Origin of the sequence: Aureimonas sp. AU20 (assembly GCF_001442755.1) — a bacterium.
GTDB lineage: Bacteria > Pseudomonadota > Alphaproteobacteria > Rhizobiales > Rhizobiaceae > Aureimonas.
Window position 1 is genome coordinate 3563957 of record NZ_CP006367.1, and the last position, 54649, is coordinate 3618605.

Annotated in this window: 56 protein-coding genes and 1 tRNA gene (2 of these 57 cut by a window edge); 23 read left to right on the top strand and 34 right to left on the bottom strand. The window is 68.5% G+C overall.

Going from position 1 to position 54649, the window contains the following annotated elements; translation table 11 throughout:
* Window positions 1–136, top strand: partial view of a hypothetical protein gene (locus M673_RS16265; protein WP_061977187.1) — the 3' portion only. Its footprint begins 380 nt before the window's first position; 136 of the gene's 516 nt are visible here — the last part of the coding sequence; its start codon lies off the left edge, out of view; the stop codon is at window positions 134–136.
* 416 nt (window positions 137–552) lie between these two features.
* Window positions 553–1431 carry an aromatic amino acid exporter YddG gene (yddG, locus tag M673_RS16270; protein ID WP_061977189.1) on the top strand — a complete coding sequence of 293 codons (879 nt, stop codon included), beginning with the start codon at window positions 553–555 and terminating at the stop codon, window positions 1429–1431.
* Between the two features lie 105 nt (window positions 1432–1536).
* Here the strand turns inward: yddG and M673_RS24305 are convergent, their stop codons facing one another.
* From M673_RS24305 to gloB, 3 genes are all read right to left on the bottom strand, one after another.
* Window positions 1537–2049 carry a hypothetical protein gene (locus tag M673_RS24305; protein ID WP_148640104.1) on the bottom strand — a complete coding sequence of 171 codons (513 nt, stop codon included), beginning with the start codon at window positions 2047–2049 and terminating at the stop codon, window positions 1537–1539.
* A 233-nt stretch (window positions 2050–2282) separates the two neighbouring features.
* Window positions 2283–2729: a cupin domain-containing protein gene (locus M673_RS16280; protein WP_061977193.1), complete on the bottom strand. Its 447-nt coding sequence runs from the start codon at window positions 2727–2729 to the stop codon at window positions 2283–2285.
* Window positions 2726–3493, bottom strand: coding sequence for a hydroxyacylglutathione hydrolase (gene gloB / locus M673_RS16285; RefSeq protein WP_061977195.1), 768 nt, complete (start codon window positions 3491–3493; stop codon window positions 2726–2728). The genes M673_RS16280 and gloB overlap by 4 nt, the downstream gene beginning before the upstream one ends.
* Before the next feature lie 140 nt (window positions 3494–3633).
* Between gloB and M673_RS16290 the strand changes: the two genes are divergently transcribed.
* Complete coding sequence (locus M673_RS16290) at window positions 3634–4425, top strand: class I SAM-dependent methyltransferase (RefSeq protein ID WP_061977196.1); 792 nt, start codon at window positions 3634–3636, stop codon at window positions 4423–4425.
* 34 nt (window positions 4426–4459) lie between these two features.
* The gene (locus tag M673_RS16295; RefSeq protein ID WP_061977198.1) at window positions 4460–5443 is read left to right on the top strand and encodes an aldo/keto reductase; all 984 of its coding nucleotides are present in this window, start codon (window positions 4460–4462) and stop codon (window positions 5441–5443) included.
* A 58-nt stretch (window positions 5444–5501) separates the two neighbouring features.
* Here M673_RS16295 and M673_RS16300 read toward each other — a convergent pair whose 3' ends face one another.
* The 3 genes from M673_RS16300 to metX form a co-directional block, all read right to left on the bottom strand.
* The gene (locus M673_RS16300; RefSeq protein WP_061977904.1) at window positions 5502–6257 is read right to left on the bottom strand and encodes an alpha/beta fold hydrolase; all 756 of its coding nucleotides are present in this window, start codon (window positions 6255–6257) and stop codon (window positions 5502–5504) included.
* A gap of 143 nt (window positions 6258–6400) precedes the next feature.
* Window positions 6401–7054, bottom strand: a complete 654-nt coding sequence (gene metW / locus M673_RS16305) for a methionine biosynthesis protein MetW (RefSeq protein ID WP_061977200.1) — start codon at window positions 7052–7054, stop codon at window positions 6401–6403.
* Window positions 7051–8235: a homoserine O-acetyltransferase MetX gene (metX, locus tag M673_RS16310; protein WP_061977202.1), complete on the bottom strand. Its 1185-nt coding sequence runs from the start codon at window positions 8233–8235 to the stop codon at window positions 7051–7053. Before metX ends, metW begins: the two co-directional genes overlap by 4 nt.
* A gap of 150 nt (window positions 8236–8385) precedes the next feature.
* On the opposite strand from metX, the gene hisC reads away from it, so the two are divergent.
* Together hisC and M673_RS16320 are read left to right on the top strand one after the other, a co-directional pair.
* Window positions 8386–9489: a histidinol-phosphate transaminase gene (gene hisC / locus M673_RS16315; protein WP_061977204.1), complete on the top strand. Its 1104-nt coding sequence runs from the start codon at window positions 8386–8388 to the stop codon at window positions 9487–9489.
* Entirely contained in the window at window positions 9486–10448 is a 963-nt protein-coding gene (locus tag M673_RS16320) for a prephenate/arogenate dehydrogenase family protein (RefSeq protein WP_061977206.1), read from the top strand. Before hisC ends, M673_RS16320 begins: the two co-directional genes overlap by 4 nt.
* A 44-nt stretch (window positions 10449–10492) precedes the next feature.
* Here M673_RS16320 and M673_RS16325 read toward each other — a convergent pair whose 3' ends face one another.
* Window positions 10493–11527: a DUF2125 domain-containing protein gene (locus tag M673_RS16325; RefSeq protein WP_061977208.1), complete on the bottom strand. Its 1035-nt coding sequence runs from the start codon at window positions 11525–11527 to the stop codon at window positions 10493–10495.
* 119 nt (window positions 11528–11646) lie between these two features.
* Between M673_RS16325 and M673_RS16330 the strand changes: the two genes are divergently transcribed.
* Window positions 11647–12159, top strand: a complete 513-nt coding sequence (locus M673_RS16330; protein WP_061977210.1) for a gamma-glutamylcyclotransferase — start codon at window positions 11647–11649, stop codon at window positions 12157–12159.
* Here M673_RS16330 and M673_RS16335 read toward each other — a convergent pair.
* The 4 genes from M673_RS16335 to ftsE form a co-directional block, all read right to left on the bottom strand.
* Complete coding sequence (locus M673_RS16335) at window positions 12156–12947, bottom strand: lysophospholipid acyltransferase family protein (RefSeq protein WP_061977212.1); 792 nt, start codon at window positions 12945–12947, stop codon at window positions 12156–12158. The two genes, M673_RS16330 and M673_RS16335, sit on opposite strands and share 4 nt — an antisense overlap.
* Window positions 12948–13031: 84 nt before the next feature.
* A complete protein-coding gene (locus M673_RS16340; RefSeq protein WP_244510303.1) occupies window positions 13032–13757 on the bottom strand; it encodes a YdcF family protein in 726 nt (241 codons plus the stop codon).
* A gap of 25 nt (window positions 13758–13782) precedes the next feature.
* A complete protein-coding gene (locus M673_RS16345; protein WP_061977214.1) occupies window positions 13783–14757 on the bottom strand; it encodes a cell division protein FtsX in 975 nt (324 codons plus the stop codon).
* On the bottom strand, window positions 14750–15409 hold the full coding sequence (gene ftsE, locus M673_RS16350; RefSeq protein WP_061977216.1) for a cell division ATP-binding protein FtsE: 660 nt from the start codon (window positions 15407–15409) through the stop codon (window positions 14750–14752). The genes M673_RS16345 and ftsE overlap by 8 nt, the downstream gene beginning before the upstream one ends.
* A gap of 206 nt (window positions 15410–15615) precedes the next feature.
* Between ftsE and M673_RS16355 the strand changes: the two genes are divergently transcribed.
* From M673_RS16355 to M673_RS16365, 3 genes are all read left to right on the top strand, one after another.
* A complete protein-coding gene (locus M673_RS16355; protein WP_061977218.1) occupies window positions 15616–15975 on the top strand; it encodes a hypothetical protein in 360 nt (119 codons plus the stop codon).
* Window positions 15972–16508, top strand: a complete 537-nt coding sequence (gene hpt, locus M673_RS16360) for a hypoxanthine phosphoribosyltransferase (RefSeq protein WP_061977220.1) — start codon at window positions 15972–15974, stop codon at window positions 16506–16508. Before M673_RS16355 ends, hpt begins: the two co-directional genes overlap by 4 nt.
* 129 nt (window positions 16509–16637) lie before the next feature.
* Window positions 16638–17045: a response regulator gene (locus M673_RS16365; RefSeq protein ID WP_061977222.1), complete on the top strand. Its 408-nt coding sequence runs from the start codon at window positions 16638–16640 to the stop codon at window positions 17043–17045.
* A 92-nt stretch (window positions 17046–17137) separates the two neighbouring features.
* Here the strand turns inward: M673_RS16365 and tam are convergent, their stop codons facing one another.
* The 5 genes from tam to argH form a co-directional block, all read right to left on the bottom strand.
* Entirely contained in the window at window positions 17138–17926 is a 789-nt protein-coding gene (gene tam, locus M673_RS16370) for a trans-aconitate 2-methyltransferase (protein WP_061977224.1), read from the bottom strand.
* Window positions 17927–18295: 369 nt separating this feature from the next.
* Window positions 18296–20974 (bottom strand): TIGR02302 family protein, encoded by a 2679-nt coding sequence (locus tag M673_RS16375; protein WP_061977226.1) that lies wholly within the window; start codon window positions 20972–20974, stop codon window positions 18296–18298.
* A gap of 324 nt (window positions 20975–21298) precedes the next feature.
* Window positions 21299–22567, bottom strand: coding sequence for a diaminopimelate decarboxylase (lysA, locus tag M673_RS16380; RefSeq protein ID WP_061977228.1), 1269 nt, complete (start codon window positions 22565–22567; stop codon window positions 21299–21301).
* Window positions 22568–22601: 34 nt separating this feature from the next.
* The gene (locus M673_RS16385) at window positions 22602–22859 is read right to left on the bottom strand and encodes a hypothetical protein (protein ID WP_061977230.1); all 258 of its coding nucleotides are present in this window, start codon (window positions 22857–22859) and stop codon (window positions 22602–22604) included.
* 68 nt (window positions 22860–22927) lie between these two features.
* The gene (gene argH, locus M673_RS16390) at window positions 22928–24304 is read right to left on the bottom strand and encodes an argininosuccinate lyase (protein ID WP_061977231.1); all 1377 of its coding nucleotides are present in this window, start codon (window positions 24302–24304) and stop codon (window positions 22928–22930) included.
* A 42-nt stretch (window positions 24305–24346) separates the two neighbouring features.
* Between argH and tlpA the strand changes: the two genes are divergently transcribed.
* Entirely contained in the window at window positions 24347–25048 is a 702-nt protein-coding gene (gene tlpA, locus M673_RS16395; protein ID WP_061977233.1) for a thiol:disulfide interchange protein TlpA, read from the top strand.
* Between the two features lie 84 nt (window positions 25049–25132).
* Here the strand turns inward: tlpA and M673_RS16400 are convergent, their stop codons facing one another.
* The 6 genes from M673_RS16400 to M673_RS16425 all read right to left on the bottom strand — a co-directional run bounded on the left by M673_RS16400 (window position 25133) and on the right by M673_RS16425 (window position 29824).
* Window positions 25133–26011, bottom strand: coding sequence for a 3-hydroxybutyryl-CoA dehydrogenase (locus tag M673_RS16400; protein ID WP_061977235.1), 879 nt, complete (start codon window positions 26009–26011; stop codon window positions 25133–25135).
* Between the two features lie 25 nt (window positions 26012–26036).
* On the bottom strand, window positions 26037–26966 hold the full coding sequence (locus M673_RS16405) for an electron transfer flavoprotein subunit alpha/FixB family protein (RefSeq protein WP_061977238.1): 930 nt from the start codon (window positions 26964–26966) through the stop codon (window positions 26037–26039).
* A 60-nt stretch (window positions 26967–27026) separates the two neighbouring features.
* Complete coding sequence (locus M673_RS16410; RefSeq protein ID WP_061977240.1) at window positions 27027–27773, bottom strand: electron transfer flavoprotein subunit beta/FixA family protein; 747 nt, start codon at window positions 27771–27773, stop codon at window positions 27027–27029.
* Between the two features lie 183 nt (window positions 27774–27956).
* On the bottom strand, window positions 27957–28529 hold the full coding sequence (locus tag M673_RS16415; protein WP_061977242.1) for a cob(I)yrinic acid a,c-diamide adenosyltransferase: 573 nt from the start codon (window positions 28527–28529) through the stop codon (window positions 27957–27959).
* Between the two features lie 67 nt (window positions 28530–28596).
* On the bottom strand, window positions 28597–28785 hold the full coding sequence (locus tag M673_RS16420) for a twin transmembrane helix small protein (protein WP_061977244.1): 189 nt from the start codon (window positions 28783–28785) through the stop codon (window positions 28597–28599).
* Between the two features lie 115 nt (window positions 28786–28900).
* Window positions 28901–29824 carry a DMT family transporter gene (locus M673_RS16425; protein ID WP_061977246.1) on the bottom strand — a complete coding sequence of 308 codons (924 nt, stop codon included), beginning with the start codon at window positions 29822–29824 and terminating at the stop codon, window positions 28901–28903.
* Window positions 29825–30377: 553 nt separating this feature from the next.
* Between M673_RS16425 and M673_RS16430 the strand changes: the two genes are divergently transcribed.
* A complete protein-coding gene (locus M673_RS16430; protein ID WP_061977248.1) occupies window positions 30378–31358 on the top strand; it encodes an AEC family transporter in 981 nt (326 codons plus the stop codon).
* A 161-nt stretch (window positions 31359–31519) separates the two neighbouring features.
* Here the strand turns inward: M673_RS16430 and gluQRS are convergent, their stop codons facing one another.
* Window positions 31520–32407: a tRNA glutamyl-Q(34) synthetase GluQRS gene (gene gluQRS / locus M673_RS16435; RefSeq protein WP_061977250.1), complete on the bottom strand. Its 888-nt coding sequence runs from the start codon at window positions 32405–32407 to the stop codon at window positions 31520–31522.
* A 68-nt stretch (window positions 32408–32475) separates the two neighbouring features.
* Between gluQRS and M673_RS16440 the strand changes: the two genes are divergently transcribed.
* Together M673_RS16440 and M673_RS16445 are read left to right on the top strand one after the other, a co-directional pair.
* Window positions 32476–33189, top strand: coding sequence for a DNA-3-methyladenine glycosylase family protein (locus M673_RS16440; protein WP_244493210.1), 714 nt, complete (start codon window positions 32476–32478; stop codon window positions 33187–33189).
* Between the two features lie 146 nt (window positions 33190–33335).
* The gene (locus tag M673_RS16445) at window positions 33336–33896 is read left to right on the top strand and encodes an HNH endonuclease (RefSeq protein ID WP_061977251.1); all 561 of its coding nucleotides are present in this window, start codon (window positions 33336–33338) and stop codon (window positions 33894–33896) included.
* 19 nt (window positions 33897–33915) lie between these two features.
* Here M673_RS16445 and M673_RS16450 read toward each other — a convergent pair whose 3' ends face one another.
* Entirely contained in the window at window positions 33916–34458 is a 543-nt protein-coding gene (locus M673_RS16450) for a disulfide bond formation protein B (protein WP_061977253.1), read from the bottom strand.
* A gap of 370 nt (window positions 34459–34828) precedes the next feature.
* Here M673_RS16450 and M673_RS16455 point away from each other — a divergent pair.
* Window positions 34829–34913 (top strand) — tRNA-Leu (locus tag M673_RS16455).
* 151 nt (window positions 34914–35064) lie between these two features.
* On the opposite strand, the gene M673_RS16460 is transcribed toward M673_RS16455, so the two are convergent.
* Window positions 35065–35295: a hypothetical protein gene (locus M673_RS16460; protein ID WP_061977255.1), complete on the bottom strand. Its 231-nt coding sequence runs from the start codon at window positions 35293–35295 to the stop codon at window positions 35065–35067.
* 212 nt (window positions 35296–35507) lie between these two features.
* Between M673_RS16460 and M673_RS16465 the strand changes: the two genes are divergently transcribed.
* Window positions 35508–35747 (top strand): hypothetical protein, encoded by a 240-nt coding sequence (locus M673_RS16465; RefSeq protein WP_148640105.1) that lies wholly within the window; start codon window positions 35508–35510, stop codon window positions 35745–35747.
* A gap of 30 nt (window positions 35748–35777) precedes the next feature.
* On the opposite strand, the gene M673_RS16470 is transcribed toward M673_RS16465, so the two are convergent.
* From M673_RS16470 to M673_RS16480, 3 genes are read right to left on the bottom strand one after another with little or no spacing between them, the layout of a single operon-like run.
* A complete protein-coding gene (locus M673_RS16470) occupies window positions 35778–39197 on the bottom strand; it encodes an SbcC/MukB-like Walker B domain-containing protein (protein WP_061977259.1) in 3420 nt (1139 codons plus the stop codon).
* Window positions 39190–39942 (bottom strand): DUF4194 domain-containing protein, encoded by a 753-nt coding sequence (locus M673_RS16475; RefSeq protein ID WP_061977261.1) that lies wholly within the window; start codon window positions 39940–39942, stop codon window positions 39190–39192. Before M673_RS16475 ends, M673_RS16470 begins: the two co-directional genes overlap by 8 nt.
* Window positions 39932–41404 (bottom strand): Wadjet anti-phage system protein JetA family protein, encoded by a 1473-nt coding sequence (locus M673_RS16480; RefSeq protein ID WP_148640106.1) that lies wholly within the window; start codon window positions 41402–41404, stop codon window positions 39932–39934. Before M673_RS16480 ends, M673_RS16475 begins: the two co-directional genes overlap by 11 nt.
* A 529-nt stretch (window positions 41405–41933) precedes the next feature.
* Between M673_RS16480 and M673_RS16485 the strand changes: the two genes are divergently transcribed.
* The gene (locus tag M673_RS16485) at window positions 41934–42383 is read left to right on the top strand and encodes a TadE/TadG family type IV pilus assembly protein (protein ID WP_082639742.1); all 450 of its coding nucleotides are present in this window, start codon (window positions 41934–41936) and stop codon (window positions 42381–42383) included.
* Window positions 42380–44005 (top strand): pilus assembly protein TadG-related protein, encoded by a 1626-nt coding sequence (locus M673_RS16490; RefSeq protein WP_061977267.1) that lies wholly within the window; start codon window positions 42380–42382, stop codon window positions 44003–44005. Before M673_RS16485 ends, M673_RS16490 begins: the two co-directional genes overlap by 4 nt.
* 87 nt (window positions 44006–44092) lie before the next feature.
* Here M673_RS16490 and M673_RS16495 read toward each other — a convergent pair whose 3' ends face one another.
* From M673_RS16495 to M673_RS16505, 3 genes are all read right to left on the bottom strand, one after another.
* A complete protein-coding gene (locus tag M673_RS16495; protein WP_187301279.1) occupies window positions 44093–44473 on the bottom strand; it encodes a helix-turn-helix domain-containing protein in 381 nt (126 codons plus the stop codon).
* Window positions 44474–44898: 425 nt separating this feature from the next.
* Window positions 44899–46386 (bottom strand): sensor histidine kinase, encoded by a 1488-nt coding sequence (locus tag M673_RS16500; RefSeq protein ID WP_061977269.1) that lies wholly within the window; start codon window positions 46384–46386, stop codon window positions 44899–44901.
* Window positions 46383–47057, bottom strand: coding sequence for a response regulator transcription factor (locus M673_RS16505; protein WP_061977275.1), 675 nt, complete (start codon window positions 47055–47057; stop codon window positions 46383–46385). The genes M673_RS16500 and M673_RS16505 overlap by 4 nt, the downstream gene beginning before the upstream one ends.
* Window positions 47058–47214: 157 nt before the next feature.
* Here M673_RS16505 and M673_RS16510 point away from each other — a divergent pair, with 157 nt between their 5' ends.
* From M673_RS16510 to M673_RS16520, 3 genes are all read left to right on the top strand, one after another.
* Entirely contained in the window at window positions 47215–48132 is a 918-nt protein-coding gene (locus M673_RS16510; RefSeq protein ID WP_061977277.1) for a hypothetical protein, read from the top strand.
* Between the two features lie 314 nt (window positions 48133–48446).
* Window positions 48447–48842, top strand: coding sequence for a diacylglycerol kinase (locus M673_RS16515; RefSeq protein ID WP_061977279.1), 396 nt, complete (start codon window positions 48447–48449; stop codon window positions 48840–48842).
* Window positions 48843–49011: 169 nt separating this feature from the next.
* Window positions 49012–49761, top strand: a complete 750-nt coding sequence (locus tag M673_RS16520; protein ID WP_061977281.1) for a hypothetical protein — start codon at window positions 49012–49014, stop codon at window positions 49759–49761.
* A 198-nt stretch (window positions 49762–49959) separates the two neighbouring features.
* Here M673_RS16520 and M673_RS16525 read toward each other — a convergent pair whose 3' ends face one another.
* Entirely contained in the window at window positions 49960–51210 is a 1251-nt protein-coding gene (locus M673_RS16525; RefSeq protein WP_061977283.1) for an ATP-binding protein, read from the bottom strand.
* A 4-nt stretch (window positions 51211–51214) separates the two neighbouring features.
* Entirely contained in the window at window positions 51215–51943 is a 729-nt protein-coding gene (locus tag M673_RS16530) for a response regulator (RefSeq protein ID WP_061977285.1), read from the bottom strand.
* Between the two features lie 363 nt (window positions 51944–52306).
* Between M673_RS16530 and M673_RS16535 the strand changes: the two genes are divergently transcribed.
* Both M673_RS16535 and M673_RS16540 read left to right on the top strand, forming a co-directional pair.
* Window positions 52307–52906: a Spy/CpxP family protein refolding chaperone gene (locus M673_RS16535; protein WP_082639559.1), complete on the top strand. Its 600-nt coding sequence runs from the start codon at window positions 52307–52309 to the stop codon at window positions 52904–52906.
* A gap of 169 nt (window positions 52907–53075) precedes the next feature.
* Entirely contained in the window at window positions 53076–54227 is a 1152-nt protein-coding gene (locus M673_RS16540; protein WP_061977289.1) for a glycosyltransferase, read from the top strand.
* Between the two features lie 45 nt (window positions 54228–54272).
* On the opposite strand, the gene M673_RS16545 is transcribed toward M673_RS16540, so the two are convergent.
* Window positions 54273–54649, bottom strand: the 3' portion of a protein-coding gene (locus M673_RS16545) for a glycosyltransferase family 2 protein (RefSeq protein ID WP_061977291.1). The gene runs 487 nt beyond the window's last position; 377 of the gene's 864 nt are visible here — the last part of the coding sequence; its start codon lies off the right edge, out of view — the gene reads right to left on this strand; its stop codon occupies window positions 54273–54275.

Sequence of the window (54649 nt, forward strand, 5' to 3'; positions counted from 1 at the left end):
GGCGCACCGCGACAAGGGCGGCAAGGCGGCGGGCGATCGCAGCAAGGCCGAGCTCTATGCTGAAGCCAAGAAGCGCGACATCCCCAACCGCTCCAAGATGAGCAAGGCCGAGCTGGAAAAGGCGCTCGCGCACTGAACTGCATGTGAAAGCCTGAGAGACTGTTTGATCACTCGGCGGCGGAGAGCCGCCGAGTGATTCCCGTCCGGAGACGAAGAGCAAAGCTCAAGTAATGCCGCCTGGCATGGGCAAGCATTCGCGACGGCGTCGGCCGCGAAAAGAACCGATTAGCCAGCCTGCACGAGACTTTTGTCGGGCGCTTTGAGTCCGCGCGTTCCCGCGCGCCGGCTACCAAACGGGCTCTGAGCAAGCTGGCGGTGGCCATCTCCGCCGACTGTAGCTCCTTTTTGCGCATTCTCCCGTTCCTGGATCGCTCCGCCTCAGCAGCGCGAAACGCGGCTCAAGCATGAGCAAATCGACCAGTGCCCGCCGAACCGTTTGACCCCGCCCCTTCCCTTCGCTACCCGCAGAGAGGGCTGCGAAGAGGGAGAGCGATGGCGACGGCACTGGGGTTTTCGGCCATTCTCATGTGGTCGCTTCTGGCGCTTCTGACGGCGCGGAGCGGGGCCGTGCCGCCTCTCCAGCTCAACGCCATGTGCTTCGCGCTGGGAACGCTGGTCGGGCTCGTCGCGCTGCGCGTCCGGCGCGTGCCGCTCGCCGTGTTTCGCCAGCCCCCAAGCGTGTGGCTCCTCGGCATTGCCGGCCTGTTCGGCTACCATGCGCTCTACTTCGCGGCGCTACGCAACGCGCCGGCCGCCGAGGCGAGCCTCATCGCGTATCTCTGGCCGCTCCTGATCGTGCTGGGTTCGGCCATGCTGCCGGGCGAGAAGCTGCGCTGGTTCCATCTGGTCGGCGCGCTCCTGGGTCTTGGCGGTGCGGGGCTCATCATCGCCGGTCGGGGCGGCGGCCTGTCCTTCGAGGGCAGCCATGGGTTCGGCTATGCGCTGGCCGGGCTCTGCGCCCTTACGTGGTCCAGCTATTCGCTGCTCTCGCGCCGCTTTCGCGACGTGCCGAGCGACGTGGTAACAGGCTTTTGCGCGGCGACGGCGCTTTTGTCCCTGCCTGCGCACTGGATGTTCGAGACGACGGTCTGGCCGGCCTCCCCCAGCGAATGGCTCGCCATTCTCCTGCTCGGCCTCCTGCCGGTCGGCGCGGCCTTCTATGTCTGGGACTACGGTGTCAAGCGCGGCGATATCCAGCTGCTCGGCGCGGCCAGCTACGCCGCGCCGCTTCTCTCGACGCTGGTGCTGATCCTCTTCGGCGAGGCCAAGCCCTCCCTCGCCCTGGCCCTCGCCGCCTGCCTCATCACGCTCGGCGCCGTCCTCGCCGCCCTACCTCTGTTCCGGCGCCTCATGGCCAAGCCTTCAGGATAGCGCGGACGGCGAACTTCGTCCGGCAAAGAGCTTCCTCCAAAAGCCGCCTTGGGTGGAAGAAACCGTCGTTTGAAAATATGAAGCACAATTTCCAGCGCAGTCTGTTTACTGCCCTAGTAGGTACTCCGCAAAGTCCTCACTGAAGTTCCATCGGGGCACATCGTTCCGCCTTACATCATAGATGGCGCCATAGTTTTCGAAGATCTGGAGTTTGGCAAGAAGCTCGTCATGGTCCTCGTAGTAATAGCAAAAGAACGGAATTAGGCCAGGGTTGTAGATCATATATTTGTAGAGGGCGATGATCTCTCTAGTCAGCGGCTCAGAATGAATGTCAGTCCGCCTCTCGCCGATGAGTTCCGGCATTTTCGCTTCCAAGCTCGCAAAGTCCCGGCCCTTTCGAACGACGTATCCTCGAAGTTCTACTGCTGCTGCTGCCTCAGCAAACGTCTTCCATTCGATCAGGTCGGCGACATCGAAGGCGGAGTCATCCGCGTCAACGAGTCGACTGCACTGCTGGCAAAGCCATATGCCGTTCTCACCCGCTCGCCGACCTTCGGTCGTCAAGTGTTCGTTGAAACGTGGACCGCCCTGCGAAGCGGCGGTGATGTGTGCAGCCACGCCAAGACTTATGGTGCCGCCGTCTGCTCCGGGACCACTCGTTGGCTTGCGGCAGCCTGGATTCGAACACCTGAACCCGACGCGCTTGGCCAAACGCTGAGCTGTTGCCTGCGTAAAATCATCCCTCATGAGACCTGTCTAACCAAAAAATCCTTCGGCGCCCAAGCGGCTCTACGAGGCTCCGCAACGATTAGTTCCCCACAGCCCTCCCGAGGCCGACTTAAAGGACCCATTCACCCGCCCCGCGCCGGGCGCGGGGTCGGGCGCCAGTCCTTGGGGGCCATTTCGAAGCTCTCGAAGCGGAAGCCGGGGGCGACGGTGCAGCCGACCAGCGTCCACTCGCCGAGGCTCGTCGCCGTCTGCCAACAATTGGCCGGAACGACGATCTGCGGCAGTTCTCCGATCAGGACGTTCGATCCCAGGCGATGCGACGAAGCGTCGTGGCCGTTGGGCGAGAGGGTCAGCGCCAGCGGACCGCCGGCGTGCCAGTGCCAAGTCTCGGCCGCGTCCGTCACCCGGTGCCATTCCGAGGTCTCGCCCGTATCGAGGAGGTAGAGGATCGCGGTGGAGCGCGACCGCCCCTCCCCGTCCACCGCCGCGTCGCGAAAGGTCTCGCGATACCAGCCGCCTTCGGGATGGGGTTCGAGCCGCAGTTTGGCGATGACGTCGCGCGCTTTCAATATCCGTTCCTCCTCTCGCGCAGGGCCGCGAAAACCGCGACGGGATCGGCGCCGGCCATGCCGAAGGCCGCCTGCAGCTCGGGATCGTCGGCACGCAGGAACGGATTGGTGCGCTTCTCGCGTCCGAGCTGGACGGGCAGGGTCGAGCGATGCTCGACGCGCAGGGCCTCCACCTCCTTCACCCGCTCCTGCAGGAGGAGATTGCCCGGATCGACATCCACGGCGAAGCGCGCGTTGGTGGCGGTGTATTCGTGGCCGCAATAGAGCATCGTGTCGTCCGGCAGGGCGCGCAGGCGTTGCAGGCTTTCCCACATCTCAGCGGCGTCCCCCTCGAACAAACGCCCGCAGCCGAGCGAGAATAAGGCATCGGCGGCAAACAGCGCCTTCTCGCCGGGCAGATAGTAGGAGATCTCGCCCGCCGTGTGGCCCGGCGTGTCGATCACCTCCACCTCGATCGCGCCCAGCGCGAAGCGCTCGCCGCCGCGCACCGGCCGGTCCAGCCCGGGAATGCGTGTCGCCTCATCGGCGGGGCCGATGATCTCGGCGCCGAAGCGGGCCTTCAGCGCCTCGTTGGCGCTGACATGGTCGTCGTGGTGATGCGTCGTCAGGATGTGGGTGAGCCGCCAGCCCTCGCGCTCCAGCGCCTCAAGGATCGGCGCCTCCTCCGGCGCGTCGATCGAAAGCGTCAGCCCGGCTTCGGGATCGTGGACGAGCACGCCGAAATTGTCCCGGCGGCAGGTGAATTGTCGGATCTCGGCTGTCATCGCGCGGCGTCCCCTCTGGCTTGTCGGATGAGACATAGAGCGCCGGGCGCCGGAGCCGAAGGGCCCCACGCAAAAGCCCGGTGCCAAGCGGCGCGGTGTGGGGTAGGGTCCGCCCGAACGAGGCAGCCGCGAGGTTGGGATTGAACGCCGACATCGTCGATATTCGGGACTTCTACGCGACACGGCTGGGCGAGGCCGCGGTGCGCTCCGTTTCTACCGCGCTGGAGCCGATCTGGAAGCCCATCTCGCAGGAGCGGCTCGTCGGGATCGGCTATGTCACGCCCTATCTCGACAAGCTGTCGCGCGACGCCGAGCGGGCGCTGGCCTTCATGCCGGCGGCGCAGGGGGCAACGAACTGGCCGCCGCAGGGCCGCTCGCTGACCGCCCTCGTCCACCCCGCCGAACTGCCGCTGGGCGACGCCTGCATCGACCGCATCCTGATGGTCCATGCGCTGGAGTTCGCCGAAAGCCCGACCGAGATGCTGAACGAAGCCTGGCGCGTGCTCGCCCCCGGCGGGCGTCTCGTCCTCGTCCTGCCGAGCCGGCGGGGCGTCTGGACGCGCTTCGAGCACACGCCCTTCGGCTCGGGCCGGCCCTGGTCGCGCGGTCAGGCGACGCGGCTCCTGCGCGAGACCATGTTCACGCCCTCGGGCTTCTCCGAAGCATTGCACTTCCCGCCCTTTCGCCGGGCGGGTCTTCTCAATCTCGTTGGCGTCTGGGATCGGATCGGGCGGCGCTGCTGGCCGCTTTTCTGCGGGGCGATCATCCTGGAGGCGACCAAGCTCGTCTATCGCGGCATTCCCGTCACCCATGGAGAGAAGCAGCGGCTGAAGCGCCTGCGCCCGGTTCTGGTGCCGCACGGCGCGCCGGCGCTGCATCGGGAAGCGGAAGCGGCGCGCCCGCCGCCCGGCCCCGGCGGCGAGCCGGCCTGACGCTCCTCCTACAACCCTTCCTCGGAAAGATCCCATGCAACAGCGCAAGCTCGGCCCCGATCTCAGCGTCTCCGCCCTCGGCCTCGGCTGCATGGGCATGTCGGAATATTATGGCGCGGGAAACGACGCCGAGTCGCTCTCCGTCATCCATCGCGCGCTCGATCTCGGCCTGACCTTTCTGGACACGGCCGACATGTACGGCGTCGGCCACAACGAAGAACTGCTGGGGCAGGCGCTGAAGGGCCGGCGCGACAGCGTCGTCCTCGCCACCAAGTTCGGCAATGTGCGCGGGCCGAAGGGCGAGCGGCTCGGCATCAACGGCCGGCCCGACTATCTCAGACGCGCCTGCGACGCCAGTTTGAAGCGTCTCGGCGTCGAGATGATCGACCTCTACTACCAGCACCGGGTGGACCCGAACGTGCCGATCGAAGACACGGTGGGCGAGATGAGCCGCTTGGTGGAGGAAGGCAAGGTGCGCTTTCTCGGCCTGTCGGAGGCCGGCGTGCCAACCATCCGCCGCGCCCATGCAACCCATCCCATCGCCGCCCTTCAAACCGAATACTCCCTTTGGAGCCGCGAGCCGGAGGAAGACATCCTGCCGACCCTGCGCGAGCTCGGCATCGGCTTCGTGCCCTATTCGCCGCTCGGGCGCGGCTTCCTGACCGGGCGCTTCACCTCGACCGAAACCATTCCCGAGGACGACTACCGCCGCACCTCGCCGCGCTTCGTGGGTGAGAATATGGAGAAGAACCGCCGGCTGCTGGTGACGGTGGAGGGTGTCGCGGCGCGCCACGAGGCGCGGCCTTCGCAGGTGGCGCTGGCCTGGGTTCTGGCGCAAGGCTCCGACATCGTGCCCATCCCCGGCACCAAGCGCATGAAGTACTTGGAAGAGAATGCCGACGCGGTGAATGTCACGCTGTCGCCGGACGATCTCGCCGAACTGGACGAGGCCTTCGCGCCGGGCAAGGTCAGCGGCGCGCGCTACGGCGAGGCCAGCATGAAGTCGGTGGGGCTGTAAGAGCCGACCGTTTCGAAGGAATGATCGGGGCGGCCGCCGACAGCCGCCCCAAGCGAACTTACTTCGCGGCCTTGGCGGCCTCCTCGATGACCTTGGCGACCGCCTCGGCCTTCGAGATGTAGAGCGCGTGGCTGCCCTCGACTTCCGTCACCTTGGCGCCGGCGCGCTTGTACATGGAGCGCTGCAGGTCGGGACTCAGGGTCATGTCCTTGGTCGCGACGATGCCGTAACTCGGGCGGTCGTGCCAGGCGGCAACGGGCACGGGAGCCTGGAAGGCGGCAAGCGCCACCGGCATCTGCGAATGGGCCATGAACTCGGCGAGGTCCTTCGGCAGATCGGCGCCGAAATCGGCCGGGAACTTGGCGGGGTCGAGGAACAGGAAGTTGTCCGGCGTCGGCTTGATGTCGTTGGACGGGCTCGGCATGGACTGCACGAGCTGGCCGGTGCTCTCGCCCATTTCCGGTTGCAGCGCGGCGACATAGACCAACGCCTTCACCTTCGGATCATCGCCGGCGGCGGTGATGATCGTGCCGCCATAGCTGTGACCGACGAGGACGACGTCGCCGTCCTGCTGGTCGAGCACGCGCTTGGTGGCGGCGACGTCCTGGTCGAGCCCGGTCAGCGGCTGCTGCACGATGCTGACCTTGTAGCCGTCCCGCTTCAGAATGTCGTAGACGCCGCGCCACCCCGCGCCATCCACCAGCGCGCCATGGACGAGCACGATGTTGCGCGCCTCGGCGAAGGCGGGAAGAGCGGCGGCGGAGGACAGGAGAACGGCGGCGAGGCCGAGAGCGGCCGTGCGGAGTGCGGTCATCAGGAAGAGCTCCATTTGATTATCGCCGCATTACATGCCGCGATAATCAAATGGGCGCAAGCGGATTCTTTGGCCACGCTTAAATATCGTGCGCGATCGTTCGAAGCCATGCGCGGTTCCAGCGACAAGGGCGTCTCGCGTGCCTATCGCTTGAGAACGAACACCGCCTGCTGGCCGAAAAGGTTCCAGAACCACCAGGGCATGCGCATGCCCATCCGCTCGCCGGCGGCGTTCAGCGCGATAGCGCTTTCCACTTCGGCGCCGACCTCACGCGTCAGCTCGACGAAGTCGCGGATCGTGCAGAAATGGATGTTGGGCGTGTCGTACCAGGCATAGGAGAGGTTGCGGGTCACCGGCATACGGCCCTTGAAGAAGAGCGAGAAGCGCACCGACCAGTGGCCGAAATTGGGGAAGGACACGACGACGCGCCGGCCGATGCGCAGGAGTTCGGCCAGCACCAGCTTGGGATTTTCCGTCGCCTGGATGGTCTGCGACAGAATGGCATAGTCGAAGGCGCCGTCGGGATAGTGGACGAGGTCGCGGTCAGCGTCGCCCTGGATTACCGACAGGCCCCGCCGCACGCATTCGTTGACGCCGGGCTGGGACAGCTCGATGCCGCGCGCGTCCACCCCCCGCCGGCTTTCCAGAAGCGACATGAGCGAGCCGTCGCCGCAGCCGATGTCGATGACGCGAGAGCCTTCCGCCACGAGATCGGCGATGAGGGCCAGATCGTCGCGCCGCTCGGGCGTCTGCGCCACCTCGGCGGTCGTGGGAACGGGTGCGGCCGTCGCGCTCATGGCTGGAGACCCCTGGCCTTGGCGGCCGACGAGACGAAGCCCTGCACCGCGCCGAAAAACTCCGGCTCCTCCAGGAGGAAGGCGTCGTGGCCGCGATCGGTCTCGATCTCGACGAAGGAGACCGAGGCCGCGTTGGCGTTCAAGGCGTGGACGATCGAGCGGCTTTCGCTGGTGGGAAACAGCCAGTCGGACGAGAAGGACACGAGGCAGAAGCGCGTTCGCGCGCCCCGGAAGGCCTCGGCCAGCCGGCCGCCATGCTCGGCCGCGATGTCGAAATAGTCCATCGCGCGGGTGAGATAGAGATAGGCGTTGGCGTCGAACCGATCGACGAAGGTCATGCCCTGGTGGCGGAGGTAGCTCTCGATCTGGAAATCGGCCTCGAAGCCGAAGCCGAGCTTCTCGCGGTCCTGCAGGTTGCGCCCGAACTTGCGATGAAGGGCGGCCTCCGAAAGATAGGTGACGTGGGCGGCCATGCGCGCCACCGCCAGCCCCTTGTGGGGGCGCGTGCCGTATTGGAGATAATGGCCACCGCGCCAGTCGGGATCGGCCATCACCGCCTGCCGGCCGACCTCGTGGAAGGCGATGTTCTGCGAGGAATGGCGCGCGCCGGTGGCGATCGGCAGCGCCGCGAAGACGCGGCCGGGATAGGCGACCGTCCATTGCAGGCACTGCATGCCGCCCATGGAGCCGCCGATCACGGCGAAGAGCTGGTCGATGCCGAGCCGGTCGATCAGCATGGCCTGCGCCCGCACCATGTCAGGAATGGTCAGGACCGGCAGGTCCAGCGCATAGGGCAGGCCGGTCGAGAGATCGATCGTCGCCGGCCCCGTCGAGCCCATGCAGGAGCCGATGACGTTGGAGCAGACGACGAAGAAGCGATTGGTATCGATCGGCTTGCCCGGCCCGATCAGGGTTGACCACCAGCCTTCCTTGCCGGTGACGGGGCTGCGGCTCGCCGCGTACTGATCCCCCGTCAGCGCGTGGCAGACATAGATCGCGTTGGATTTCGCCGCGTTCAGCTCGCCATAGGTCTCGTAGGCGATGTGAAAGGGCGAGAGCGTGCGGCCCGCGTCGAGGCGCAGCGGCTCGTCCTCGCCGAAATAGGCGACCTTGGACGAGGGCTGGCGGGCCTCGCGGATGCCGAGGTTTTCCCCGGTGACAGGATCGGCGATGATGGACATGCCTATCCTGCTATCGACTGGCGCGAGCGAGCGCAACATTCTTCGCCCAAAGCCCTGCCCCGCCGGCCCGCGTGCCGCTCGACAAGCCGGCGCGGCGGGTCTATTCGACCCCTCGAAACCTTCCCCGCAATCTTCGCAGGCTCGATCGTCATGTCCGAACAGCGCGCGCGTCCCGTTCCCAAGCCCGGCGTTCTCGACATCGAAGCCTATGTGCCGGGCAAAAGCCGCGCGCCGGACGGCGTCAAGCTGCACAAGCTCTCCTCCAACGAGACGCCCTTCGGCGCCTCGCCCAGCGTCCAGGCCGCCTTATCGGAGGTCGCGACGCATCTCGAACTCTATCCCGACGGGCAGGCCAATGCCCTACGCCAGGCGATCGCCGAGGTGCACGGGCTGAACCCCGCCAACATCCTGTGCGGCAACGGCTCGGACGAACTGCTCGGGCTTCTGGCGCAGGGCTTCCTGCAGGCCGGCGACGAGGCGGTCCACACCGAGCACGGCTTCCTCGTCTACGACATCTACATCCGCGCGGCGGGCGCGACGCCGGTCGTGGCCAAGGAGCGGGACGAGCGCGCCGAGGTGGACGCGATTCTTGCCGCCGTTACCCCGCGCACCAAGATCGTCTTCCTCGCCAACCCCAACAACCCGACCGGCACCTACCTGCCGGCCGACGAGGTGCGCCGCCTCCATGCCGGCCTGCCGTCGGATGTGCTTCTGGTGCTGGACGCGGCCTATGCCGAATATGTCCGGCGCAACGACTATGCGTCGGGCGTCGAGCTCGTTTCGGAGAACGAGAACGTCGTGATGACGCGCACCTTCTCCAAGATCCACGGACTGGCGAGCCTTCGCATCGGCTGGATGTACGCGCCGGAGGCCGTGGTGGACGCGCTGGATCGCATCCGCGGCCCCTTCAACCTCAACGCCATGGCGATCGCGGCCGGCGCGGCGGCGATTCGCGATCGTGCCCATGTCGACAAGACCGTGCGGCACAACGACGAATGGCTGGAGCGGCTGACGATCGAGCTGACGGCGCTCGGCCTTCGCGTCACGCCTTCGGTCGGCAATTTCGTGCTGGTGCATTTCCCCGAAGGCGCCGGGCGGACGGCGGCCGACGCCGACGCCTTCCTGACCGAGCGGGGCTTCATCCTGCGCCGCGTCACCGGCTACGGCTTTCCCAACGCGCTGCGCCTGACGATCGGCTCGAGCGAGGCCAATCACGGCGTGCTCGCCGCTCTCGCGGAGTTCATGGCCCGATGACCACGCCGCTCTTCGACAAGGTCGCGCTGATCGGCATCGGCCTGATCGGCTCCTCGATCGCCCTCAACATTCGCGAGCGGGGCCTCGCGCGCGAGACGGCCATTGCCACGCGCCGACCCGAGACGCTGGCGCGCGCCCGGGAACTCAGCCTTGGCACGAGCTACCATCTCGACCCGGCCGAGGCGGTGGACGGGGCCGATCTCGTGATCCTCTGCCTGCCCGTCGGCTCCTGCGGAGCGGCTGCCGCCGCAATGGCCCACAAGCTGAAGCCGGGCGCGATCGTCTCCGACGTCGGCTCGGTCAAGGCGGCCGTGGTCTCGGCCGTGCAGCCGCATCTGCCGGCCCATGTCCATTTCGTGCCGGGCCACCCGATCGCCGGCACCGAACAGTCCGGCCCCGATGCCGGCTTCAAGGAACTGTTCGAGAACCGCTGGACCATCCTTACGCCGCTGCCCGAGACGGACGAAGCGGCGACGGAGCGGCTCGCCCGCTTCTGGCGCGCCACCGGCGCCATGGTGGAGACCATGACGCCCGAGCACCACGACCTCGTGCTCGCCATCGTCAGCCATGTGCCCCATCTCATCGCCTACAACATCGTCGGCACCGCCGCCGATCTCGAGACCGTGACGCAGTCCGAGGTCATCAAGTTCTCGGCCTCGGGCTTTCGCGACTTCACGCGCATCGCCGCGTCCGACCCGACCATGTGGCGCGACATCTTCCTCAACAACCGCGAGGCGGTGCTGGAGATGCTGGCGCGATTCTCGGAGGATCTGGCCTCGCTGCAGCGGGCCATCCGCTGGGGCGACGGCGATTCGCTGTTCGACCTGTTCAGCCGCACGCGCACCATCCGCCGCTCCATCGTGGAAGCGGGGCAGGACACGGCGGACGCCAATTTCGGACGCCAGAAGCCCCGCAAGGATGCCTGGGACGAGACCGGCGAGACCGTTCCGGGCGAGTAGGCTCGCCCGGAATCGCTTTTACCGTTGGCCGGTCTTCGGCCAGCTTAGATACGCGGAATGCGGCCGAGCGGGATGAAGCCGAGCCGGGCTTCGCCCTCGCGCACCTGAACGTCGACCACGGTCTTGCCATCCTCCTGCCGCCCGGCAAAGCCGAGCGCGCCGGCGATCGTGGTGGCGAGCCCGCCGGTGCCCGGCACCAGAACGCCGATCAGCCCGGCGATCGACTGCGGGTCCTCCACCGCGAGGCGGAAATCGCCCGAGACTTCGCCGCTCTGCGACACGCGGAAGGGGCCGGACAATTGTGCCCCGCCGCCGCCCGGCAAGGAGAGGCTCAGGAGCCGGATGGTCCCCGCCTCGCCCCGCAGCGCCTGCGAGACGTTGGCGCCGGGAACGCCCGTGCGCAGCCAGCCCGCCGCGCCGTCCAGCGTCAGGTCGGCCGCGAGGTCGAAGGGCGGCAGTTCGGGCAGGCCCGGCAGCGTCGCCGTCACCGCCGCGTCCGTGAGGGCAAGGTCCAGCGCCGCGCCGTTCTGCCTCGCATGGGCCTCCAGTCGCTCGGAGCGGGCGAGCGGCGCGCCGGCCCCCTCGCCTTCGCGCACCGAGACGACGGGCGCCTCGACCACCAGCGAGAAGCGCTCCAGCCCTTGCGTCCAAAGCGAGGTCGAGCCCTGCATCAGGCGCCAGCTGAGATGAAGCGGCGGCAGGTTCGGCGCGGTGACGAGCGCGGGGCCGGCCAGTTCCGCCACGATATGGCTGGGGTCGTAGATCTGCGCGGCGGTGCGCAGCGAACCGGCCGAGGCGCTGACGCCGTTCTGCGGCGCCTCGACGCCGATCCGGTCGCAGGACAGGCCGAGCCGGAACGGAAATCCGAAGACCTGCCGGTTCTCGCACAGGACCGTCGCCCCGCCGCCGCCCGCCGCCTCCAGCGCCGAGGCGATGCGCCGGTCGAGCTCGCCGGCCAACCAGTACCAGCCGCCCGCGCCCAGCGCGACGAGGATCACCACCAGGATGATGAGTCCGCGCAGCGCCCGCGCGGCGCTGGAACGGCGCGGCGCGCCTGCCTGAGAGCTTGACCTTGCCATCGTCTCGTCCTTTCTGCGCCCGATCGGGCGTCGAGCCCGCGCCGCGTTCCGTCTCGGGCGGATCGGGGCGGGCGAACCGGCCCGCTTGTGGCGCGCCGGGGAAGGGAATGGCAAGCGGTATGGGCGATTTGTGGGTGTTCGGCTACGGCTCGCTGATGTGGCGGCCGGGCTTCGCGTTCGAGGAGCGGCAGAAGGCCCGGCTGGGGGGCTTCCATCGCTCGCTCTGCATCTATTCCCATGTCCATCGCGGCACGCCGGAGCGGCCGGGGCTGGTGTTCGGGCTCGATCGTGGCGGCTCCTGCGTCGGCATGGCCTTTCGCGTCGCCGAGGCCGGGCGCGAGGAGGTGATCGCCTATCTGCGCGAGCGCGAACTGCCGACCAATGTCTACAAGGAAACCACCCTGCCCATACGGCTGGAGGACGGGCGCCCGGTGCGGGCGCTCGGCTTCATCGTCGATCGCGGCCATTCCCAATATGCCGGGCGGCTCGATGTCGAGACGGCGGCGCGGCTGGTGGCCGGCGGGCACGGGCAGTCCGGCCCCAATGTCGACTATGTCCGCTCGGCCTTCGAGGAGATCGGCCGCCTCGGCCTCACCGACCGCTGGCTTGGCGAGGTTGTGGCGCGGCTTTAGGACGAAGCGGGCGTAGGCACCTGATCGAGATGGGCGGCCAGAAGCGGGCTGACTGGCAGCGCGGGATAATCGGACAGCGCCTCGCGCATCAGCGCGTCGGAGCGCGCCTCGATCCGCCCCCCCAGTTCGCCCAGCAGCGCCGCGCGCGTCAGGCCCGGGCCGATCGGGGGCAGGAACTCGGCGCGGATCGTGCCGGGCTGGCGGCGCACCGCCTTGCGCGGCCAGAACAGGCCGGAATTCAGCGCCACCGGCACGATGGTGAGCGACAGCGCGTCGTAGAGGAAATGGATGCCGGGCCGGTAGTTCGGTGTCGCGCCCGGCGCGGCGCGCGTGCCTTCGGGGAAGATGATGATCTGCCGCCCATCCGCGATCGCCTTGCGCGCCTCGGCGAGCAGGCTCGGCAGCACGGCGCCGCGCCGCTTGCGGTCCACGGGGATCATGCCCATCCGCTGCGCGTACCAGCCGAAGACGGGAATGCCCATCAGCTCCTTCTTGAGGATGAAGGTCGGCTTCTCCAGATGGGGCAGAAGCGCGATCACCTCCCAGAAGGACTGGTGCTTGGAGGCGACGAGGACGGGGCCGGCGGGAATGTTCTCCTGGCCCGTCAGCTCCGAGCGCGTGCCGGCGAGCCAGCGCAGGAGGAAGAGGCTGCTGCGCCCCCAGCTCTTGACGATCCACCAGCAGGCCCGCTCCGGCAGGAGAAAGAAGACGGGGAGATAAAGCAGCATCTGCCCCGCCAGATTGGCGTAGAACAGGATCTGGAAGACGACGGATCGAAACAGCGTCATGAACGGGATCGCAAAGCCAGGCGGAGCTTTGAGCCCGAAGCGTCCCCACGGGCTCTCGACCGGTCTCATACGAGGCTTTGCGGATTATTTGAAGGACGCTTGCACCCGATCGTGGCCGGCGATGCGATGTTCCCGGTCTTGCGCCATCACATTGTGCCAGGCGACGCGCGCCTTCACCGCCAGGACCTTGGCATATTCGGTCGCCAGCAGCCGCAGCCCGAGCCGCGTCGGCCAACCGTCGGGGCGCCAGAGCTTGTCGGGCGAGACGGGATAGGGAACGATTTCCGGCGCGTCCGGCACGTCGGCCATCTCCAGGAGCGAGCGCGGAATGTGATAGTCGCTGGTGACGAGAAGCAGGCGGCGGAACCCGTGCTCGCGTGCCCAGCGCGTCGCCATCTCGGCATTGCCGATCGTGTTCAGCGCCTCGTAGTCGAGATCCACGCAGCACTCGAACAGGCCGGCGTCCGTGCCGGTGGTGCGCGCCAGCGCCCGGGCGCTGGTGCCCCGGTTGACGCCGCTCACCAGAAGCCGCTGCCCCTCGCCGCTGCGAAGCAGGTCGATGCCCTGCTGCAGGCGCTGCTCGCCGCCCGTCAGCACCACGATCCCGTCCGCCCTCGCGGCGGTCGGCGGCGTGGTGAGCAGCGCGACATCGCGCGCGAAGCGCACGAAGCCGCCCGCGAGATAGGCGCCCGAGGCGAAGCCCACGAGCAGCAGGACGAGCGCGAGCCTTTGGCCCCGACGCCGTTTCCGACGCCGGGCCTCCGCTTCCGTCCGTTCGCGCTCCAGACCTCCCAAGCCCGTCATGCCCATTCAACGCTGGTTCTCGATCATTCGTTCACGCTTCCACCGGCGAGAGCATGTCGATGGCGGCCAATTGCCGGATGACGGTTATGCGAGACGTGACCGCCGTCAACACTCCGATCAGAACAATCAGCGCCAGCACGCCGCCATAGCCGGTCCAGCCGATGGCGAAGGAGCCGAACAGGGCGCTGATCTGGTCGGCCTCGGGCGTCGCCTGGTTGGCCGCGGTCCAGCGGCCGAAAAGATAGAAAACCAGCAGCGCCACGGCCCCGCCCGTCAGCGCGCCCATCAGCCCGAGCTTGAGGAAATGGCGCTGGAACTCGGCGGCGATGAAGGAGCCCCGCGCGCCGACGAAATGCAGCACCTCGATAATGTGCCGGTTGCCCGTCATGGCGCCGCGCGTGGCGAAGACGACGGTGAGAACCGTCGCCACCAAGACCAGCGCCAGGATGGCGATGCCGGTGAGCACGGTGGCATGGGCCATGGAAACGAGGCGCGAGACCCAGGCGCGGTGATCGTCGAGGCTCGCCTGGGGCACCGCGTCGCGGATCGCCTTCCCGAGTGCCGCGAAGTCGGGCGGCGAATCCTCGTCGATGGCGATCACCACGAGGCGCGGCACGGGCAGCTCGTCGAGATCGAGCCCTTCGCCGAGCCAAGGCTCCAGAAGCCGGCTGGTGGCTGCGTCGTCCATGACGTCGGCCGACAGGACGCCGCGCGTGCCGAGCGCGATCATCTGCACGTTGCGGAGAGCCCCCGCCATGTCGAGCCCCTCGTCGGGCCGGATCTGCACGGTGACCTCGCGCGCGATCTGCGACTGCCATTGCGCCGCCGTGTCGGACACGAGCGTCACCGCGCCGACCGTCAGGCTGGCGAGGAAGGTCATGATGGCGATGACGGTCAGCAGCGCCCGTCCGGCGACATTGCCGGGCGGCACGATCGGCGCCTCGCGGCTGGCGGCGGGCCGCAGCGCGAGGCGCGAAGGCAGGCGGGAAACGATCCGGTCAATCATAGATGTCGAGCCGCCCCTGCCCCAGAACCAGCCGGCGCGCCTCGACCTGCTCCATCAGGGCGAGGTCGTGTGTGGCGATGACGACGGCGGTGCCCGTCCGGTTCAGCTCCATGAACAGGCGCAGGAGCCGGCGCGCGAGCGGCGGGTCGACATTGCCGGTCGGCTCGTCGGCCAGAAGAATGTCGGGTTGGTCGATCAGCGCGCGGGCGATCGCCGCGCGCTGCTTCTCGCCGCCCGAAAGCACCAGCGGCGGCGCGTCGAGCCGGTCCCCCAGCCCTACCCAGCGGATGAGGTCGATCACGTCCTGCCGGTAGCTCGCCTCCTCCTTGCCGCGCACGCGCAGCGGCAGGGCGACGTTCTCGTAGGTGGTCATGTGGTCGAGCAGGCGAAAATCCTGGAACACGACGCCGATGCGGCGCCGGATGGCGGGAAGGTCCGTGCGCTTCAAGGTCGCGGCGTCGCGCCCGAGCACGGTGATCGTGCCGCGCGTCGGCTTCAGCGCCAGGAACAGCATGCGCAAGAGGCTCGTCTTGCCCGCGCCGGACGGGCCCGTCAGGAACTGGAACGAGCGCGCGCGGATCTCGAAGGTGAGATCGCGCAGCACCTCCGGCCCCATGTCGTAGCGCAGGCCCACATTCTCGAACCGGATCAATCCGTTCCGCCCTTTCCTCTGGTCCCGCGCGAAGGCCGAAACGACCGCGTCGGGCGCCCTTCCTTCGCGCAGCTTTCGGGCGCCTTTCGGGCTGCCCGGGGTCAGTTTGGCACCAAGGTCTTTACACCTTGTTAACCATGCGAGCTTACCGATCCCTGACCAGACGGCCTCCTCCCGGCCTCGACCTCAGCACTCAGGATCGGCCCATGCGCTCCCGCCAGGCTTCCTCCGCCGCCCGTGCCTACGACCCGACGCCCTGGCGCGACAGCGTCGGCCTCGTGATCGACCTCGAAGCCCGCCGCCTCGCGCCGAGCGAGCCGCCGCAAGCCCAGCCCGCCGGCCCGCGCGCGCCCTATACATGGGACGATTTCGAGACCGCGAACAGCAACCACGCCCCGCCGCCGCGCTCGCGCGATCTCGGCTCGCGCCGCACCGGTGCGCGCGACATGTCGGCCGAAACCCGGCTGATGATTAGCCTCTTCGCGCTTCTGTTCTTCCTGGTCGCGCCGGCCCATATTGCGCCCCCAACACAAGCGCCCGTCGTGGCGGGAAAGGGAACGCCATGATCCGGGTTCGCGGCAAGACCATCGAGACGCTCTTCTCGGAAGAGGAGATCGCAAGCCAGATCGAACGGCTGGCCGCCGAGATCGCCGCGCGCAAGCCCGAGAACCTTCTCGTGGTGGCGGTGCTGAAAGGCTCCTTCATCTTCGCGGCCGATCTCATCCGCGCGCTGCACAAGCAGCATGTCGCGCCGGAGATGGAGTTCATCCAGCTTTCCTCCTACGGCACGGGCACGGTCGGCGGCGACGTGCGCATCGTGCGCGATCTCGACGGGCAGATCGCCGGTCGCAAGGTGCTGATCGTCGACGACATCCTCGAGTCGGGCCGCACGCTGAAATTCGCCCGCGAACTTATGCTCTCGCGCGGGGCGACGGGCGCCGAGATCGCGGTCCTCCTCGACAAGCGCATGCGCCGCGTCGTGGAACTGGAGGCCGATTATGTCGGCTTCGAATGCCCCGACCATTTCGTCGTCGGCTACGGCATGGACGTCGCCCACACGTTCCGCGAACTGCCCTTCGTCGGTCGCGTCGTGAGCTAAACTTCGTTTCATCCTTCGTTCACCACGCTTAGTAAGGCTTCGCACAAGGATACTGCGGAATAATCCGCAGACGGGCGCGTGCTTGCCCGTTTCCGACCGGGTCGATCCGGTGTGTGGGAGTTGCGGACCATGGCGAGAATTCTGATCGCGGAAGACGAAGCGGGTGTGCGCCTCCTCGTGGCCCGCGCGCTGCGCATGGAAGGGCACGAAGTCGTCATGGCCGAAGACGGCGAGATGGCGATCGACATCCTGGCGGAGGAAAACGGACGCTTCGACCTCGTCCTTTCCGACATTCGCATGCCGGCCCTGACGGGCATCGAGCTGGCCTATGCCGCGCGCGCCGCCTTCCCGGACCTGCCGATCCTCCTGATGACCGGCTATGCCGAGCAGCGGGAAGCGGCCGAGGACCTCAGCGAGATCATCATGGGCGTGGTGGACAAGCCCTTCACGCTCGCCGAAATCCGCCTTCGCGTGGCGCAGGCGCTGCGCGATCCCGCGGCGGACGAAGACTTGTTTCTGATGCGCCGCTACGGCTGAGGGCCGAACGGCGAAGAAAGCTTCACGATTTTCCAAACCTGACAGGTTTCGAAGGGCGGCCCTCGGGTCGCCCTTTTGCGTGATCGCCCCGCTCAGCGCCGACGCGCGACGAAGAACAGGCGGGGGAAGGCGAGAAGCCGGCGCCCGTCCGCCCGCTCGCTATAGAGCCGCGTCATCTCCTGCGTGTAGCGGCCGAGGAAGCGCTCGCGCTCCCGCTCGGGCAGCCGGTCGATGAAGGGTTTGAGGCCGGTGGAGCGGAACCAGTCGGTGATCGCCTCGGCGCTCTCCATCGGATGCTCGTAGACCGTGGTCCAGACATCCACCTCGCTCGCCTCACGGATCAGCCAGTCGTAATAGGTGACGCGCGTCGCGACCGCCTCCCGCGCCTCCGAGAAGCCCTCGAAGAAGTCGGCAAACTCCGGCTCGGCGGCAATCGCGCGCATCGCGGTCTGGCTCGGTTCGGCGAGATTGTCGGGGATCTGCGCGGCGAGAAGCCCGCCCGGCGCGACCTGGGCGAACAGGGCCGGCACGAGGCTCTCGTGACCCAGCACCCATTGCAGCGAGGCATTGGCGAACAGAAGATCGAAGGGCCGCTCCGCCTGAAACCGCCCGATGTCGCCCTGTTCGAAGCGGCAGGTGGGCAGGCGTCGGCGCGCTTGCGTCAGCATCGCCTCCGACGTGTCGAAACCGGTGATCTCGGCCTGCGGAAACCGCTCGAACAGAAGCTCGGTGGAATTGCCGGGGCCGCAGCCGAGGTCGGCGATGCGCAGGCCCGCGCCGCCCGGCGCGCCATCCAGCCGGCAGCGGGCGAGGAGATCGCGCGCCGGGCGGGTGCGTTCGTCCTCGAAACGGCTGTAGAGCGCCGGATTCCAATCCGCCATGTCGCCTCTCCTTGCTGGGCGACCCGGTCATAGACCCCGGACGCGGCGGAGGCGAGGGTTTTACGCCGGCATCTCAGTGGGCACCGGCAGGGCCAAGGTTTGGAGAAGGGACGTGCTGGACGCGCGAGAGACCATCCCACTTCATCCCGTCACTCTCCGGCAAGGCCGGTCGGTAGGTCGATGACGAAAGCTCCGTTTGCGGACGCCCCGCTCGCATAGGGCCGACCTGAAAGGATGACTGAGAACGGACAGCCCAAGGCCGCACCAACTCAGCCTCGGCCTGCCCCCACGCGACGGCGCACGAGATCCGAAGACGCTGCCGCTCCCTGTCTCGCCCGGCGCTCCAGTCCGGCCGCGCCGCACTGCTCGTCAGGGCGTGCGGAGCAGGCGCTCGAGATAGTCGCGCTCTTCCTGCGGCGAAAGCTGGCGGCCGAGCCGGTCGCGGATCTGGTCGAGGATCTGGCGCGCGCGCTGGATGTCGATCTCGTCGGGAACGCCGACATCGCTGCCGAAATCGGGCCCCTGCGTCTGTCGCTCGCGGCCGAGCGGGTCGAGCCCCGAGCGCTGGCGGCCGGGGCCGTAGCCCTGCCCCATCTGCCCCTGCCCGGGCTGCTGGCCCTGGCCCGGCTGCTGGCCTTGCCCCTGGCCCTGGCCTTCGCCCTGGCCCATGGCCTGCTGCATCTGGCGCATGGCGTCCTGCGCGCCGCGCCGAAGCGCGGCCAACGCGTCGCCCTGCTGGCCCACCGCCTCGCCGTCATTGCCCTGGCCGATCGACCCTTCCGCGCGGCCCATGGATTCGCCGGCCTGACCCAAGTCCTGGCTCGGCTGGAGGCCCTGGCCCTTCATGGCGTCCTGCAACGCCTGGAGGTCCTTCTGCAGCTGGCCCTGTTCCTTCTGGAGCCGGTCCTTCAGCGCCTGCAACTGCTCGGCGGTCGGCGGCTGGCCGCCTTCGCCGGCCTGCGGCTGGCCTACCTGCCCCTGTTGCCCCTGCTGGCCGGGCTGCTGTTGTCCCTGCTGCTCTTCCTGCTGCCGCATGCCGCGCTCGGCTTCCATCTGGCGGCGCATCTGCTGGCGGCCCATCTCGAAGGTCTCGTCCATGAGCTTCTGCTGGCGCTGCAGCATCTCGCCGAGCTGGTTCATCTGCTGCTGCATCGGGCTCTGGGCCTGCTGGCCCTGCTGCCCTTGCTGGCCCGGTCGCATGGCCTGGAGGCTTTGCATCATCTGGTTGAGCTCGGACAGAAGCTGCTGCGCGGCGTCTCGCGAGCCCGAGCGCGCCAGATTCTCGATCCGGTCCAGCATGCGGTCGAGATCCTGCGGGCGGATCTCCTGCGTCTGCCCCATCTGGCTCTGGCTCTGCGGCGGCATGTTGCGCATCGCCTCCATCATCGCCTGCATATATTGCTGCATGGCCTCGCGCAGCTCCTGCGTCAGGCGCGCGATCTCCTCCTCGCCGGCATTGTTGCGCAGCGCCTCGGCAAGCTTCTCCTGCGCGTCGCGCAGCTGCCGCTCGGCCACCGACAGGCCGCCCTCCTCGATTCCGAGCGCGATCGACCAAAGGAAGTCCACGCCCGAAAGCAGCGTCTCGTCGTCATGGGCGTTGTTGATGCGCTCGCGCGCGGCGCGAAGGGCGAGATAGTCGGTCGGCTTCGCGATGAACTCGTCGCCGCGCAGCGTCACCGCGTCCAGCATGTCCACGACGCGACGTGCCGCATTGGCGTCGAGCGCCAGGATGCGCCGCTGCTCGATCACGGCGCGCGCCAACGGATCGTTGAACCGGCGCTGCGGCAGCGTCACCTCGACGGGCGCGGATTCGCCGATCTGCCCGGCATCGTCGCGCACCTGGAGCACCATGGCGACCTTGGCCCCGGCATAGGGGCTTTCGGTGAGGTCGAGCCCGGTGCGGCCCTTGGCCTCGCCCTTGGTCCGGCGGGGCATGGCGAGCGTCACTTCGGGCACGGGAACCAGCGGCCGGGCGCCGGGCGCCACGGGCTCGCGCAGCTGGAGCAGCGCCTTGCCGGCGCTCGCGCCATAATCGTCCGTCACCGCGAAGGCGATGTCGAGCGTGTTGTTGCGGCCCGCCTTGGGCTCGCCGTCGAAACGCACGGTCGGCGGCAGATCGGGCGTGACGGCGAAGCGCCAGTCGCGCAAGGTGCGTAGCGCCGTCTCGACCCGCACCGCGCCGCTGGCGCCGAGCGGCAATTCATACTGGGCGGCGGCCGTGGCCGTGGCGGCGGGCGCAGGTGCGCTCTCCCCCGCCTCGTTGGCCGGTGCCGGATCGATGGGCGCCAGCATCTGCGCCTCGCCGCTCTCGGGCGCGAAGATCACCTTGGTGCCCTCGCCGTCAGACAGACGAAGGGACAGGATCGTGCCCTGCGGCACGTCCACTGCCGCGCCGCCAGCCGCGTCTCCCGTCAGGAAGATCGGCGCGCGGCCGGTGTAGCCGGGCGGCGTCGCCCAAGCGTCGATGCGCGCCGCCGCCAGCAAGGGCACCTCGCCGCCTTGCAGCGCGTCCGCCACCCGCCCGCCGCCGGGGCCGAAGGAATAACCGAAGGCCGTGACGAGCAGCGCCGCAAGAAGGGCGCGCAGGCCGAGCGGATCGAGCCGATAGGTGCGCGTTTGGGGCGAGCCGCCGCGAAGCCGCGACAATTGCTCGCGCATCCGCCGCTGGTGCTCGCGCCAGAGCGCCAGCGCGAACGGGTCCTCGCCCGCCGCCCGGTCGCTCTGCACGGCGAGCGGCTGGTGGAGAAGCCGGCTTTCGGACTCGATGCGTCGGACGACATCGGCGCTGTTCGGCCAGCGCAGGCCCCGGGCGCGCCAGACGAGAAACAGCCCGGCCGCAGCGAAAAGCGCCAGCAGGACGAGGCGCACGAAGAAGGGCAAGGCGGCGAAGAGGCCGAACCAGGCCAACGTCAGAAAGGCGGCGACCAGCGCCGCCACACCCATCAGAAAGGGCCAGGCGCGCTCCAGCAGGAGCGAGGCCACCGCGCCGGCGCGGGCGCGCAAGGGCGCCCGAGCGGCGGGGGGAAGAGGGGAATCGAGTTCAGCCATCACGCCGCTTCCAGGCAGGTTCGGCCGCCGGCGGAACGCCGGCCGCCTCTTGGGGTCGCGGCCGGGACAAGACGCGTCTCACCCGGCGCCCGCCCGCTCGTTCTCACAACTTAACAGTTTCTATGGCGAAGACGAGGCCGTCGCGAAGGCGTGAACAGCGGCCGGAGCCGCTGGTCCTGGACCCCGAGACGGAGGAAGCCGAGGTCGGCTGTCCGGTCGCTTCGTTGCGAATGCTTGCAGATGCGCCCTCGCATCGACGGCCCTTCGCTCCTTGTGAACCAGACAAGAGCCTTCGCTCGCAGGTCTAGTCCCGCGCCCTCAAGCTCAGGCCAGCCAGTCCGGCACGCGGTCGAGCGCGATGATCTCGTCCACGGTCAGGCGCGGGCGGATCACGGCGAAGCGCTCGTCCTTCACCAGCACTTCCGGCACCAGGGCGCGCGTGTTGTAGGTGCCGGCCTGTACCGCGCCATAGGCGCCGGCCGAGGCCACCGCCAGGAGATCGCCCGGCTGCACCACGGGCAGCGAGCGCTCCTTGGCCAGGAAGTCGCCGCTTTCGCAGACCGGCCCGACCACATCGGCCACGACATAGTCCTGATGCGGATCGGGCTCCACGACAGGGCGGATTTCGTGCCAGGCCTCGTAGAGCGTCGGGCGGATCAGGTCGTTCATCGCCGCGTCGACGATCACGAAGGTGCGCCCGCCCTCCTCCTTCACGTAGAGAACCTTGGCGACCAGAATGCCGGCATTGGCCGCGATCAGCCGGCCGGGCTCGAAGATCACCTTGGCGCCCAGCGCGCGCACATGCTTCTTCACCGTCTCGGCATAGGCCGGCGGGCCGGGAGGCGGCTCGTTGGACGCGCGATAGGGCACGCCGAGCCCGCCGCCGAGATCGATATGGGTGATCTTATGACCCTTGGCGCGCAGGCGGCCGACGAGTTCGGCAAGCTTCGCGAAGGCAAGGTCGAAAGGCTCGAGCTCGGTGATCTGCGAGCCGATATGCATGTCGATGCCCGACACTTCGATGCCCGGCAGCGTGGCGGCGAGATCGTAGACCGCTTCGGCCCGCTCGAAGGCGATACCGAACTTGTCGGACTTCTTGCCCGTCGAGATCTTGGCATGGGTGCGCGCGTCGACATCCGGGTTGATGCGGAAGGAGACATGCGCCGTGCGGCCCGACGCGCTGGCGCGCGCCGAGATGGCGCGCAGCTCGGGCTCGGATTCGATGTTGAAGCAGAAGATACCGGCGTCGAGACCGGCGTCGATCTCCTCCGCCGTCTTGCCGACGCCCGAGAACATGATCTTCTCAGGTGGAATGCCGGCCTTGAGCGCCCGGCGCAGCTCGCCCCCGGACACGACGTCGGCGCCCGCACCAAGGCGCGCCAGCGTCTTCAGAACGGCCTGGTTGGAATTGGCCTTCATCGCGTAGCAGACGGTGGCGTCGATGTCGGAGAAGGCCTCCGCGAAGACGCGGTAATGCCGCTCCAGCGTCGCGGTCGAGTAGCAGTAGAAGGGCGTTCCGACCTCGGCGGCGATGTGGCGAAGATCCACCGCCTCGCCATGCAGGATGCCGTCGCGATATTCGAAATGGTTCATGGAAGAGGCCGGGCGGAAGGAGACGGAAAGGGGATCAGTTCAGGAGGCCGTCGAGAAAGAACGGTTTCTTCTCGGCGGCGGGATTGCGCGTGATCTCGGTCGGCACGACAGAGAGGTTGGAGGCGAGCGGCGTCGCCTTGGGCAGGCGCGCCGTGCCGCCGGGCGCGGGCACAACGACATGCGAAGGCTGGCCGTCGGCGCGCTTGGCCACGGGCACGGACTTCACGCCGCAGCCGGCAAGCGTGCCCGCCAGGCCAAGAGCGAGCGCCAGGGTGATCCCACGTCTGTTCATGCCGTCCGTTCCGTTCCGCCGGCACTCTCCGGCTCGTGTCCCATCCATAGCCCGGCGCTGTGGGGAAATCACCCCTCGGCGGCGAGCCGCTCGCGCCAATAGCGCACCTGCGCCCGCACGTTTTCCGGCGCGGTGCCGCCGAAGCTGGTGCGGCTGGCGACCGAGGCGTCCACCGACAGGACGGAATAGACCGCGTCGGTGATGCGCGGGTCGAGCTGGCGCAGATCCTCCAGCGGCAGCGTTTCCAGCGCCACGCGCCGCTCCTCGGCCATGGCGACGGCCCGGCCGGTAACGTGATGGGCCTCGCGGAAGGGCAGGCCGAGCTCGCGCACCAGCCAGTCGGCGAGGTCCGTCGCGGTGGAGAAGCCGGCGCCTGCGGCCGCGCGCATCTTCTCGGCATTGACCTTCAGATCGCGCATCATGCCGGTCACGGCGGCAAGCGCCAAGGCAAGACTGTCGACGGCGTCGAAGACCTGTTCCTTGTCCTCCTGCATGTCCTTGGAATAGGACAAGGGCAGGCCCTTCATGATGGTGAGCAGCGCCACCAGCGAGCCGTTGATGCGGCCCGTCTTGGCGCGCACCAGTTCGGCGGCGTCCGGGTTCTTCTTCTGCGGCATGATCGAGGAGCCGGTGGAGAAGGCGTCGGACAGGCGCACGAAGTCGAACTGCGGCGTCGACCAGATCACGATCTCTTCGGCGAGGCGCGAGAGATGCGTGGCCGCGATCGAGGAAGCGGCGAGGAATTCCAGCGCGAAGTCCCGGTCCGAGACCGAATCCAGCGAATTGCGCGTCGGCTCGCGAAAGCCCAGCGCCTCGGCCGTCCGGTGCCGATCGATCGGGAAGCCCGTGCCGGCGAGCGCGGCGGCGCCGAGCGGCGACTCGTCCATGCGCCGGATCGCGTCCTGCACCCGGCCGCGATCGCGCGCCGCCATCTCGGCATAGGCGAGGCAGTGATGACCGAAGGTCACGGGCTGGGCGGCCTGGAGATGGGTGAAGCCGGGCATGACCGTGCCGGCATGTTCCTCGGCCCGGTCCACCAGCGCTTCGATCAGGAGCTTCAGCGCGCGGTCGAGATCGATCGCCGCGCCCTTCACGAAGAGGCGGAAGTCCACGGCCACCTGATCGTTGCGCGAGCGCGCGGTGTGCAGGCGCCCGGCGGCGGGGCCGATCAGCGAGGCCAGCCGCGCCTCGACATTCATGTGAATGTCCTCGTGGGCGACGGAAAACTCGAAGCGGCCCTCGTCGATCTCGGTGCGGATCTGCTCCAGCCCACGCCTGATTTCCGCCGCGTCCTCCTGCGAGATGACGCCCTTCTCGGCCAGCATGGCGGAATGGGCGATCGACCCGGCGATGTCTTCGCGGTAAAGCCGCTTGTCGAAGGAGATGGAAGCGTTGATCGCCTCCATGATCGCGCTGGGGCCCGAAGCGAAGCGTCCGCCCCACATTTCGTTGCTTGTCTTGCCGCTCACGAAAAGGCCCTTCTGCCGATGTCCGACCTCGAACCCAACACGCCGCCCGCGCCTAAGCGCCAGACGGGCCGGATCGTCGGCCTTGCTCTTCTGGCCGGTCTCGCTGCCGGCGCGTTCGGCGTATACGTGATGGAAACGCGCTCTGGCAATTCGAGCGTGGCATCAACCTGCCCGGCCAAGGACGGATTGCGTCAGGCGTTGGACGGCGCGGCCCGGGGCGAGGTCGCCGCCGTGGTCCCGCTCGACCAGCCTTTCGACGTGTCCACCATCGCCTTCAAGGACGGCAACGACCAGCCGACGAGCCTCGGCGCGATGAAGGGCCAGTCGCTCCTCGTCAATCTCTGGGCCACCTGGTGCGCGCCCTGCCGGGCCGAGATGCCGGCGCTCGACCAGCTGGAGCGTCAGGCCGGCGACGAAAGCTTCGCGGTCGTGCCGATCAATATCGACATGGGCGACGTCGCCAAGCCCAAAGCCTTCTACGCCGAGACCAATCTCACCGCCCTGCCCTTTTTCCGCGACGAGACGATGGGCGTCTTCAACGACCTGAAGAAAGCCAGCGTCGCGGTCGGCCTGCCGGTGACGCTGCTGGTGGACGCGGACGGCTGCGCCCGCGCCGCGATCAACGGCCCGGCGCACTGGTCGAGCCCGGACGCCCTGGCGCTGGTGGATGTGCTGAAGGGCGCCGGCGGAGGACTGACGGCGGCCCCGCCGCAAAGCTGAGGCGAGCCGCCGCCCCGCCCGCTTATCAGAGCCTGTTTGGAACCTCGGTCGGGTCGGTCCGCCGCCGAGTTTCCAAACAGCCTCTCAGCGCGTGGGAACCGGCACCTCGCCGCGATAGTCGTAGAAGCCGCGCTTGGTCTTTCGGCCGAGCCAGCCGGCCTCGACATATTTCACGAGCAGCGGGCACGGGCGATATTTGGAATCGGCCAGCCCGTCATGCAGCACCTGCATGATCGACAGGCAGGTGTCGAGACCGATGAAGTCGGCGAGCTGGAACGGCCCCATCGGATGGTTGGCGCCGAGCCGCATCGAAGCGTCGATCGATTCCACCGAGCCGATGCCTTCGTGCAGCGTGTAGATCGCCTCGTTGATCATCGGGATCAGGATGCGATTGACGATGAAGCCGGGGAAATCCTCGGAAACGATGATCGTCTTGTCCAGGCGCTCCACGAAGCGCTTGGAGGCCTCGAACACGCCGTCGTCCGTGGCGATGCCGCGCACCAGCTCGACCAGCTTCATGACCGGCACCGGGTTCATGAAATGAATGCCGAGAAAGCGTTCGGGCCGGTCCGTGCCAGCGGCGAGCCGCGTGATGGAGATCGAGGACGTGTTGGAGGCGAGGATCGCGTCCGGCCGCAGCACGGGGCAGACCTGCGCGAAGATGCGCCGCTTGATCTCCTCCTTCTCGGTCGCCGCCTCGATCACGAGGTCGCTGGGCGCGAGATCGTTGACGCCGTCGGCGGGCTTCAGGCGCGACAGCGCCGCGTCCCGCGCCTCGGCCGTCATCTTGCCGCCCGCCACCTGCCGGTCGAGCCCCGCCTTGACCTTGGCCACGCCCTGGCGCGCCTGTTCGAGGCTGACGTCGTAGAGCACGACGTCGAACCCGGCGAGGGCGCCGACCTGGGCGATGCCCGTTCCCATCTGTCCGGCGCCGATGATGCCGACGATGCCGATATCGCTCATGGAAGACGCCCTCCTCGGGGTGGGATCAGAGCTTGGACGTGAGTTCGGGGACGAGGGAGAAGATATCACCGACGAGGCCGTAGTCGGCGACCTGGAAGATCGGTGCGTCCTCGTCCTTGTTGATGGCGACGATGACCTTCGAGTCCTTCATGCCCGCCAAATGCTGGATGGCGCCCGAGATGCCCGCCGCGACGTAAAGATCCGGCGCGACGACCTTGCCGGTCTGCCCCACCTGCCAGTCGTTGGGCGCGTAGCCCGCGTCCACCGCCGCCCGGCTGGCGCCCACCGCCGCGCCCAGCTTGTCGGCCAAAGGCAGCATCACCTCCTCGAACTTCTCGCGCGAGCCCAGCGCCCGCCCGCCCGACACCACGATCTTGGCGCCTGACAGCTCCGGCCGCTCGGAATGGGCGACCTCCTGGCCGACAAAGCGCGACACGGCCGGGTCGGCGGCGGCTGCCACGCTTTCCACCGGCGCGGACCCGCCCTCGCCGGCGGCCGCGAAGGCGCTGGTGCGAACCGTCAGGAGCTTGATCGCGTCCCGCGAGCGCACGGTCTCGATCGCGTTGCCGGCATAGATCGGGCGCTCGAACGTGTCCGCGCCGTGCACGGCGATGACGTCCGACACCTGCATGACGTCGAGAAGCGCGGCCGCGCGCGGCAGGACGTTCTTGCCCGACGCCGTGGCGGGCGCCACGATCGCCTCGTAGCCGGGGGCGAGCGCAACCAGCAGCGCGGCCAGCGGCTCGGCCAGGGCGTGGCCGTAGAGCGCGGCGTCGGCGAGCAGCACCTTGGCGACGCCGGAGAGCTTGGCGGCGGCGTCCGCCACCGGCGCGCAGCCCTCGCCGGCGACGAGAAGATGCACCTCGCCGCCCAGCTGCAGCGCGGCGGTCAGCGCCTTGGCGGTTTCGCCGGACAGATGCGCGTTGTCGTGTTCGGCGATCAAAAGCGTCGTCATGGAAGGAACCTCGAAAACAGATGGAAGCAGGATCGGGCGGCCCGGCTCAGACGAGACTCGTCAAACCAGCCCGGCGCCCTTCAGCGCCGAGACCAGCTCGTCCACCGAGCCGAGCTTGACGCCGGCCTGCCGGCCCTTGGGCTCGGCCGTCTTCAAGACCTCCAATCGGGGGCTGGTGTCGACGCCGTAATCGGCGGCGGTCTTCTCCTCCAGCGGCTTCTTCTTGGCCTTCATGATGTTGGGCAGCGAGGCATAGCGCGGCTCGTTGAGGCGCAGATCCGTGGTGACGATCGCCGGCAGCTGGAGGCCCACCGTCTGCAGGCCGCCATCCACCTCGCGCGTGACGCTGGCCGCGCCGGCCTCGATCTCGAGCCTGGAGGCGAAGGTGCCCTGGCTCCAACCGAGAAGGCCCGCCAGCATCTGGCCGGTCTGGTTGCAGTCGTCGTCGATCGCCTGCTTGCCGAGGATCACCAGATCGGGCGCTTCCGCCGCCACCACGCCCTTCAGGATCTTGGCCACGGCCAAGGGCTCGACGGGCCCTTCGGCCTTCACCAAGATGCCGCGATCGGCGCCCATGGCGAGCGCGGTGCGGATCGTGTCCGCCGCCTGCGCCGAGCCGACCGAGACCGCCACGATCTCGGCCGCGCCGCCCTTTTCCTTCAGCCGAACCGCCTCTTCCACCGCGATCTCGTCGAACGGGTTCATCGACATCTTCACATTGGCCAGCTCGACACCCGAACCGTCCGACTTCACCCGGATCTTCACGTTGTAGTCGACCACACGCTTCACGCAGACCAGAATCTTCATGCGGTTCGTTCCCTCGCAGCCGGCTCCATGGTGGGACCTCGACTCGGCAAGGCCCGCCAATGCTTCGTTCTCTTTATGGAGCGCGCGGCCGGGCTTCAAGCCGGCGCGCCGCACCAAACAAGCGAGAAGTTATCTAACTTTTACGTTCACGTCAAAATCTTGACCGGGCGATTCGGCGTGCTGTTAGCGATTGGCGCCGGGAACCCAGAGCACGTCGCCACGGCCCTTGTCGTTGGCATGGCGCGCCATGACGAAGAGAAGGTCCGACAGGCGGTTGACGTAGCGGATCGCCGCCGAGGACACGCGCTCGCCGGCGACCTCGCCCAGCGCCACCATCAGCCGCTCGGCGCGCCGGGCCACGGTGCGGGCCATGTGCAGATGCGCCGCGAGCGGCGTGCCGGCCGGCAGGACGAAGGAGCGCAGCGGCTCCAGTTCGGCGTTCAGCCGGTCGATCTCCGCTTCCAACGCGTCCACCTGCGACTGGACGATGGCCAGCCGCTCGAACGGCAGGGGTTGCCCGGTTTCGGGCGTGGAGAGATCGGCGCCGAGGTCGAAGAGGTCGTTCTGAACGCGGGCCAGCAGCGCGTCCACCTCCCCCGCAGCATGGAGCCGGGCGAGCCCCAGAACGGCGTTCAGTTCGTCCACCGTGCCGTAGCTCTCGACACGGGCATTGGCCTTCGAGCGCCGCTCGCCATTGCCGAGGCCCGTCGTCCCGTCGTCCCCCGTCCTTGTGTAGATCCTGTTCAGCCGCACCATGATGCTCGTCCTCGCGTTCCGCCGCCCCTCGTTTCAACTAGGGCGACCAGCCGCATTACCGCAGGGTTCAGCGCGAGAAATACAGGACGGCGACGATCACCGCGACGGCGAGCGCCTGCAGCATGACGCGCATGCGCATCAGCTTCTGCGAGGTGTTGCCCGGCCCGCCGTTCATCATGTTTCGCAGGCCGAGCAGCAGGACGACGGCCACCGACACCATGAGGATCAGGGCCAGAAAGGTGAAGAAGCTGGACATGGTGCGTTCCGCGGCCGGAAGGGCCTTGCCGAGATATAGACCGTGCGACCGGCCGGCGCGAGCGCTTGCGACCTTGAGACCGCTCGACGCCCGTTGGGCCGATCCGACCGGATCGTCAAACCGTCTGCGAAACCCTGTCCTTGGTCTCGGCCTTGCGCTTGGGCGGCCGCGTCGCCAGCCAGACCCCGGCCGCCGCGACGACCATGCCGAGAAGCTGGATCGGCGTCAGCCGCTCGCCGAACAGGACGAAGGCCATGAAGGCGGTGACGGAGGGCACGAGATAGAAGAGCGAGGCGACGCTCGACACCGAACCGTTTCGGATCAGGAGAAGCAGGAGCAGCACCGCGCCGATCGACAGGGCGAGCGTCAGCCAGAGGAGCGACAGGACGAGTTCAGCCGTCCAGTCGATGTGCATCGTCTCGGAGGCGAGCGCCGCGACGAGAACCGGCACGAGGGCGCCGGCATATTGCGCCGCCGCGCCGACGCGAAGGTCCAGCCCCGTGACGAAGCGCTTCTGCCAGACCGTGCCGAGCGCGATGGCGGCGACGCCGAGGAGCGCGGGCACGAGCGTCCGCGCCCCGAAGGCCGCGCCCGTGCCGAGCTTGGGCGCCACGACCAGGAAGACGCCGACGAGGCCGATCAGAAGGCCGACCTGATGGCGCCGCGTCAGCTTTTCCCCCAGCGCGACGCGCGCGATCACGGCCGTCAGGAACGGTTGCAGCCCCGCCACCAGCGCGACGATGCCGGCCGGCAGGCCATGGCGCACGGCATAGAACACGCCACCGAGATAAACGCCGTGAATGAGGCTGCCGGCGAAGGTGGCATGGGCGAGCGGGCGCAGCGGGACCCCGCCGCTCGCCCTCACGAGCACCCAGCCGACCGGCAGCAGCAGGATCAGCGCCAGCGCGAAGCGAAGCGCCAGGAAGGTGAAGGGCTCGGCATGGGGCATGGCGTAGCGCGCGCCGACGAAGCCGGTGGACCAGAGAAGCACGAAGACGGCGGGAAAGAACGGCACGAGCCGGTTGGTCAGGCCAGTCACGACATCTCCCCCTTCACTCCAGGCCACGCCGCGCACTGACGCTCGGCCCATCGTCGGCGTTTTCGCAGCGCCAATCTCGGGCGGCCCAGAACACGCGCTTGAAGGGCGCGGCTGAAGGCGGCCTGCGCGCCCGGCCCCCGCCAAACGCTCTCGTGATCGGCGATAGCAGGTGTGGCACATCGGCGGAAGACGGCGCGCGGTCGGCGATCGAAGAGCGGCGGAAGCCTCTCTTGCATGTTCACGCCGCGCCGCGATTGCTAAGAGACTGTTTGACAACTCGGCGGTGGAGGGCCGACGAGTGATTTTTCGTCGCTCGCGAGGCGCCAAACTTAAGTGATGCGAGGGCGCATCGGCGAGGATTGGCAACGGTCCATGCGGACGGGCGAGACATCTGCCGCGCTTGCGCGGCATGTCTCGCCCTGGGGCGGCGGCGGAAAAGCACCGGCGGACCGACCCGACCGGGTTGTCAAACAGTCTCTAAGGAAGAGGCTCCATCGCGCCGACCCCTGCCCTCGTACCCCTTCCCCGCGCCCGTCCTGTCGGAAAGCCGTTCATGAGCCTCGTTCTGTCCATCGTCGCGCCGATCTTCATCCTGATCGGGCTCGGCGCGCTCGTGGCGAAGCTGAAGCTCCTGCCGGCGACCACGGGCGAGGCGCTGACGCAGTTCGTCTTTCTGGTCGCGGTTCCCGCGCTGATGTTCCGCACGCTCGCCACGGCCGATTTCGGCGAGGCCAATCCCCTGTTCCTGTGGGCCAGCTATTTCGCCGGCGTCGTGCCCAGCTTCGCGCTCGGCATGGTGGCGGCGCGCCGGCTGGCTGGGGCGGACCGGCGCACGGCGGTGATCTCCGGCGTTTCCGCCTCCTTTTCCAATCTCATCTTCGTCGGGATTCCGGTGGCGGAGCGCGCCTTCGGACGCGAAGGGCTCGACGTGCTGGCGCTCATCATCTCGATCCACCTGCCTGTGATGATGACGGCCTCGACCCTGCTTCTGGAGCGCGCGGCACTTGCCGACGCGCGGGCCGGCACGGCGAGCGGTCTTACAAACGGCTCGGCGCCCGCCGTCTCGCTCCGGCGCACGTTGGGGCAGATCGGGCGCAACCTGTCGCGCAACGCCCTGGTCTACGGCCTCCTCGGTGGCGCGCTCTGGCGTCTCACCGGCCTGCCGCTGACGGGGCCTGTCGGCGAGGTGCTGCGGCTTCTCAGCGTCACGGCCGGCCCCATCGCGCTTTTCGCGGTCGGCTTCTCGCTGCCGCGCTACCCCATTCGCGGCGCGCTCCGCGCCCCGGTGGCGATAACCGCGCTGGCGCTTCTCGTTCAGCCGCTGGCGGTGCTCCTCGTCGGCTCGTTGCTTCTGCCGCCGCTCTGGCTCGCGGTGGCCGTGGTCGCCGCCGCCTCGCCCACCGGCGTGAACGCCTATCTCTTCGCCACCTATTTTCGCGCCGGCGAGGGCCTGTCGGCCAGCGTCATCGTGGTTTCCACCGTGGCGGCGGCGCTGACGCTAACGGGCTGGATCGCCCTCATGACATCGGTTTAAGAGCACCTAACAAAAATCTCGCGGGGTCGGCTGGTCGGGTCTTTCCGCCGGGGACTTCGTCGCGAATGCTCGCCGATGCCGCCGGCATCGACTGCGCTTCGCTCCTCGTCCCCGACGAAAATTCCTCGACCATCCTCCGCCCAGACATTTTGTTAGGCGCTCTAAGCGGAAAGACCCACCATCCGGCGGATGTCGGCCGGCGTCAGCCCGGCCTCGCCCAGCGCGCGGACGGCGCCGGCATTGCCGCTCTTGGACAGCTTGCGACCGTCCTCGTCCAGGATCAGCTCGTGGTGGTGATAGCGCGGCGCGGGCAGGCCGAGCAGGGCTTGGAGCAGGCGGTGAACCGAGGTGGACGGCAGGAGATCGCAGCCGCGCACCACGTCGCTCACACCCTGCAGCGCGTCGTCGACGGTCACGGACAGGTGGTAGCTCGTCGGCAGGTCCTTGCGCGCCAGCACGACGTCACCCCACAGCGCGGGCTCGGCCAAAACCTCGTCCTCCGCCCCGTTGCCGGTCTCGGTGAAGCGCAAGGGCCCTTCGATGCGCACCAGCGCCGCCGTCATGTCGAGTCGCCAGGCGAAGGGCTGACCATCGGCGATGCGCGCCCGCCGCTCGGCCGGCGACAGGTCGCGGTCGAGGCCGGGATAAAGCGGCGCGCCATCGGGGTCGCGCGGCCAGGGCGCGCCCTCCCGCTCCTCGTGAAAGGCGGCGAAGGCCTTCACCTCGCCCCGCGTCATGAAGGCGGGATAGACTAGCCCCGCCTCGCGAAGCGCCGAGAGCGCGGCCTCGTAGTCCGCGAAGTGCGCGCTCTGCCGGCGCGGCGGCGCGTCGGGCGAAAGACCCAGCCATTCGAGATCGGCCAGGAGCCGCGCCTCCAGCGCGGGCGTGCAGCGGGCGCGGTCGATATCCTCCAGCCGCACGAGGAAGCGCCCGCCCACGGCGCGCGCCAGATCGTGATTGAGAAAGGCGGAATAGGCATGGCCGAGATGCAGGAGCCCGTTGGGGCTTGGGGCAAAACGGAAGATGCGCGGGGCGGACAGCGGGTTCATGGGTTCCTATCTAGAGGCACACGAGCCGGGACGGGAGGCGGGCGGTGATTCGCGGCAAGGCTATTCGCATGGCGGAGGGGAGCATCGACACGATGGAAAACGGGGCGATCCGAACCGAGGCCGACATCGCGCGGGCGCTGGCCGCCCTCATGGAGGCCGATCCGCGCCTTGGGCCCGTGCTGGCGCGGGCGGGCGAGGTGCCGCTGCGCCGGAGCGCCGGGGGCTTGCGCGGCCTTCTCGGCACGATCGTCGCCCAGCAGGTCTCGCGGGCGAGCGCCGATGCCATCTTCGCCCGCTTCGCGCAGGAGGTCGATCTCGACGACGCGAGTGCGCTCAACGCCGCGCCGGACGAGGCGCTGCGCCGCGCCGGCCTATCCCGCCCCAAGATGCGCACCGTGCGCGTCATTGCCGAGGCCGTGGCGAGCGGCGCCTTGGATTTCAACAGGTTGCAGAGGCTCGACGCGGCGGGCGCCATCGCTGAGATGACGGCCGTCCACGGCATCGGCCGCTGGACGGCGGAATGCCATCTCCTTTTCGCGCTCGGCCATCCCGACGTGTTTCCGGCCGGCGACCTCGCGCTACAAATCGCCGTTGCCGATGCGCTGGATCTTCCCGAACGGCCGAAGGAAAAGCCGCTGGCGGCCATCGCCGCACTCTGGTCGCCGCACCGCGCCACGGCCGCCCGCCTGTTCTGGAGCTATTACCATGCGCTGACGCGGCGGGACGCCGCACCCGTCGAACCCGAGATCGGAGCCAGTCCGGGGGCGACCAATTGTGCATGAAAGGGGCTAACCCCTTCCAAGGCTTCACAAAGGCGACATGTTGGAGCACGATAGTGCAGACGCATTAGAAACGAGCATGAGCATACGGTTCGCAGGGCCGGCTGCCGTTCTTGCGATACCGCTGCCTTGCGTGAAGGAGAGTATCCTTGACGATCGCAGTGCCGTCCAACTTGTCTCCCGCGCTCGTTCTGAACGCGGACTTTCGGCCGTTGAGCTACTATCCCCTGTCGCTCTGGTCCTGGCAGGATGCCATCAAGGCCGTATTCCTCGATCGCGTGACCATTCTCGCGGAGTATGATCGCGCGGTCCATTCGCCGACCTTTTCGATGCGCCTGCCCTCGGTGGTCTGCCTCAAGACCTATGTGAAGCCGGCGCGCCATCCCGCCTTCACGCGCTTCAACGTCTTCCTGCGCGATCGCTTCCAGTGCCAGTATTGCGGCTCGCCGCACGAGCTGACCTTCGACCACGTCATTCCGCGCTCGCGCGGCGGCCTCACCACCTGGGAAAACGTCGTCACCGCCTGCTCGCCCTGCAACCTGAAGAAGGGCGGCCACATGCCGAAGGACGCCGGGATGCATCCGCATCAGGTGCCCTACCAGCCGACCGTGCACGACCTGCACAACAATGGCCGGCTGTTTCCGCCCAACTTCCTGCATGAAAGCTGGCTCGACTATCTCTACTGGGATTCCGAACTCGACCCTGAATAGACCTCGCCCGATCCCCCTCTCAGTTCGTTCCGAACCGATCGCCGCGCGCGAAGGCGCCGCGAAGGGCGACTGTGGCCAGGATCGCGGAGAGGATGGCGTTCCATCCGGCGAGCGACAGGCCGAGAATGCGCAGGGCCGCCTCCGTGCAGGAGGGTGGGTGCACCGCGTCCAGCGATTGAAGCAGATCACCCGACAGATCGGCGCCGCCCACCGCCGCGCAGTCCGCTGGCCCGGCCCAGAACTGCCACTCGACGCCGGCATGGTAGATACCGAGCGCGAGGCTCCACAGCATCAACAGCCCGACCACTAGGAGCAGCCCGCGCGTGAGCGCGGCCGGCGCGCGCAGCCGCGCCGCCAGAAGCGCCGCGAGGGCCACGGGAATGCCGATATAGTGGGGCGTGCGCTGCTCCAGGCAGAGCGCGCAGGGGATGTAGCCGCCGACATGCTGAAACAGGAGCGCGCCGCCGACCGTCGCCGCCATGCCGAGCGCGGCGAGACCGGCGCTCAAGGTCTGGCGAAAGCCGGTGGGCCGACGAAGAGAAAAGGACACGTCGCTGGCCATGGCCCGCCTCGCTGATTCCGGGCCCTCGCCCGCTCGCGCGTTGTCATAAGGGCTCCGGCGCGGCCGGGCAATTCACGCCGTTCCGTCTCAGAGGCTGTTTGGAAACTCGGCGGCGGAGGGCCGGCGAGGGATTTTTGGGTGTCGCGAGGTGCCAACCGCAGTCGATGCGAGGGCGCATTGGCGAGGATCGGCAACGAAGTGATGGCGAAAAAGACCCGTCGGACCGACCCGACCGAGTTTCCAAACAGGCTCTCAGCGAGCGATCGGCGCTTTCGCTCGCGGGCCGCAAAGGAGATTGGCAAGCGCCGGGCAAATGGGCTATAGGCATTCCCGGCCCGACGAAGCTTCGTTCGGCGCTCACAACGTTCGTGCGGGCGTGGTGGAATTGGTAGACGCGCCGGACTCAAAATCCGGTTCCGCAAGGAGTGTCGGTTCGACCCCGACCGCCCGCACCATCGCTTTCGCGATCTTCTCTCCGATCACACACTGTTAGGGTTCGCTCGAGCCGCTTTGTGCCAATCGCAGGGCCGTAAGAGGCGCTTGCCTGACCCGAGGCCGTGAGGCCGCCGTCGCCTTCATCGCCACCGGCCGCTGCGTTCCGCCAGATCAGACCACGGTTCCCAGAGTCTCGTCGGCATCCGCGTCCGGGTCCTCGTCGGAGGGTGTGACGTCCTCGTCGCGGGTCAGGCCGGCGCCCGGCGCGTCGTCTTCGGGGTGCAGCACGGGCTCGGCGTTTCCGGCATTCTCGCTGGACGGATCGAGCGGCTGGCGGCCGATATCGCCGATGCCGCCGCCCGTGGAGGCGTCGTCGAGCGGAGGGGTGCGGGTTTTCGACATGCGAAATCTCCTTGTGGGTTCACGAGGGTTAAGCCGCCGCCGACGCGCCCGTTCCCCGCCCCGGCCGACCTGCGACAGTGTGCGCGCCGACGAGTCCCCAAGGCGTCTTGCGCGGCCGCGCAAGCTCCGGGCAAGCGAACAGGCGGCATGTGCCCGCCCCGACCCTCCGGCATCGCGCTCGCTCTCGCGCCTGCCGCCCCGAAGCTGGAACCGTGCCCATGTCGCGCCGCCTGTCCCTCGTTCTCGTCCTCGCGGCGCTCGTGCTCGGCGTCGGCTATTACACCTATCGCTGGTTCACGCCCGACAGCGCGGCCGACCTCGCGCGCGTCGGCCAGTGCGAGCGCTATCGCGAGGCGATGAGCCGGCTTGAGGCTGGGCTTGAAAGCGACCTGCAGGCCGATCCGAACGAGATCCAGATGGTTCTGGACGAGTGCCAGCGGCAGGGCCACTGAGCTTAGCCGGCGAAGCTCCCGGCGGCCGGACTATTCGGCCGCCGAGCGGAAGCCCTCGACCCCGCGATGGTCGGGATTGAGCTCGGCCAGTGCCGCCTTGGCGGCCTCGCCGGGATGCTCGGTGTCGATATAGACCGCGCGCCCGTCCAGCGCCTTGTTGACGAGGATGATCGTGTCGAGCACCTCGGTGAACGTGGCGCGCTTGTCCTCCGGGCCGGCGATCAGAACCTGAAGCCCGAGATCGCGGAAGAAGCGCAGGAGCGCCTGCGTGTTCGGCACGTCGAGCTTGTTGAAGGCCTCGTCGAACAGGGCGAGGCCCATGCCGACCGGACGCCCCGCGATATGGCCGGGGAAATAGGCCAGCGCCAGCGAGGCGGCGATGGCGACATAGAAGGGCACCTGCGCCTCGCCGCCCGAACCCTTGAGCGCACGGGAGGAGAGCGTCGTGCGGCCGCCGTTCGCGTCGGTCATGACGATCTCGAACGTGTAGTATTGGCGATAGTCGGCCAGCAGCGCGGCGTCCTCGCCGCCCTCGATCATCGCCTCGACCTCGTCCATCGAGGTCTCGAAAATCTCGTCGGTCAGCTCCCCTTCCCCCGCCTTCAGGGCGAGGTCGTGCATCCTTTGGAACTTGCCGTTGACGGCGAAGGTGAAGGCATAGGTCTGGCCGGTGAAGCGGTGGCGCTTCAGGAGCCGGTTGATGCCCTCCAGCCGGTAGGTCACCTTGCCGAGCTTGTCGGACAGGCGCGTCAGCAAGTCCTCGCGCAGGATGCGGCGCATCTCCTCGCCCGCCTTGGCGCAGGAGTCGCGATAGCCGCGCAACTCGTTGGTTTCCAGACGCTCCGCCTCGGCGAAGACGAAGCGGCAGCCCGCCGCCATGCCGTCCGCGTCGATCGGCGGAACGGAGACGCGCCAGGTCGCGGCATAGTCGGCGAGATCGCGCAGCGCCGACAATTGCTCGCGCCGCGCCGCCGCCGAGGCCTCCTCCGCCCCCGTGCGCGCCTCGTTGCGCAGCGCGGCCAGCCAGGACATGACGTCTGCGCGCTTGGCCTCGCCTGCCTTTACCTCGTCGCGCAAAGCCCCGCAGAAGGCGGGGGCCGTCTGGTCGCCGCCCTCGCGGTCGATCGCCAGCAATTCACGATTGGTCTCCGAGTCGAGCAGCGCGAAGGTCCGGCGGCGCTGCGTGACGGCCGCGCGGAACTGGCCCCGCGCCATGTCGAGCTTGGCCCGCGCGGTCGCCACCATCTGCTGCAGCGCCTGGACGCGCGGCTCCACCTCCTCGCGAAGTTCCTTGGCATGGGCGTCGCGCTCGGCGCGAATGTCGGCAAGCTCGGCGCGCAGCCCCTTGGCGTCGCTCTCCTCGACCAGGGCGCGGTCGCGGGACAGCGTGTCGCGCCGGCGCGCGGCCGTTCCCAGGCGATGTTCGAGATCGAAGGGGCCGGGCTCGGCGCGTAGGGTGTCGAGAAGCGGCCCGAGCAGGCGGCCGGCATCGCGCACGGTGCGCAGCCGGTCCCGCGCCTCGGTCAGCCGGGCGCGCAGCGCGATCGCCTCGGCTTTCAGATCCGTGAGATCGCCCCCGCCCCCGCCGCGCCCGAACAGAAGCTCGCGCAGGTCGCGCTGCACCGACAGGCCCATGCCCGACGAGGTCTTGCCGTTGCGCATGACGCCGCGATCGAGCCGATCGAGCTCGGCATCGGTCTCGGCCTTGCGGAAGGCGCCGATGCGCACGGCGAGAAAGGCCTTGGCGTGCTCGTCCACGGTGCGCAGCGCCTCGACGATGCTGCCCGCCGGCACATGGGCGTTGGTGGAGCGCGTCGCCGAGGTCTTCACCAGCGTGCAGCCGGAGAACGTGTTGCGGTCGCTCCACATGAGATCGAAGGCCCGCTGCAGGAGCGGCGGCTGAACGATGATCGCCTCGCGCCCGCGCCCGAGCAGGGCCTCGGCGGCATATTGCCAGCTGGGGTCGGCCACCTCTACCACGTCGCAAAGCGGCATGGCGGGAATGCCGTCGCTCTGGAGGGCGGAGAGAAGCTTCGTCGCCTCGCGCGAAAGCAGCGCGCCCTGCGGGCGCTGCAAGCCGCCCTCGACCCGCTCCAGCCGCTCCTGCAAGCGCCGCGTCTCGTCGAGCAGCGCGTCGGCCTTCGCATCCAGCTCGTGCTGCCAGCTCTCGGCCCGCGTCGCCTCCTCCACCAGCGCCTGCAGGCGCTCGCCGCGCCCGCGCAGCGCTTCGCCGGGGGGAAGCTCGGCCGGCACTAGGGCCAACGCCTGGCGCGCCGCGTCGCTGGCGCGCGGATCGCTCGGCTTGAGCGCGTCGTGAAGGCGAACGAGATGGGCCAGCGCCTCGCGCAGGCGCGTCCATTGCTTCTCGGCCTCGGCGAGGTCGCGCGCGGCGAGCTTGTCCTCGGCGTCGATCTGGCGAAGCTGCGCCTCGCCACCGGCGGCGCCCAGCAGCGCCTCCTTGGAGCGAATTTCCTCGTCCCAGCCCCGAATCCAGTCGCGCCGGCTGTCGAGCACGCCGCGCTCCAGCCGCAACTCGCCCTCGCGCGCGTCGAGAACGGCGCGGGAGGCCTTGAGTTCGTGGGCCAGTCGGCGCGATTCCAGCGCGGCGGCGCGCCAGCGCTGCCGGTCGGCGGATAGCCGCGCCCCGGCCCAGAGGCGGAACCGGTCGGCGATGCGCAGCGCATGCTTGTGCCGCGCCTCGACATCGGCGATCAGCCGCTCCAGCTCGCGCCAGGTGGAGATCGAGGTGCGCACCCGCTCGACATCGAGCGGATCGGGCTCCAGCACGAAATCGCGCACGAAGAGCGTCGGGTCGAAGATCGGCTTGAAGGCGAGCGCGTTGGAAAAGGCGCGCAGGAAATGCTTGGGGTTGGGCACCGCCGCGCCGCCGCGCATCAGGCCCAGCATATGGGCGGTGAACTTCTCCGCCGAGTTGCGGAACTCCTCCATGCCGGGATGCTCGGCACGAAGGGCCGAGGCGATCTCGCTCCAGGGCGCGACGGTGGTGACGCCCTTCACGCGCCGCCGGACATGCGCCACCGAGAAGGCATGGCCCGGAATCACGAAGCGCGACAGGACCTCTTCGCGCGAGTCGCCATGGCGGGCCGAAAGCGCGACGCCGACCGTGATCGGCTCTTCCGTGTAGTAGTTGCGGAAGGTGAGCGCGAGAATCGTCTCGCAGGAGGCGCGCAGCGGTTTGCCGTCCTCGGCCGGGTCGCCCGTCATGCCGAGGCAATATTCCAACACGCTGCGCGAGGAACGGCCGGAGGCGCTGGCGTTGAGGTTCAGCCGGTTCTGGTTGACACCGGTGATGACGGACTGGATCGCGTCCTGGATCGAGGACTTGCCGGCCCCTGTCGGGCCGATCAAGGCCGCCTCGCCCCGAATCTCGATGTCCTTGGCGTCGATCAGATACCAGTTGATGAGGGAGATGCGCGACAGGCTATACATCGTCCTCGCCCTCCGTCTTGGTTTCGTTCGCCGGCTCGTCGCCGGCCGGCTCATTCGCGTCGTCGCTTACGGCTTCAGCGCCCTCGTCTCCCGCCGCCGAGCTCGTTCCGGGGGGCGGCTCCACCGCCCAGAGCAGGAGATCCCGGACATAGGAGTCGGGCACCAGGATGGCGATGCCGGGCAGGATCGCCAGCGTCGAGACGCGGCGCGTCCGGTCCCGCTCGCCGAGCCGCAGCGCGCCGTGGCGGGCGAACATGCGCAGGATGTCGAGGAGCCTTGTTTCCTCGGGGGGCGGTGTCTGCGTCACCGCGACGAGCCGGTCCACCAGATCGTCGGTGTTGGTCTCCACCACGCCGCCGTCGCCGACCTCGTGCGCCCTGAGGGCTTCCTCCCAAAGGAGGCGCAGCGCCAGAAGCACCAGCGTCTCGTCCTTGCGCAGCCGCTCGAACACGCCGTCGTAGCGCGCCTCGTCGGCGGGAACGGTGAGCGCCACCATCTGGTCGCGCGGCGAGATCACCAGCCGGTAGCCCAGCGAGCCGAAATAGCGCTCGAAGAAAGTGGGATAGGCGCGCACCATGTCATAGGTGCGCCCGATGCCGGGCGTGTGGGAATAAACGCATTGGCGCGTGATGAGGACCTGCAGCGCGCGGGTCAGCTCCTCGCCGGTCGGGCGGCGGCCGGCCATGTGGCCGCCGGCCCATTCGCCGTCCACGATGTCGCGGAACTCGTCGATCTCACGCTGCATTCTGGCTCGCCTTCGATGTCTCCGCGAGTGTGCGGCGGCGGATCAGGAAGTCCTGGCAGGAGATCCAGTCGTTGGCGCAGCGATCGGTCAGGAGCACGATCTCGTAGGAGCGCGCCAGGGCGCCGTTGAAAATCGAGGGAATCTCCCGCAGCCGCTGAAAGGCGACGAAATCGTCCACGCTTTCGATCGGCATGTCGCGCCCGCGCATCTCCGGCCGCGAGGCCAGCGCGCGCTCGACATAGGAGGAAAGGCGCTCGGGCGTGACGCGCGTGCGCCGGACATACTCCTCCTTCGCCTTGGCGTAGCGCAGCGCGGCCGGGTCGGGCGCGCGCTCGGTGAGGACTGTGCGGATGATGGCCGGCTTGTCGCGGCGCGGCGCGGGAATATGCACGGGGCCAAGCGGCAGGATGCGGGGTAGAAGCGCGATGCCGACGGGGATTTCGTCGCCCTTGGCAGCGGCCACGGCCTTCATCGCGTCCACCAGCCCGACCTCGGAGCGGTGCTGGATGCGATCCATGTAGCGGGCCGTGTTGGCGATGCGCCGCTCGATGCGCGAGACGGTGGCGTCGATGCCGGCCAGATGCTCCTCGGCCGCCTCGAACACGGAGGCGATCGTGGCGAGTTCCTCGCGCACGCGCGCGACGCCAGCCTCGACGTTCAGCGCCCGCCCTTCCCGCGTATAGGCTGCGCCGAGCGCGGCGACCATCTCGGCACTGGCGCTCATGTCAGCGGCCTGACGCAGGATGCCGCCTCGGAAGCGGAACGGATTGTCGCGCGTGTGCAGCGTCTTGAAGTCGCGAATGAGATGGCGTTCCACGAAGCTTTCGAAGAAGTGGCGGAACACCTCGCGCAGCGAGGGCTGGCGCAGGATGCGCTCTTCGGCCTGGCGCAGCGAGACCGAGACCGTGCGCATATGCGCCATGAACTCGCTCGCCCCGCGTAGCGCGTTGCGCAGGTTTTCCGAGCGCTCGGCCGGGTCCGCAGCCGCGCTTTCCAGCGCGCTGAGAACGCTGAGCACCGCGCCACCATAGCTCACCGTCTCGCCGCGCTCGATGTCGGAGAGAAGATGCAGGAGGCCGCTCGCCTCGGGGTCGAGATCGACCAGCTTCAGATAGCGCTCGCGATATTCCACCAGCCAGCCGGTTTCCACCAGCCTCTCGTAGGCGGTGCGGGCGCGTTCCTCGGCCTTGGTGTTCGGCCCCTCGTCCTCGAGCGCGGCGTCCTCGGGCGCGCGGCGCGCCAGGAAGGCGTCGATCTCGGCGATCACTTCGGCCCGGCGCGGCACCGAGGCGGACAGGGTGAAGGTGCGGTGATGAAGATGCAGCAGCAGATCGGCGTAAAGCCGGCGCGACGACGACGCCAAAGGCTTGAACAGGTCGGGCGGCAGGACGTCGAAAAGCGGCATTCGAACCTTGGTCGTGCGAAGCTCGGGCGTGCGAACCTGGGGCGTGGGGCGGGTCACCGCGGTCGGCTCGCGCGCGGGCGGCCGCGCCTTCATACCAGACACGGCGCGGCGATCAACCGCCGGCCGAAACCGAGGCACCGCGTCGAAGGGAGATTCCCTCGGTTTTTCATCAGCTTCGCGCCTTTCGCCACCAGCTTTCGGAGGCCCACGCGGGCGGAAACGAAGAGGTTCGGGTTCAGCCGCCAACCCGCGACCTCCGGTGGCAGACCGGTCGGCGTGCCGGCCCCGCCCCAACTCAACCAATGCGCGTTTTCCTCAATACCATAAGCCAGACGTACAATCGCCGATTTCACTTAGGCTAGAACTGAGGAATTTGGGTATGAACCAGTGCGACAGACCGCCTCACCCCTTTGAGATCGCAGCACTTTATCTCGCGCGCGATGCAAATGTGGGAACTCGAGGATCGGGCCTGAGGTAAGCTTAACTGCTCGTTTATCATAACTATAAGTTGGAATCGACGCTCGCGCCGTGTCGGCATACTCTGAATTTATCAACTCAAGGTCGCGCCTCTCACGGCAGGTTTCCCATGAAACGTGTTCTCCGACACGGCTCTTTTCGCGTGCCCGAAAGGTGCCTCCACCACTTTCTCCGCTCGCGCTCGGGCAGCAACTCGGTCGAGTTCGCGATCCTGGCGCCGATCCTGTGCCTGCTCCTGCTCGGCGCGGTGTCGGTCGGCCTGTTCGTCGGCACCGCGCATTCGCTGGCGCAGATCGCGGCCGACGTGTCGCGCTATGCGATGGTCGGCGACACGGCGGAGACGCGGCGTCAGATGGCCGAGACATGGCTGCGCACCACGGGCCAGGACTATCCGCTGGTGGATGCCAAGCGCATGAGCGTGGTGGTGGTGGAGCAGTCCGATCTGCTTCGCGTGACGATCTCCTACGACATGACCAATCTGCCGATCCCCGATCTCGTTCGGCAGTCCATGCCGGTGCCCGCCTCGCTGGTGCGCACGGCCTCGGTGGTGATCCCATGAGAGGCCGCCGGCTTCTCCGGCGTTTCGGCGAAAACCGGTCCGGCAACATCGCGCTGACCTTCTGCATCGCGCTTCCCGTGATGATCGGCGCGACGACCTTCGCCACGGACATGGGCAATCTCTACCTGCAACGGCGCAGCCTTCAGGGCACGGCGGACGCCGCCGCGCTCGCCGCCGCCGGCCAGCCCAGCAAGGGGCAGGCCCTCGTGCGCCGCATTCTGGACGAGAACGGCCACAAAGCAGCAAGCTTTGCTTTGAGCTTCGGCGCGTACAAGGTCGACGCCTCTGGCGCGCGGCGCTTCACGCCGCAGGCGGACGGGCCGATCGCGCGTGTCGAGGCGGCGAGCGACATCGAGCTTCATTTCGCCGGGATTTTCGGCCTGACGAAGCAGAGCGTGGCCGCGAAGTCGGATGCCGCGCGTATGCCGGTCGTCTCCCTGTCGGCGGGCAGCCGCCTCGCCGCGGCCGAGCCGACCGTCCTGAACCCCCTTTTCGAGAAGCTTCTCGGCTTCAAGGTCGATCTGAAGGTCGCGGACTACAACGCGCTTCTCACCTCCAGCCTGCCGCTGAAGCCGCTTCTGTCCGCGCTGGCGCAGACGATGGGCGAGTCGCCGGTCGATGCGATCCTGGGCAATGTCCTGACCAAGCCGCTGAAGATTTCGGTGGTTCTCGATCTCTTGTCCCGGCAGATGGATGCGAAGGGCGACAGCCCGGCCGGCGCGGCGCTACGAAAGATGGCGCTTCAGCTGAAATCCTCATCCGCCACCGTGACGCTCAGTGAGGCGCTGGCGCTCGACCCGGCCTTGCTCCAGAGCAGCCTCGGCCACGCCTCGGCGCGGCTGGCCTCCTCGATCTCGGTGCTCGGGCTCGTCGACGCGCTTCTCGGCCAGAACCGGGTGGACGCGACGATCAAGGCGGACGTTGGGGTGCCCGGCCTCGCGTCGCAGAAGGTGGAGCTCATGATCGGCGAGGCCATGAAGAAGACCCGCAGCATGGCGGTGTCGGACGGGCTGCCGAAGATCGCGACCGATCAGATACGAATGCGGCTGACCACTCAGGTGGGCCTCCTGGGCCTGGGAGAGGTGAAACTGCCGCTCGAACTGGTGGTGGCCGGGGGAACCGCCGAGGTCGTGTCCGTCACCTGCTCCGACAAGGCCTGGGAGCGCGAGGTGAAGGTCGCCATCCGTCCCGGGCTCGCGCGCCTGTCGCTCGGCGACACCGATCGCAGGCCGCTGGCGCAAGCGCATGTGAACGACCGCCTGTCGCCGGTGATGATCGCGAGCCTCTTAGGGGTCGAGGGCGTTGCGAACGCGGTGATCGCCGCCACGCCCAAGACGGTGACGTTTCGCGGCAATGAGATCGGCAGCGGCGCCACCAAGAGCGTCGACACCAAGAGCCTCGTGTCCGGGCTTTTCTCAACCGTCCTCAAGGAAACCGATTTCAAGATGCTGGGGCTCTCGGCAGGCCCGATCCTTGCCACGGTCGAGCCCCTTCTCATGACCCTTGCCAAGCCGATCGACGAGATCCTAAACTCGGTGCTGGCCACGGCGGGCGTGCGCGTGGGGGAACTCGACGTCCGGGTGGACGACCTCGCCTGCCAACAGGCGCGGATCGTCGGCTAGAGCAGTCACCCCCGATGAGCGGCGCTACGCGAGCACGCAAGGGACGGCGGCGTCTCGAAGCCTCTTCCCCTCCGCGGGTCTCGGCCGTCAGCTCTGGACCGGCTTGGGCACGTCTTCCGACTGGTCTCGCAGCTCCAGCGCCCGCAGCAGGGCGGCGAGGTGATGGCGCAGATCCGGGTCGGGAATGCGCGTCAGAACCGCCCGCATGGAGGGATCGCCCTCCCAAGCCGAGTCGGACGGCCCGACCCCTGGAAGCCCCTCGAAAAAGGCGCAAGGGTCGATCCCGAAAAACTCCGCCAATCGGTACAGCGTGCTCGCGGAGACGCGATTGCTTCCCGATTCGTACTTGCGGATCTGCTGGTAGGTCACGCCCAGTCCTTGGCCGACGGCCTGGAGCGACAGATTTCTCTGGAGACGAAAGGCTCGCAGGCGGGCGCCAATGTGCTGGTCCACGGGATCAAGAGACACGATGGGTTCTTCTTGCGCAGGCAATCTCTGGTTCATGAAATTTAGCTAGCGCAGGAAACCAGTAGTGCGCAACACAAGAAAAGCTCAGCCCAAGCGAAAAATCCAAACAATGCACCTTAAAATCTAAATTTTTTTCAACCTTAGATTGAAAAAAATAAGCGATATTTATGATAAGGTAGGCATGATCTCGCTTTGTATGCTCAGTTTATCTTGAACCGGAAATCTTAGTCTTACAAGCTGTCGACAATCATGAGATACGAACCTCATTCATCTTAGACCAAGCTTTCGATCACCATACGAGGACATGGCTATCTTTTGGATACTCGCAATATCCAAATGCCGCCGGTCAACCACTCAACCACTGGTTGATGACACTTTATTAGCCGTCCTAGCTATCTTTTGTCTGACTTTTGGTCGTGGCGAATTCATGGCGGGCTTGCGGCCGTTGCCGGGAGGGCGAGGCGCGCTTCCAGACCGCCTTCTCCGGCCCGGCCGAGATCGAGTCGCCCGCCGTAAAGCTCGGCGATTTCGGCGGTGATCGGGATGCCGAACCCATGGCCCGGCTGGCTCTCATCCAGTCTCCGGCCGGGCTGGCGCACCGTGGCGATCTCGTCCGTCGACAGGCCGCGTCCGTCATCGCAGATCCGAATCAGCACCTCCCGATCCGCAAGCGCGCCTTCCAGAACCACCAGCGAGCGGGCGTGGCGCAGCGCGTTGTCGAGGAGATTGCCGAGCATCTCGTCGAGATCCTCGCCATCCACGGCCGCGACCAGCCCCGCAGGCAGACGGGCCTCGATCCGCACCCCGTCGCGATCGCGGAATTTCTCAAGCATGGCGGCGAGATCGCCGGCATGGCGCGTCACGTCCGCGTGCCGCCGGGCGCCCCCCAGCGCCGCCGTGCGAGCACGGCGCAGATGGTGGCGGATGCGCCGGTCCATCAGCTCCATCAGGCCCTGCATCTCGTCGCGCCGCTCGGGCGGCGAGATGCGCTCGGCCGCCGCGCTGAGCGTCGCCAGCGGCGTCTTCAGCCCGTGGGCGAGATTGGCGACATGCAGCCGCGCCTGGCGCAGATGCGCCGCGTCCTGCGCGATCAGGGCGTTGAGCTCACCGACCAGCGCGCGAAGCTCGGCCGGCTGCGGCCCCTCGATCCGCTCGCGCCGCCCTTCACGCACTGCGGCGAGCGAGGCCCGCAGCCGCTCGAGCGGGTGCAGGCCGAAGCGGACCTGAACCAGGATCGCCACGATCAGAAGAACGCCCAGAAGCGCCAGCGTGCCGGCGACCGCCAGCACGGCGTCGCGCAGCGGCGCGGTCAACGCGGCATGGGGGGCAGTGACGTCGATCCGCACCTCGCGCCCGTCCCGCTCGAAGCGGATCGAACGCACCAGAAGCGCCTCGCCCTCGCCCGTTTGCGCGCTGGCGAGGCGATGCGGCGGGCCGGGTTCCTCGTCGTCCGGCTCCGGCAAGTCGAGCGCCTCGCGCCGGAGCGAGCGGGACGCGGCCACCTCGCGCCCGTCCACGGTGACGCGCCAGTACCAGCCGGTGTCCGGCCGGTCGAAGGGCGGGCGCTCCGGCCCCAGCCAGTCCAGGCGAAGCCCCGCTCGTCGGCCACCCGGCGCCCGGCCACCCGGCCCCTCCTCGCCGCGCGGCCCAGCGTCCTCGCGTGGACCGGTCTCCTCGCGCGGGCCGGGCGGGCGCAGCGGCGGCCCATCATCCAGCGCGGAGCGCAAGGCCGAGAGCTGCAGGTCGAGCCGACCGGCCACCTCGGCGCGCACCACGCCCTCCATCACATGGGCGAGCACGAGGCCGGTGAGCGGAATGGCGACCAGCACGAACAGCGCCGCCGAGGCGACGAGGCGCGCGCGCAGCGAGCCGCCGACCAGCGCCGCAAACCTATGGCGAAGCGGCGGCCTCACGCGCCGTCCGCCCCCTCGGCGGTCAGGCGATAGCCGAGGCCCCGCGAGGTTTCGATCATGCCATGACCGATCTTGCGCCGAAGCCTTGCGATGATGACCTCGACCGAATTGCTGTCGACCTCCGCGTCGCCCTCGTAGACGCGCTCGATCAGGTCGGCGCGCGGCACGACGATCTCCTTGCGCAGCATGAGGCAGGACAGGACGCGCCATTCCAGCGCGGTGAGCTTCAGCGGCAGCCCGTCCTTCTCGAACGTGCCGACCTGCGCGTCGAAGCCGATCGGCCCACAGGTGATGCGCGCGTCGGCATGGCCGCGCGAGCGGCGAACCAGCGCGCGCAGGCGCATCACCAGTTCCTCGACCCGAAAGGGTTTGACGAGATAGTCGTCGGCGCCTGCCTTGAAACCCTGCACTTTGTCGCTCCATCCGTCGCGCGCGGTGAGAATGAGCACGGGCAGCGAGCGGTTGGCGTCGCGCCAGCCACGCAGCACCTCGATCCCGCCGATATCGGGCAGGCCGAGATCGAGAACCGCCGCGTCGTAGAGCTCGGTGTCGCCGAGATGCAGCCCGTCCTCGCCATTGGCGGCCCGGTCCACGGCGAAATTCTCCGCCCGCAGCGCGCTGGCGATCTCGCCGGCCAGGGCCGCATCGTCCTCGACCAGAAGAACGCGCATGGGATCAGTCCTTTCGTGAAGGGCCTTGAGGTGCGAGCCCGACGCAGACCGCGCCTAGCCCCGCCGGCTGAACGGAAACTGAACCGCCCGGTTCAGCAGCGGTTTCACGCCCTCCTCTAGAAAGCCTCCATCCGCAACACGGAAAGAGGATTTTCCGATGCCAGCCCCCAAGCTTTCCCTCAAGCGCCGTCTCGCCCTCGCCGCCCTCGCCGCGCCGGTCCTGGCCGGCTCGGGCCTTGCCTTCGCCCAGGCGCCCGCCGCGCCCGCACCCGCCACTGCCACCGCCGCTCCCGTGAAGGTCAACGAATTGCGCGACATGAATGCCATCCGTCTCGAAGGCCGCGTCGCGGAACTCTTCGGCAACCGCTTCGTGCTGGAGGACGCCACCGGGCGCACGCTGGTCGAGACCGGCCCGCGCGGTGACCGCGGCGATCTGGTCGAGGTCGGCGACACGGTGAGCGTCGAGGGCGCCTTCCGGGGCGGCGAGGTCCATGCCGAAGGGATCAGCGTGGGGGGCGGCGAACGCATCGCCCTGGAGCGCCCGCGCCTCGATCGTGGCCCCGGCCGCGAGGGCCCCGGTCGTGATGGTCCTGGCCGCGAAGGTCCGGGGCGTGATGGCCCCGGTCGCGAAGGACCGGGCGGCCCGGGCCGCGACGGCCCCCGCCCGCCGCACGAGGAGCGGGCCGGCCGCGAGGATCGCGGTGGCTGGTGGGACTCCTCGTCCGTGGACAAGAACGCGGCCGCCGAGGCTCTGACCGACGCCGGCTACAAGGACGTGACGCTTCAGGATGCCAAGCGCCACCATGCCGAGTTCACCGCGACCGACGCGAGCGGCCAGCGTTGGAGCGTGAAGGTGGACGAGGACAACGCGATCGCCGAGCGCGAGCCCTATGTGGCGCCGCTGGACGAGACCGGCGCCAAATCCGCCGTCGAACGGCTGGGCTATACCTATGTCGGCGGCTACGAGGCCCATCCGCGCCATGTCGAGACCGAGGCCAAGGACAAGAGCGGCCGCGACGTGACCGTGGAGCTGAACTTCGACGGCACGCTGCGCAAGGAACGCTTCGCCAGCTAAGCGGCCCCACCCGCCTGATGAAAGATGCCGGCTCCCCTGGGGCCGGCATTGCTGTTTCCAAACGAAGGGCCGGGGCTCGCCCCTCCCAGCGGCAAGACTCGAACCCTTCTGCAACTCTGCGCTCGCTCTTTTCCCCAAGACGCGTCACATGGTCCGGAGTCGGGCAAACAACCGCTTGGGCAACCCATTCGCCGCCTCACGTAAATTTTTAGGCTTGATGACGGATTCCGCTCCGGTCTACAGCCTTGGTTTCGCGCCTTCTCGGCCCCTCGCGGGTCAGGGCGGTTTCCCTCAGCTTCGATCGGACTTCGCGCATGAGCCTCGATCTTTCGCTCAACCGACCGGCCGCGCACGAGAAGAAGCGTGGCGCGGGCCATCTCTTCGCTGCCGCGCGTTATTCCTTCGCCGGCTTTCGGCGCATTCTGAGCGAGACCGCGTTCCGCCACGAGCTGATGGCGGGCGGCGCGCTGCTCGCGCTCTTCGCCCTGGTCGGCGCCAGCCCGCTCGATTTCCTCGTGCAGATCGTCCTCATGCTGGTGCTGCTCGCCGGCGAGGCGCTGAACACGGCGATCGAGGTGATCGTGGACCGGGTGTCGCCGGAGATTTCCGACTTCGCCAAACAAGCCAAGGATCTCGGCTCCTTTGCCGTTTTCTGCCTCATTCTGGCCAATTGCGGCTATGCCGCCTCGGTCCTGCTCAGCGCGATCTGAGACATAGCGTGCTCGCAAGGCAAGCGCGATCAGACGTTTGACCGCCTGCGGCAGGCCGGTGAGCGGCCCGCAATCTTTCGGAAGTTTGGGCTACAAATCGTAACGAAGCGGCCTCACTGGTGTCGCCCAAACAGCGCACCTTGCCATCCGATCCACAGGGACATCGGACATGGCGACACAGGCCTCCCCCACCACCCCGTTTCTGCGCGCCCTGGCCCGGCGCTTCGCTGGCCAGATACTCCTGTCCGGCGCGGTGATGCTGACCCTCAACGCGGCGAGCCGTATCGATCTCGGCCTTGGCGACGTCGCCTGGCCGGGCATGGCCGACGAGGCCAGCATCGACGCGGCGCGGCGCGAGGCCGTGGTGCTGCCCTCGTTCGATCTGGCGGGAACGATGGGAGAGGCGCGCGGAGCCGTGGCCGTGGCCGCAGTGGTTGAAGCGCCTGCACCCGTGCCCGCCGCGCCAGTTCTTGAAGCGCGCCTGCCTGTTCCCGCGCGGCTCTTCGCGGACAGTCAGCGCCAAAGCGTGATGGCGGAGAACCTGCGCCTGCCCGTGTCGCTCGCGGCCCCGGCCAAGCGCGCCGAGCCGATCCGGACCGCCGCCTTCGAGCCGGCGCGGGCCGAGGGCGTTCTCCTATTCGACCAATGCCGCCCGATCTGCGAGACGCAGGACCCGCTGGTGCGGCGCCGGCAAGCCGATCATAGCTCCGCCCCCGTCGTCTCCGGCCGCACCCGCCTCGCGGCGTTGGAGCCGGCCCCGGCAGAGATCGTCGGCGAAGCGGAAATAGAAGGCCCCGTCGCCCCGGCGCTGCACCCGCCGCAAGCGCCGGCCGCCGGACTCCTGTCGCGCTCGCTCTCCACAGCCCGCGACACGACGCTCGCCGCGGCCGGCAGTCTGGCCCGTCTGGTCAGCTGGTAGAGGCCTTCAGGATATTCGGCTCATGGCCGCAGACGAAGGCGCCAGAAGGAAATGCTCGGGAGCCGCAATCGGCCGTGGCGGCGGTCAGGGGACGAGATCGCTTGGCGCGAACACGATCCGATCCGTGCCGAAGGCTGGGCGCTGGAAACCGCTGACCGACTCAACCCAAGCCCGGACGCCGCGATCTTCAAAACCCGTTCAAGCCCCAGGCAGGTCCACCGTCTGGCGCAGCCCACCCCCGGCCCGGTTCTCGATGCGGATCGTGCCGCCGTGCCGCTCCAGGATCTCGCGGGCGATGGCAAGGCCGAGCCCGGCGCCGCCATGCGTCTTGCGCCGACCGGCATCGACGCGGAAAAACGGCTCGAACACCTGCCCCAGCATATCCTGCGGAATGCCAGGTCCATGATCCTCCACCAGGACACGCAATCCCTGCCCCTGCCCCTGCTCCTCCGCTTCGAGGCGCAGCGTCGCGCCGCCGCCATGGGTGGCGGCGTTCTCGGCCAGATTGCGCAGGGCTCGCTTCAGCGCCAGACGCTGGCCGGGCACCTCCCCTTCCACGCCCGGTTCCAGCCGGACGCGCCGTCCGATGGCGCCGAGTTCTTCCGCGATCTCGGCCAGAAGCGGGCGCAGCGCGACGGGCTCGCGCCCTTCCTCGGCCACCTCCTCGCGCACGAGGCGGATGGCGCTGTCGGCGATCTCGTCGAGCTCCGCCAGATCCTTCAGCCAGCCCTGCCGCTCCTCCTCGGGCAGGAACTCGGCGCGAAGGCGCATGCGGGTCATCGGCGTTCGCAGGTCGTGGCCGGCGGCGGCCACAAGGCGCATCCGGCTTTCCGTGGCAAGGCGCAGGCGCTCCGACAGGCGGTTGAGCGCGCTCGCCGTCGCGCGGATTTCGGCCGGGCCGCCGGGCTCCAGCCAAGGCAGCGTTCCGTCGGCGCGCACCGAGGCGGCCGCCTCTTCCAGAACGCGCAAGGGGCCGGTGATGCGGCGCGCGGCAAACAGCGCCACCGCCAGCGCGCCGAGGGTCACCAGCGAGAGATAGGCGACCAGCGGCCCCAGCGGAGAAGGCGGGCGGCCGAGCGTGCGAAGGCGCATCCACTGCCCATCCGCCAGCGGCACGGCGATGTCGAACCGACCTTCGCCATGCGTGCCGATCACCACCTCTTCGCTCACGCTGTCCTCACGAAGGCGCAAGTTCAGCGCCTCGGTCTGCGGCCGGGCGATCTCGGTGAAATCGGGCTTCGGCCCCACCTCGATCCCGGCGGCGCGGGCGCGCTCGCCCGAGCCTTGCGCCAGGCGAAGAGCCAGTTCCACGCCTTGGGCGAAGACATCCTCGAAATCGGCCCGGCGCGGCCGCTCCACGATCTGGAAGGTCACCACCGTCGCCAGAACCACGACGCCGACGATGGCGGCGCCGAGCAGCAGCGCCAACCGGTTACGCAGCGAAATCATACGCTTACGCCCTATCGACGCGGGCGGCGAACTGGTAGCCGCCATTGCGCACCGTCTTGAACAGGCGGAACACGCCATTGTCGCCGATCTTCTTGCGCAGCCGGCTCATGGTGACGTCGATCGTCCGGTCGAACGGATCGGTCGTGGTGCGCCCGTGCAGAAGCTCCAGCAGCATGTCGCGCGACAGCACGCGGCCGGGCCGCTCCACGAAGATGAGAAGCAGGTCGAACTCGGCGCCCGTCAGCTCGATGTCCTGCCCGCTCGCCTCGTCGCTCAGGCGGCGCGAGGACGGGTCGAGGCGGAAGCTCTCGAACCGGTAGCTCGGCGGCTCGGGCTCCGGGATCGCCTGCGCGGGCGCCACCCCGCCTCGGCGCAGGACGGCGCGAATGCGGGCCACCAGTTCGCGCGGGTTGAAGGGCTTCACGAGATAGTCGTCGGCGCCCAGTTCCAGGCCGATGATGCGGTCCACATCCTCCTTCAGGGCGGTGAGAAGGATGATGGCGAGTTCGGGCGTCCGGTCCTTCACCTCGCGGCAGATGTCGAGACCCGAGCCGTCCGGCAGCATGACGTCGAGCACCATCAGGTCGAAGGTCTCGGCGGCAAGCTGCGCCTCGCAGTCCCGCCGATCGGCCGCGAGGCGGACGTCGAAACCCTGTTCCTCCAGATAGCGGCCGAGCAGGCGCCGGATCTCGGCGTCGTCGTCCACCACCAGAATCCTGATCCCCAAGCTCATCGGCTCTTGCCTCGCGTCCGGCCCGCCCTGTCGCGGAAAACTTCGTCCTCGGAGCCTGTCTGGAAACTCGACCGCCCGGTCCGACCATGTGGTTTTCGCCGGCTGCCGGGCCAAGATGTGCCGCGGGAGCATATCGAGACCTGCAAAGGCGCCGCAGCTGTCTCGCTCGCTCTTCGCCGACGAATTCCAAAAACAGGCGTTCGCCCGTCGATAGCGCGGATCGCGCGGGGCGGAAGCCGTCTTTTTGTTGCGAAACTTTGCGGCGCCTTCGCCAAGATTCGCAACGCTTCGAAACCGCGCCGCCACGTTTCGTTCCGATCCGGGCGTTAGATCAGGCGCATCGACACTGAAGGAGGCCAGACGATGCGACGCCGAATCGCCGCGCTCACCATGGGATCGCTCATGTCCCTCGCGCTTCTCCCCGCAGCGCACGCTCAGGAGCCGAGCCCGCCCCCACCGCCCAACCCCATGGCCGAAGCGGCCCCCGCGCCGGTCGAACGGCTCCCCCCTCCGCCCCGTGCCGGCGGCGGCGCACTTTGGTTCGTGGCCGAAAAACTGGCAGCCGCCGAGATCGCGCTCGGCATCACGCCGGAACAGCAGGCGCCCTGGCGCGGCTTCGCGCAGGCCGCGATCGCGCTGGCCGAGGCAGGCGGACCCGGCCCGCGCGCCGGAGACGAGACGGGCGGTGTGGAGCGGTTCAAGCACATGCTGGAGGCGCAGACCCGGCGCGGCGAAGCGGCGGCCGAGTTGTCGCGCGCGCTGGACACGCTCGGCGCCGCGCTGACGCCGGCCCAGCGGGCAACGGCCGATCGCCTGCTCGCCGACCTGCCGCCTCCCTTCGCCGACCCCGGCGGCCCGCGCGGGGCCGGGGCGCCTCCCCCGCCGCCGCCCATGGGCCCGCCGGGAGACCGGGACGCCGCGTCCGCGCCGCGCTTCGACAAGCCCTCGCTGTTCACCCGCTGAGCGCCGGGAGCGGGCCCTCCCCGGCGCGGCCCGCTCCCTTCCGCCGCGACGATTGCGCGCGGCGGATCGTTTCCCCGCCACGTTTCCTCGGACTCGCCATTTCGTCGGGCGGGCCGATATGCGGACTCCCTTGCAGCTTTCCCCGCTGTTTCCTGGAGCCCGGCGCCTCTTGAAGAAACCCATCTCCTTCTTCGTCCACCATCAGGGGCGCGGCCATGCCAACCGCACCATGGCGCTCGCCTCGGAATTCTCCAAGGACCGCCCCGTTTCGGTGCTGACGGCGGGGCCGCATCTCTTCGACGGTTTCTCGCGCGACATCGAAATCGTGACCCTGCCCAACATGATCGGCGCGGGCGTCCCGACGCCGCGCCTCTTCGCCGAGCCGACGCCCAGCGTCATGCATTGCGTGCCGCTCGGCGTTTCCGAGATGCGGCGCACCATGCGCACGATCCTCGACCATCTCGACGATCGCGGCACCGGCCTTTTCGTGGTGGACGTCTCCTCCGAGATCGGTCTCCTGTCGCGCGTCGCCAGCATTCCCTCGATCCAGATCCGCATGCATGGCGACCGGTCCGATATCGGCCATATCGGCGCCTACGAGGCGGCGGTCGGCATGCTCGCCCCCTTTGACGAGCGCATGGAGCAGGACGACTATCCCGCCGCGCTGCGCGCCAAGACCTTCTATTCCGGCGGCCTCTGCACCACCGAGGACGACGTGCCGGACAAGGCCGAGGCCCGCGCCCGCCTGGGGCTCGACCCGGCCCGCGAGATCATCGTGGTTCTGACCGGCGGCGGGGGCAGCGGCACGCCCTATGCGCCGCTCACGGTGGCCGCGCGCGCCGCGCCGGACGCGCTCTGGCTTGTGCTCGGCCCCACGCACCGCGAAGGGCACGAGACCGATTTCAGCAACCTGCGCGAGCTCGGCTGGGTCCGAGGCGTGACCGACTATCTCGCCGCCGCCGACATCGTCATCGCCTCGGCCGGCGACAACACGGTGCACGAGATCGCCCGCGTCGGGCGCCCCTTGGTGGTCATGCCGGAATGGCGCTATTTCGGCGAGCAGGCCCGCAAGAGCGAGGCCCTGGTGCGGCTCGGCGCGGCGGTGAGCGAGCCCGTCTGGCCGGGCGACCTCGCCGGCTGGCGCGCCCTCCTCGACCGCGCCCGCGCCTTAGACCCGCACGCCATCCGCACCCTCTACGACCCCGACGCCGCCCAAAAGGCCGCCGGCTGGCTGGAAGGGCTCTGTGACGAGTTGTGGAACGGCGCGGCGGAGGGGGAGGACAAGGACGAGAACGGCCCGGCGCTGAGCGTGGTCGCTTAAGAAGCGTTTCAAACGAAAAGGGCGCCTCGCGGGCGCCCTTTTCGGTTAGCTGAACAGGCGCTCGCCGGGCTGCAGGGCCCGCTTGATCTCGTCCGGGTCCGGCCGGCGGCGGAGTTCGATGCGCTCTTCGCGCTCGTTCCAGCCGATCAGGCCCTGGTCGCGGAACTGGCCGAGCCAGTAGTCCATGCACCAGCGGCCGTGCTTCTCGTGGAAGCGCTGGGCGTTGCGCAGGATGTGGTCGAACTGGTGGAGCGGCGGGACGTGGACGGGGTGGTGCTGGTGATAGGCTCGTGCGCCGGCCGTCCAGTAGAAGCGGAGGCCGGACGCGCCGGCCCGGGCGGCGAAGTCGGTTTCCTCGCCGCCATAGCCGTGGAAGCTTTCGTCCATGCCGCCGAGCGCGAGATAGCGCTCGCGCGCGAGGG

Coding starts and splice junctions, on each gene's coding strand:
- M673_RS16475 (WP_061977261.1), bottom strand. CDS start 39,942: ATGCAGCGTGAGATCGACGAGTTCCGCGACATCGTGGACGGCGAATGG.
- M673_RS16295 (WP_061977198.1), top strand. CDS start 4,460: ATGCAACAGCGCAAGCTCGGCCCCGATCTCAGCGTCTCCGCCCTCGGC.
- M673_RS16325 (WP_061977208.1), bottom strand. CDS start 11,527: ATGGCAAGGTCAAGCTCTCAGGCAGGCGCGCCGCGCCGTTCCAGCGCC.
- M673_RS16485 (WP_082639742.1), top strand. CDS start 41,934: ATGAAACGTGTTCTCCGACACGGCTCTTTTCGCGTGCCCGAAAGGTGC.
- hisC (WP_061977204.1), top strand. CDS start 8,386: ATGTCCGAACAGCGCGCGCGTCCCGTTCCCAAGCCCGGCGTTCTCGAC.
- M673_RS16410 (WP_061977240.1), bottom strand. CDS start 27,773: ATGAAGATTCTGGTCTGCGTGAAGCGTGTGGTCGACTACAACGTGAAG.
- lysA (WP_061977228.1), bottom strand. CDS start 22,567: ATGAACCATTTCGAATATCGCGACGGCATCCTGCATGGCGAGGCGGTG.
- M673_RS16320 (WP_061977206.1), top strand. CDS start 9,486: ATGACCACGCCGCTCTTCGACAAGGTCGCGCTGATCGGCATCGGCCTG.
- M673_RS16430 (WP_061977248.1), top strand. CDS start 30,378: ATGAGCCTCGTTCTGTCCATCGTCGCGCCGATCTTCATCCTGATCGGG.
- M673_RS16330 (WP_061977210.1), top strand. CDS start 11,647: ATGGGCGATTTGTGGGTGTTCGGCTACGGCTCGCTGATGTGGCGGCCG.
- M673_RS16340 (WP_244510303.1), bottom strand. CDS start 13,757: ATGGGCATGACGGGCTTGGGAGGTCTGGAGCGCGAACGGACGGAAGCG.
- M673_RS16300 (WP_061977904.1), bottom strand. CDS start 6,257: ATGACCGCACTCCGCACGGCCGCTCTCGGCCTCGCCGCCGTTCTCCTG.
- M673_RS16535 (WP_082639559.1), top strand. CDS start 52,307: ATGCGACGCCGAATCGCCGCGCTCACCATGGGATCGCTCATGTCCCTC.
- metX (WP_061977202.1), bottom strand. CDS start 8,235: ATGTCCATCATCGCCGATCCTGTCACCGGGGAAAACCTCGGCATCCGC.
- M673_RS16525 (WP_061977283.1), bottom strand. CDS start 51,210: ATGATTTCGCTGCGTAACCGGTTGGCGCTGCTGCTCGGCGCCGCCATC.
- gloB (WP_061977195.1), bottom strand. CDS start 3,493: ATGACAGCCGAGATCCGACAATTCACCTGCCGCCGGGACAATTTCGGC.
- M673_RS16355 (WP_061977218.1), top strand. CDS start 15,616: ATGCGCTCCCGCCAGGCTTCCTCCGCCGCCCGTGCCTACGACCCGACG.
- M673_RS16460 (WP_061977255.1), bottom strand. CDS start 35,295: ATGTCGAAAACCCGCACCCCTCCGCTCGACGACGCCTCCACGGGCGGC.
- M673_RS16375 (WP_061977226.1), bottom strand. CDS start 20,974: ATGGCTGAACTCGATTCCCCTCTTCCCCCCGCCGCTCGGGCGCCCTTG.
- M673_RS16520 (WP_061977281.1), top strand. CDS start 49,012: ATGGCGACACAGGCCTCCCCCACCACCCCGTTTCTGCGCGCCCTGGCC.
- tlpA (WP_061977233.1), top strand. CDS start 24,347: ATGTCCGACCTCGAACCCAACACGCCGCCCGCGCCTAAGCGCCAGACG.
- M673_RS16515 (WP_061977279.1), top strand. CDS start 48,447: ATGAGCCTCGATCTTTCGCTCAACCGACCGGCCGCGCACGAGAAGAAG.
- M673_RS16470 (WP_061977259.1), bottom strand. CDS start 39,197: ATGTATAGCCTGTCGCGCATCTCCCTCATCAACTGGTATCTGATCGAC.
- tam (WP_061977224.1), bottom strand. CDS start 17,926: ATGGCGGATTGGAATCCGGCGCTCTACAGCCGTTTCGAGGACGAACGC.
- M673_RS16405 (WP_061977238.1), bottom strand. CDS start 26,966: ATGACGACGCTTTTGATCGCCGAACACGACAACGCGCATCTGTCCGGC.
- M673_RS16415 (WP_061977242.1), bottom strand. CDS start 28,529: ATGGTGCGGCTGAACAGGATCTACACAAGGACGGGGGACGACGGGACG.
- M673_RS16400 (WP_061977235.1), bottom strand. CDS start 26,011: ATGAGCGATATCGGCATCGTCGGCATCATCGGCGCCGGACAGATGGGA.
- argH (WP_061977231.1), bottom strand. CDS start 24,304: ATGTGGGGCGGACGCTTCGCTTCGGGCCCCAGCGCGATCATGGAGGCG.
- M673_RS16345 (WP_061977214.1), bottom strand. CDS start 14,757: ATGATTGACCGGATCGTTTCCCGCCTGCCTTCGCGCCTCGCGCTGCGG.
- M673_RS16510 (WP_061977277.1), top strand. CDS start 47,215: ATGCCAGCCCCCAAGCTTTCCCTCAAGCGCCGTCTCGCCCTCGCCGCC.
- M673_RS16365 (WP_061977222.1), top strand. CDS start 16,638: ATGGCGAGAATTCTGATCGCGGAAGACGAAGCGGGTGTGCGCCTCCTC.
- M673_RS16440 (WP_244493210.1), top strand. CDS start 32,476: ATGGCGGAGGGGAGCATCGACACGATGGAAAACGGGGCGATCCGAACC.
- M673_RS16385 (WP_061977230.1), bottom strand. CDS start 22,859: ATGAACAGACGTGGGATCACCCTGGCGCTCGCTCTTGGCCTGGCGGGC.
- M673_RS16450 (WP_061977253.1), bottom strand. CDS start 34,458: ATGGCCAGCGACGTGTCCTTTTCTCTTCGTCGGCCCACCGGCTTTCGC.
- yddG (WP_061977189.1), top strand. CDS start 553: ATGGCGACGGCACTGGGGTTTTCGGCCATTCTCATGTGGTCGCTTCTG.
- M673_RS16530 (WP_061977285.1), bottom strand. CDS start 51,943: ATGAGCTTGGGGATCAGGATTCTGGTGGTGGACGACGACGCCGAGATC.
- M673_RS16335 (WP_061977212.1), bottom strand. CDS start 12,947: ATGACGCTGTTTCGATCCGTCGTCTTCCAGATCCTGTTCTACGCCAAT.
- M673_RS16490 (WP_061977267.1), top strand. CDS start 42,380: ATGAGAGGCCGCCGGCTTCTCCGGCGTTTCGGCGAAAACCGGTCCGGC.
- gluQRS (WP_061977250.1), bottom strand. CDS start 32,407: ATGAACCCGCTGTCCGCCCCGCGCATCTTCCGTTTTGCCCCAAGCCCC.
- M673_RS16505 (WP_061977275.1), bottom strand. CDS start 47,057: ATGCGCGTTCTTCTGGTCGAGGACGATGCGGCCCTGGCCGGCGAGATC.
- hpt (WP_061977220.1), top strand. CDS start 15,972: ATGATCCGGGTTCGCGGCAAGACCATCGAGACGCTCTTCTCGGAAGAG.
- M673_RS16420 (WP_061977244.1), bottom strand. CDS start 28,785: ATGTCCAGCTTCTTCACCTTTCTGGCCCTGATCCTCATGGTGTCGGTG.
- metW (WP_061977200.1), bottom strand. CDS start 7,054: ATGAGCGCGACGGCCGCACCCGTTCCCACGACCGCCGAGGTGGCGCAG.